The sequence below is a fragment of the Mesorhizobium sp. M0062 genome (assembly GCF_040323125.1).
Lineage (GTDB): Bacteria > Pseudomonadota > Alphaproteobacteria > Rhizobiales > Rhizobiaceae > Mesorhizobium.
This window is the reverse complement of the sequence record NZ_JAMYUO010000012.1, coordinates 55535-113205: the sequence shown is the minus strand read 5'-3', so window position 1 is coordinate 113205 and position 57671 is coordinate 55535. Positions and strand designations below refer to the sequence as shown.

52 protein-coding genes and 3 pseudogenes (2 of these 55 running past the window's edge) are annotated in these 57671 nt (G+C 61.3%); 15 read left to right on the top strand and 40 right to left on the bottom strand.

Translation table 11 applies throughout. The features are described from left to right. The 4 genes in view from NKJ64_RS16510 to nanR are tightly spaced (at most 47 nt apart) and all read right to left on the bottom strand, a layout consistent with a single transcriptional unit that may run on beyond the window. Window positions 1–52, bottom strand: partial view of an NAD(P)-dependent oxidoreductase gene (locus NKJ64_RS16510; RefSeq protein WP_352462965.1) — the start only. 1001 nt of this gene lie to the left of the window's left edge; 52 of the gene's 1053 nt are visible here — the first part of the coding sequence; its start codon is at window positions 50–52; its stop codon lies off the left edge, out of view. A 14-nt stretch (window positions 53–66) separates the two neighbouring features. Beyond that, a complete protein-coding gene (locus NKJ64_RS16505) occupies window positions 67–843 on the bottom strand; it encodes an HpcH/HpaI aldolase family protein (RefSeq protein WP_023807875.1) in 777 nt (258 codons plus the stop codon). Between the two features lie 47 nt (window positions 844–890). Continuing rightward, complete coding sequence (locus tag NKJ64_RS16500; protein WP_023669450.1) at window positions 891–1196, bottom strand: putative quinol monooxygenase; 306 nt, start codon at window positions 1194–1196, stop codon at window positions 891–893. Continuing rightward, complete coding sequence (gene nanR, locus NKJ64_RS16495; protein ID WP_352462964.1) at window positions 1196–1903, bottom strand: transcriptional regulator NanR; 708 nt, start codon at window positions 1901–1903, stop codon at window positions 1196–1198. Before nanR ends, NKJ64_RS16500 begins: the two co-directional genes overlap by 1 nt. Window positions 1904–2478: 575 nt before the next feature. On the opposite strand from nanR, the gene NKJ64_RS16490 reads away from it, so the two are divergent. From NKJ64_RS16490 to NKJ64_RS16455, 8 genes are all read left to right on the top strand, one after another. Further along, the gene (locus NKJ64_RS16490; protein ID WP_156936023.1) at window positions 2479–2661 is read left to right on the top strand and encodes a hypothetical protein; all 183 of its coding nucleotides are present in this window, start codon (window positions 2479–2481) and stop codon (window positions 2659–2661) included. 353 nt (window positions 2662–3014) lie between these two features. After that, complete coding sequence (locus NKJ64_RS16485; protein ID WP_023689447.1) at window positions 3015–4652, top strand: methyl-accepting chemotaxis protein; 1638 nt, start codon at window positions 3015–3017, stop codon at window positions 4650–4652. 23 nt (window positions 4653–4675) lie between these two features. Next, entirely contained in the window at window positions 4676–5143 is a 468-nt protein-coding gene (locus tag NKJ64_RS16480; RefSeq protein ID WP_023689448.1) for a chemotaxis protein CheW, read from the top strand. A 137-nt stretch (window positions 5144–5280) separates the two neighbouring features. Continuing rightward, window positions 5281–6381 (top strand): CheR family methyltransferase, encoded by a 1101-nt coding sequence (locus NKJ64_RS16475; RefSeq protein ID WP_352462963.1) that lies wholly within the window; start codon window positions 5281–5283, stop codon window positions 6379–6381. After that, window positions 6381–7082 (top strand): chemotaxis protein CheW, encoded by a 702-nt coding sequence (locus NKJ64_RS16470; RefSeq protein ID WP_352462962.1) that lies wholly within the window; start codon window positions 6381–6383, stop codon window positions 7080–7082. The genes NKJ64_RS16475 and NKJ64_RS16470 overlap by 1 nt, the downstream gene beginning before the upstream one ends. Further along, entirely contained in the window at window positions 7079–9352 is a 2274-nt protein-coding gene (locus NKJ64_RS16465; RefSeq protein ID WP_352462961.1) for a hybrid sensor histidine kinase/response regulator, read from the top strand. The genes NKJ64_RS16470 and NKJ64_RS16465 overlap by 4 nt, the downstream gene beginning before the upstream one ends. A gap of 22 nt (window positions 9353–9374) precedes the next feature. Beyond that, window positions 9375–10412 (top strand): chemotaxis response regulator protein-glutamate methylesterase, encoded by a 1038-nt coding sequence (locus NKJ64_RS16460; protein WP_023752935.1) that lies wholly within the window; start codon window positions 9375–9377, stop codon window positions 10410–10412. Between the two features lie 47 nt (window positions 10413–10459). Beyond that, window positions 10460–11413: a response regulator gene (locus tag NKJ64_RS16455; protein WP_023669440.1), complete on the top strand. Its 954-nt coding sequence runs from the start codon at window positions 10460–10462 to the stop codon at window positions 11411–11413. 13 nt (window positions 11414–11426) lie between these two features. On the opposite strand, the gene NKJ64_RS16450 is transcribed toward NKJ64_RS16455, so the two are convergent. The 5 genes from NKJ64_RS16450 to NKJ64_RS16430 all read right to left on the bottom strand — a co-directional run bounded on the left by NKJ64_RS16450 (window position 11427) and on the right by NKJ64_RS16430 (window position 16444). Next, window positions 11427–12116, bottom strand: coding sequence for an RraA family protein (locus tag NKJ64_RS16450; protein ID WP_023689452.1), 690 nt, complete (start codon window positions 12114–12116; stop codon window positions 11427–11429). Then, window positions 12109–13281, bottom strand: coding sequence for an alpha-hydroxy acid oxidase (locus tag NKJ64_RS16445; protein WP_023827589.1), 1173 nt, complete (start codon window positions 13279–13281; stop codon window positions 12109–12111). Before NKJ64_RS16445 ends, NKJ64_RS16450 begins: the two co-directional genes overlap by 8 nt. Before the next feature lie 68 nt (window positions 13282–13349). Then, window positions 13350–14255: an SMP-30/gluconolactonase/LRE family protein gene (locus NKJ64_RS16440; RefSeq protein WP_352462960.1), complete on the bottom strand. Its 906-nt coding sequence runs from the start codon at window positions 14253–14255 to the stop codon at window positions 13350–13352. 656 nt (window positions 14256–14911) lie between these two features. Further along, window positions 14912–15316: an MAPEG family protein gene (locus NKJ64_RS16435; RefSeq protein WP_352462959.1), complete on the bottom strand. Its 405-nt coding sequence runs from the start codon at window positions 15314–15316 to the stop codon at window positions 14912–14914. Window positions 15317–15511: 195 nt separating this feature from the next. After that, window positions 15512–16444 (bottom strand): LysR family transcriptional regulator, encoded by a 933-nt coding sequence (locus NKJ64_RS16430; protein WP_023689456.1) that lies wholly within the window; start codon window positions 16442–16444, stop codon window positions 15512–15514. A 92-nt stretch (window positions 16445–16536) separates the two neighbouring features. Between NKJ64_RS16430 and NKJ64_RS16425 the strand changes: the two genes are divergently transcribed. Then, complete coding sequence (locus NKJ64_RS16425) at window positions 16537–17550, top strand: NADP-dependent oxidoreductase (RefSeq protein ID WP_352462958.1); 1014 nt, start codon at window positions 16537–16539, stop codon at window positions 17548–17550. A 117-nt stretch (window positions 17551–17667) separates the two neighbouring features. Here NKJ64_RS16425 and NKJ64_RS16420 read toward each other — a convergent pair whose 3' ends face one another. From NKJ64_RS16420 to NKJ64_RS16400, 5 genes and pseudogenes are all read right to left on the bottom strand, one after another. After that, on the bottom strand, window positions 17668–19512 hold the full coding sequence (locus NKJ64_RS16420) for a CHAT domain-containing protein (protein WP_352462957.1): 1845 nt from the start codon (window positions 19510–19512) through the stop codon (window positions 17668–17670). A gap of 715 nt (window positions 19513–20227) precedes the next feature. Then, window positions 20228–20389, bottom strand: coding sequence for a hypothetical protein (locus NKJ64_RS16415; protein ID WP_352462956.1), 162 nt, complete (start codon window positions 20387–20389; stop codon window positions 20228–20230). A 1073-nt stretch (window positions 20390–21462) separates the two neighbouring features. After that, a pseudogene (locus NKJ64_RS16410) lies at window positions 21463–21642 on the bottom strand (IS110 family transposase); the annotation flags it as partial. After that, a complete protein-coding gene (locus tag NKJ64_RS16405; RefSeq protein WP_352462955.1) occupies window positions 21582–22265 on the bottom strand; it encodes an EAL domain-containing protein in 684 nt (227 codons plus the stop codon). The gene NKJ64_RS16405 and the pseudogene NKJ64_RS16410, both read right to left, overlap by 61 nt. A gap of 176 nt (window positions 22266–22441) precedes the next feature. Further along, window positions 22442–23362 (bottom strand): LysR family transcriptional regulator, encoded by a 921-nt coding sequence (locus tag NKJ64_RS16400; protein ID WP_352462954.1) that lies wholly within the window; start codon window positions 23360–23362, stop codon window positions 22442–22444. 100 nt (window positions 23363–23462) lie between these two features. Here NKJ64_RS16400 and NKJ64_RS16395 point away from each other — a divergent pair, with 100 nt between their 5' ends. From NKJ64_RS16395 to NKJ64_RS16380, 4 genes are all read left to right on the top strand, one after another. Next, complete coding sequence (locus tag NKJ64_RS16395) at window positions 23463–24779, top strand: MFS transporter (RefSeq protein ID WP_352462953.1); 1317 nt, start codon at window positions 23463–23465, stop codon at window positions 24777–24779. Between the two features lie 54 nt (window positions 24780–24833). Beyond that, the gene (locus NKJ64_RS16390; RefSeq protein WP_352462952.1) at window positions 24834–25424 is read left to right on the top strand and encodes an HD domain-containing protein; all 591 of its coding nucleotides are present in this window, start codon (window positions 24834–24836) and stop codon (window positions 25422–25424) included. A 297-nt stretch (window positions 25425–25721) separates the two neighbouring features. Next, window positions 25722–27299, top strand: coding sequence for a carboxylesterase/lipase family protein (locus NKJ64_RS16385; RefSeq protein WP_352462951.1), 1578 nt, complete (start codon window positions 25722–25724; stop codon window positions 27297–27299). A 71-nt stretch (window positions 27300–27370) separates the two neighbouring features. Continuing rightward, on the top strand, window positions 27371–29059 hold the full coding sequence (locus NKJ64_RS16380; protein ID WP_352462950.1) for a carboxylesterase/lipase family protein: 1689 nt from the start codon (window positions 27371–27373) through the stop codon (window positions 29057–29059). Between the two features lie 174 nt (window positions 29060–29233). Here NKJ64_RS16380 and NKJ64_RS30510 read toward each other — a convergent pair. The 3 genes and pseudogenes from NKJ64_RS30510 to NKJ64_RS16365 all read right to left on the bottom strand — a co-directional run. Continuing rightward, a pseudogene (locus tag NKJ64_RS30510) lies at window positions 29234–29458 on the bottom strand (integrase core domain-containing protein); the annotation flags it as partial. 479 nt (window positions 29459–29937) lie between these two features. Then, window positions 29938–30492, bottom strand: a complete 555-nt coding sequence (locus NKJ64_RS16370; RefSeq protein ID WP_502902871.1) for an AAA family ATPase — start codon at window positions 30490–30492, stop codon at window positions 29938–29940. A 175-nt stretch (window positions 30493–30667) separates the two neighbouring features. Then, a complete protein-coding gene (locus NKJ64_RS16365) occupies window positions 30668–30976 on the bottom strand; it encodes a hypothetical protein (RefSeq protein ID WP_352462948.1) in 309 nt (102 codons plus the stop codon). Window positions 30977–30979: 3 nt separating this feature from the next. On the opposite strand from NKJ64_RS16365, the gene NKJ64_RS16360 reads away from it, so the two are divergent. Next, window positions 30980–31501 (top strand): hypothetical protein, encoded by a 522-nt coding sequence (locus NKJ64_RS16360; RefSeq protein WP_352462947.1) that lies wholly within the window; start codon window positions 30980–30982, stop codon window positions 31499–31501. Window positions 31502–31581: 80 nt separating this feature from the next. Here NKJ64_RS16360 and NKJ64_RS16355 read toward each other — a convergent pair whose 3' ends face one another. The 5 genes from NKJ64_RS16355 to tkt all read right to left on the bottom strand — a co-directional run bounded on the left by NKJ64_RS16355 (window position 31582) and on the right by tkt (window position 38357). Then, window positions 31582–32370: an ATP-binding cassette domain-containing protein gene (locus NKJ64_RS16355; RefSeq protein ID WP_352462946.1), complete on the bottom strand. Its 789-nt coding sequence runs from the start codon at window positions 32368–32370 to the stop codon at window positions 31582–31584. Window positions 32371–32372: 2 nt separating this feature from the next. Further along, window positions 32373–33383, bottom strand: coding sequence for an ABC transporter permease (locus NKJ64_RS16350; protein WP_352462945.1), 1011 nt, complete (start codon window positions 33381–33383; stop codon window positions 32373–32375). 109 nt (window positions 33384–33492) lie between these two features. Then, on the bottom strand, window positions 33493–34509 hold the full coding sequence (locus tag NKJ64_RS16345; RefSeq protein WP_352462944.1) for a substrate-binding domain-containing protein: 1017 nt from the start codon (window positions 34507–34509) through the stop codon (window positions 33493–33495). Between the two features lie 201 nt (window positions 34510–34710). Beyond that, window positions 34711–36300 (bottom strand): FGGY-family carbohydrate kinase, encoded by a 1590-nt coding sequence (locus tag NKJ64_RS16340; RefSeq protein ID WP_352462943.1) that lies wholly within the window; start codon window positions 36298–36300, stop codon window positions 34711–34713. Then, on the bottom strand, window positions 36297–38357 hold the full coding sequence (tkt, locus tag NKJ64_RS16335) for a transketolase (RefSeq protein ID WP_352462942.1): 2061 nt from the start codon (window positions 38355–38357) through the stop codon (window positions 36297–36299). The genes NKJ64_RS16340 and tkt overlap by 4 nt, the downstream gene beginning before the upstream one ends. Before the next feature lie 224 nt (window positions 38358–38581). Between tkt and NKJ64_RS16330 the strand changes: the two genes are divergently transcribed. After that, window positions 38582–39823 carry an ROK family transcriptional regulator gene (locus tag NKJ64_RS16330; protein WP_352462941.1) on the top strand — a complete coding sequence of 414 codons (1242 nt, stop codon included), beginning with the start codon at window positions 38582–38584 and terminating at the stop codon, window positions 39821–39823. A 7-nt stretch (window positions 39824–39830) separates the two neighbouring features. On the opposite strand, the gene NKJ64_RS16325 is transcribed toward NKJ64_RS16330, so the two are convergent. From NKJ64_RS16325 to NKJ64_RS16240, 18 genes and pseudogenes are all read right to left on the bottom strand, one after another. Then, window positions 39831–40619: an ATP-binding cassette domain-containing protein gene (locus NKJ64_RS16325; protein WP_352462940.1), complete on the bottom strand. Its 789-nt coding sequence runs from the start codon at window positions 40617–40619 to the stop codon at window positions 39831–39833. Further along, on the bottom strand, window positions 40616–41650 hold the full coding sequence (locus tag NKJ64_RS16320; RefSeq protein WP_352462939.1) for an ABC transporter permease: 1035 nt from the start codon (window positions 41648–41650) through the stop codon (window positions 40616–40618). Before NKJ64_RS16320 ends, NKJ64_RS16325 begins: the two co-directional genes overlap by 4 nt. 9 nt (window positions 41651–41659) lie before the next feature. Beyond that, window positions 41660–42649, bottom strand: a complete 990-nt coding sequence (locus tag NKJ64_RS16315; RefSeq protein WP_352462938.1) for a sugar ABC transporter substrate-binding protein — start codon at window positions 42647–42649, stop codon at window positions 41660–41662. A gap of 369 nt (window positions 42650–43018) precedes the next feature. Further along, window positions 43019–43867: an SMP-30/gluconolactonase/LRE family protein gene (locus NKJ64_RS16310; protein ID WP_352462937.1), complete on the bottom strand. Its 849-nt coding sequence runs from the start codon at window positions 43865–43867 to the stop codon at window positions 43019–43021. Window positions 43868–43882: 15 nt separating this feature from the next. Continuing rightward, on the bottom strand, window positions 43883–45646 hold the full coding sequence (locus NKJ64_RS16305) for a CoA-transferase (protein ID WP_352462936.1): 1764 nt from the start codon (window positions 45644–45646) through the stop codon (window positions 43883–43885). 14 nt (window positions 45647–45660) lie between these two features. Beyond that, window positions 45661–46677, bottom strand: coding sequence for an aldose epimerase family protein (locus tag NKJ64_RS16300; RefSeq protein ID WP_352462935.1), 1017 nt, complete (start codon window positions 46675–46677; stop codon window positions 45661–45663). Next, window positions 46674–47462 (bottom strand): enoyl-CoA hydratase/isomerase family protein, encoded by a 789-nt coding sequence (locus NKJ64_RS16295; protein ID WP_352462934.1) that lies wholly within the window; start codon window positions 47460–47462, stop codon window positions 46674–46676. Before NKJ64_RS16295 ends, NKJ64_RS16300 begins: the two co-directional genes overlap by 4 nt. 2 nt (window positions 47463–47464) lie before the next feature. Beyond that, a complete protein-coding gene (locus NKJ64_RS16290; protein WP_352462933.1) occupies window positions 47465–48670 on the bottom strand; it encodes a CaiB/BaiF CoA transferase family protein in 1206 nt (401 codons plus the stop codon). Window positions 48671–48689: 19 nt separating this feature from the next. Beyond that, window positions 48690–49475, bottom strand: a complete 786-nt coding sequence (locus NKJ64_RS16285) for an SDR family NAD(P)-dependent oxidoreductase (RefSeq protein WP_352462932.1) — start codon at window positions 49473–49475, stop codon at window positions 48690–48692. A gap of 1 nt (window position 49476) precedes the next feature. Further along, entirely contained in the window at window positions 49477–50472 is a 996-nt protein-coding gene (locus tag NKJ64_RS16280; protein WP_352462931.1) for an ABC transporter permease, read from the bottom strand. Between the two features lie 62 nt (window positions 50473–50534). After that, the gene (locus NKJ64_RS16275; RefSeq protein WP_352462930.1) at window positions 50535–52067 is read right to left on the bottom strand and encodes a sugar ABC transporter ATP-binding protein; all 1533 of its coding nucleotides are present in this window, start codon (window positions 52065–52067) and stop codon (window positions 50535–50537) included. Beyond that, on the bottom strand, window positions 52057–53040 hold the full coding sequence (locus tag NKJ64_RS16270) for an ABC transporter permease (RefSeq protein WP_352462929.1): 984 nt from the start codon (window positions 53038–53040) through the stop codon (window positions 52057–52059). The genes NKJ64_RS16275 and NKJ64_RS16270 overlap by 11 nt, the downstream gene beginning before the upstream one ends. A gap of 119 nt (window positions 53041–53159) precedes the next feature. Beyond that, the gene (locus NKJ64_RS16265) at window positions 53160–54191 is read right to left on the bottom strand and encodes a sugar ABC transporter substrate-binding protein (RefSeq protein ID WP_352462928.1); all 1032 of its coding nucleotides are present in this window, start codon (window positions 54189–54191) and stop codon (window positions 53160–53162) included. 27 nt (window positions 54192–54218) lie between these two features. Continuing rightward, window positions 54219–55070, bottom strand: coding sequence for an IclR family transcriptional regulator (locus NKJ64_RS16260; protein WP_352462927.1), 852 nt, complete (start codon window positions 55068–55070; stop codon window positions 54219–54221). After that, a complete protein-coding gene (locus NKJ64_RS16255; protein ID WP_352462926.1) occupies window positions 55070–56218 on the bottom strand; it encodes an extracellular solute-binding protein in 1149 nt (382 codons plus the stop codon). Before NKJ64_RS16255 ends, NKJ64_RS16260 begins: the two co-directional genes overlap by 1 nt. 217 nt (window positions 56219–56435) lie before the next feature. After that, a pseudogene (locus NKJ64_RS16250) lies at window positions 56436–56582 on the bottom strand (NAD(P)/FAD-dependent oxidoreductase); the annotation flags it as partial. Between the two features lie 145 nt (window positions 56583–56727). Then, window positions 56728–56886: a hypothetical protein gene (locus NKJ64_RS16245; protein WP_352462981.1), complete on the bottom strand. Its 159-nt coding sequence runs from the start codon at window positions 56884–56886 to the stop codon at window positions 56728–56730. 677 nt (window positions 56887–57563) lie between these two features. Further along, on the bottom strand, window positions 57564–57671 hold the end of the coding sequence (locus NKJ64_RS16240; RefSeq protein WP_352462925.1) for a universal stress protein. Its footprint extends 357 nt past the window's final position; the window shows 108 of its 465 coding nt (coding positions 358–465); its start codon lies off the right edge, out of view; its stop codon occupies window positions 57564–57566.

Genomic DNA, 57671 nt, shown 5'->3' with positions numbered 1-57671 from the left:
CCGGCCTGCGGAAATCACCGGAAAGCGCCACCCTGAATTTCACGCTGTCCATCGTCTCCTCCGCTCCTATTGGCACCCGGCCCGGATCTTGGAAACCGCGTCGGCGATCGCGTCGTGCAGGACCCAAACGTCGCCTGAATAACAAATGAAATCGAAGCCCTGTGCGTAGAACTCGTGTCCCTGGGCGACGTTGGGCACCAAGCGTCCAAGCGATTTGTTGTGCTTCTTGGCGGCGGCAACGATTTTGGCCATTGCAGCAGTGAAAGTGGGGTGGGCGAAGTCGCCAGGAATGCCGAGCGAGACGGACAGATCGAAATGTCCGACCCACAGACAATCGACCCCGTCCAGTCCCGCGATGCCGTCAATGTTCTTGACGCCGTCGGCGGTCTCGATCAGGCAGATGAACGTCGAGCGCTTGTTGGCGGCATCGAATTTGTCAGCGACCGAGCCCGGACGGTAACGGTCATGAGCGATCTGCAGCGCCACGCCGCGGGCGCCGGCAGGGTGGTATTTCATGGAGTTGATGATGTGCTGCGCCTGTTCGACGCTGCTCACCATCGGCGCGATCAGGCCTTCGGCGCCCATGTCCATGGCGCGGGCGAGGAAATGGTAGTCCTGCGACGGCACACGCACCATGACCGGCAGATCGGCCGCCTCGAAATAACGGATCGCACTCTTCAGCGTTTCCAAGCTAAATCCCGAATGCTCCATGTCGAAAAAGACGAAATCGCAGCCAGCGGACTTCAGGATGTGACCGATTCCCGGCGTGGCGAACTCGGCGACGAGCGTACCGAGCTTGACCCGCCTGTGAGAAGCTAACGCCCTGAGACTTGGCTCCGACATGCACTTCCTCCCGTTCGCCCCAATGGGCCAATCCGCCTATGTTCGCTTCAATGCGTGGCTTCAAGAACGAGGTCGCAGGTCGTCACCAACTTGGTCACGACGAGCGGCGCGCTCTGCGTATTGAATTCGTCGAAATGAGCGGTGCGGCAGTGGTCCTCGAATGCGGCCTCGCTATCGTAAATCTCATAGAGCAGGACCCGATCCAGTTCGCCGCGCGCCTCCGTCACGTCAAAGCGGCGACAGCCGGCCTCGGTGCGCATCGAGGCGGTCGCATTGGCGTCGACAAGTTCTCGGAATCTGTCCCGGGCACCAGGCCTCAGGCGGAAATCGACCCAGACGACAAATCCGGTCATCACTTGGGCCTCGCAAGTTGCAGATACCGCTTGGCCACATATTCGAGATGGCTGCGCATGGCCGTCTCTGACGCGTCTGGATCGCGCGCGGCGACGGCCTCGAAGATTTCGCGATGAGCCTGGTAAGCCTTGCGGTCTTCACCATTGGCCAATGTGGTGCGACGCTGTTCGAGCAACCATTCAGCCAAGGCCGCGTGAATAGCTGTAAAGATCCGATTGCGGGTGATTACCGCCAGCACGTAATGGAAGTCTACGTCCGTGCGCTCGAAGCGCGCCAGATCGCCGATCGACTGCCGGTTGAGTTCGAGCGCCTCCTTGAGGCTGTCAATGTCTTCCGGGGTAGCATGCACAGCGGCGTTGCGGGCAAGACCGACCTCGAAAAACAAGCGCGCGCTCTGGAAGTCGTGAACCCCTCCCGGTGCCGAAATCATGTGCCGAGCCGGCCCTGAAAGGGCGTCAATCACGAATTGAGGAGTGGGTCGAGTGACGCGGGCACGCTCCCCCGATTTTACCTCGACAAGGCCCATTTTGCTCAGATGCAGCAGCGCCTCACGGATGGAAGGCCGCCCTACCCCGAACTGCCGCATGAGTTCCCGTTCAGATGGGAGACGGTCGGCTTCGGCCAACTCTCCCTCTCGGATCATCCGTTCGAGGTGCGCTGCCACCTCGTCCGAAAGCTTCCGCTGCTTGATCAGAACTCCGATCATGTGGCATACCTGTTATACCAATCAGGTACGTTATGATCCCATAGCACCCTTGTCAACGATGTCTAAGCATCCGGTAGCCGAGCCGTTTAATCGCTCCGCCGATGTCGAGGCGTCCTTTGCACACGCCTTCAACGTCTTCACCAAGGATATCGGTGACTTGAGGAGCGCGAGCACACTCTGCTCGGTGTTCCGATCGGGGACCGTCTTCGAACCCTGGGTCGGGTGGTCAGTTTCAACTGCGGTGTGGACCGCAGTGAGTGCCACCGGGCCGTGTGCTGGCCGAGACCTACCCAACCGCCTGCTTATGAGCTGCAACATGAGCCCTCGATGGCAAAGTAGACCTCGACCTGAGCAAGACCCGCGAATGGAAGTGGGGTTCACAGCCGAGGCGGAAAACGCGAACTCTCGCTGGTGGACCCATTTGGCAATACGCCTGCTCCATCTCGTAATCTTTTTGCGCCGCCGCAATGCCGCAAAGGAAGGTGGTGTCGGGTCAGTTCTCTCTAGGCTCCAGAGCGCTCGTCACGTTGTGCCCATCCTCGTGCGGTGGGCGGCCGCCGCTTGAGGATGCGCATTTGAAACTGGTTTTCTCAAGATCTTTTAGTCCTGAGGGCCTCAGGCGGGGGCGCTTGCCATTTAGTTATCGTCACCTGCAAATGCCGAACCCGCACTCGACGCCAATCTACGCGCTGGCCAGTTTGCGACATCTGGCTTCGGCGATTCCGCTTTCAGTAGCGACGATCATGCTGGACGGCTGATATGAGGCGCGTTCCCGCCTGGCAGCTTAGGGGCAGCAAGCAGGACCTCGGCTTTCTTGCCTCGACCTGGCCTAAGCAGTCATTCAATTCGTGGCCTCAAGCAGCTCATCCACGCTCCTCCTGACGCGGCGTGCCATCCAGCCGATCTCGGGCTGATGTGCGTGGACGGCAGTCGTCCTTTGACCACCGCTTCTGGCGGCGCCGATTGGCGAGCCGCCTCGCCATCATTAGCTATGGAACGGAAAAGAAACCATTCAGCATCAGACTACCGCTTTTCGACGCACCTTTTCGAATATGTCGGAACGAGCGCTTGTCGCGCAGCCCACGATGCCCCCCATTGGTGAACCGGTTCCATGAAGAGTCTGACAATACGCCACCGCATCCTCGTCAGTTTCGCAGCCGTTCTGGTGGTCATGTCCGTGATAGCCCTCATCGCGTACGCCTGGTTTCTTCAGGCGGGGGAGGAGGCGACTGAGGTCGAGAAGGGCATCCTTCCGGACCTTTATCACAGTACCGAGATCATGACGGGCCAGATGGCGGCCCATAGTCTGCTTCAGGAATATGCCCTTCAGGACAACCCGTCAGACAGAAGCACGGTTGAAAACGCGATCACGACCAATCGCAACCAGGTGCAGCGGTCGATGGACGACTATGAGGCAACGATCGTCTCCGATATCGACAAGCAGAATTATGCAGCCGTCAAACAACTCGCCAACCAATTCCGTCTGGCTGAAACTGCTGTGCTGGAAACAAGCCGGGCTGCCTTGTCGAAAGGTGAAACTCCCAATGAAAGCCCAGCTATCAAGAACGAAGTAGAGCCGATCTTTGTAAAATTGCAGTCCGCTCTGCAGGCCATGGTTGAGGATCACAGAGGCGAGGCAAACAGCGCGACGCAGCGGATCAGCTCGATCGTCAGAACGGCCGAAGTCGGTTTGAGCGTTGGCTTGTTGATAGCCCTCGGGCTAGCCCTTCTTTTGGGTTACCAGCTGTTTCGCGCCATTACAGGTCCGCTCACCCGTTTGGTCGACGCGGTTCAACTGATGCGGCAAGGCGACTTCAGCGAACGGCTCGATCTGAGGCGCCGAGACGAATTCAGCGTGCTTGCCGACGGCTTCAACGCAATGGCGGACGATCTCACAACCCTCATTGGTCAGGTTCAAAGGTCCAGCATACAGGTCGGCACGTCGATAACTGAGATCGCCGCCACCTCCAAGCAACAGCAGGCAACTGCGACTGAAATCGCAGCGACCACAACAGAAATCCGAGCGACAGCCAAGGAAATCTCCGCCACATCAAACGAACTGGTCCGCACGATGAACGAGGTCTCCACAGTTGCCGAACAAACCGCTGCCGTGGCTGGCGGGGGGCAAGCGGGGCTGACCCGTATGGAAGAAACCATGCAGCAGGTCATGGAAGCGGCTGGCGCGATCAATTCCAAACTGGCGATCCTGAGCGAGAAAGCCGGCAGCATCAATCAGGTGGTGACGACCATCACCAAAGTGGCCGATCAGACGAACCTGTTGTCGCTCAACGCTTCCATCGAGGCGGAGAAGGCAGGCCAATATGGCCGGGGTTTTGCAGTGGTGGCGACGGAAATCCGAAGGCTCGCGGACCAGACAGCTGTCTCCACCTACGATATCGAGCAAATGGTCAAGGACATCCAGTCGGCAGTCGCGGCCGGGGTGATGGGCATGGACAAGTTTTCCGAGCAGGTCCGTCGGGGTATGCAGGACATCCAGCAGGTCGGCGGGCAACTCTTCGAGATCATTCAGCAGGTTCAGGGGCTGGTGCCACGTTTCGAAGTCGCCAATGAAGGCATGCAAGCACAGGCGACCGGCGCGGGGCAGATCAGCGACACGCTAACCCAGCTAAGCGAGGCAGCTCAGCAAACAGTCGAGTCCCTTCAGCAATCGACGCTCGCGATCGACGAGCTCAATCAAGTCTCAGGCGGCATGCGAAGTAGCATATCGAGGTTCAAGCTACGAGCATAGCGAGCCGGCAGTAGGATGTGACAATGCTATTCCTCGCCTTCAGCATGGGTCCGGATCGCTACTTGATCGATGTCCACAAAATTGAAGAGGTGCTGCCCTATATCGACGTGAAAGTTCTTCCGGGTGCGCCAACTGGTGTGGTGGGTTTGGTCAGCTATAACGGAATACCCATCCCCCTGATCGATGTCACCCTTCTTGCGATTGGCCGACCATCGGAGCGCCTGTTGAGCACCCGGATCGTTGTGACGCGCTATCCGGCGGATGATGGCGAGCGACGCCTGCTGGGGCTGATCGCGGAACGGGTGACGGATACGATCGAGCGAGACCCGGCCGATTTCGCGCCGTTCGGACTGGAACCAGGAACCCCGCCCTATCTTGGGCCGGTGGCTTCCGATGGTTCGGAGATCATTCAGTGGGTCAAAGTGGAAGCGCTGCTTTCGGAAGAGATTCGTACCGCTTTGCTCCGCCAGGCGGCAATAGGTGATCAATGACCGGAGCAATAGAAAAGCTCCTGACGGAAACCATTGGACTAGACAGTGCCAGCGTTGGTCCGACAGTGGTTCGTCAGGCGGTCAGAGAACGGATGGAAGCATGCCGGATAACCAACCCTCAGGCCTATAGGGAACACTTGGCCGGTTCCTCGCAGGAGCTGCAGGAGCTGATCAATGCGGTGGTGATCCCAGAGACCTGGTTCTTTCGCGACCGAGAAGCGTTCACGATGCTGGCGCGGCATGCGCGCGCGCACAAGCCTGCTCAGCCGATAAGAATCCTGAGCCTGCCATGTTCAACCGGCGAAGAGGCTTATTCGGTCGCCATGGCCATGTTCGATGCCGGCTTTGAGGCGCATGAGTTCAAGATCGATGGCGTGGACGTCAGCAGCCGCAATATCGCGACGGCTGAACGCGCCATCTATGGCCGCAATTCGTTTCGCGGCAGCCATCTCGAATTCAAGGATCGCTATTTCGAAGCGACCGAGGGCGGGTTGCGGCCTGTTGCTGGGGTGCTGAAACAGGTTCGGTTCATGGTAGGAAACCTGTTCGGTTCTCACGCGCCTTTCGGGCAAGAGGTCTATGACATCCTGCTTTGCCGCAATTTGCTGATCTATTTCAATCGAGAGCTGCAGGATCGCGCATTGATCTGCCTGAAGGACCTGCTGGCCAAAGACGGACTTCTTCTGGTCGGTCCGGCGGAAGCAGCTCTTCCAAGGGTGCATGGCTTTCTTTCCGCTGAATGGCCATTGGCCTTCGCCTTTCTGAAATCGGAGCCCGTCAAGACCACGGCGCCGAAAGTTTCGGCCGCCGTCCCGGTGCGGACGCCAAGCCCTAAGGTCAACAAGAGCGAGCCTCTTCGTCCGTTCCGACCGACAATTGGCAATGAAGGCCGCGGGCAGGCTCCGGCCAAGCCGCTTGCACACGCCTCGGAAAGCCTCATCGCGGTTGAACGGATCGCCAATGCAGGACGCGTAAAGGAGGCACAGGAGGTCGCCCTGGCGCATCTCAAGGAGTTCGGTCCTTCCGCAGAAATCTTCTACCTGCTGGGCCTCGTCCAGGATGCGGATGGTTCTGCACCCGAAGCCGCGCAAAGTTATCGCAAGGCGCTCTATCTCGCGCCAAATCATCGAGAAGCTCTTGTCCATCTGGCCTTGCTGCTTAGCAAGCAAGGCGACCATAACGGCGCCGAGGCGCTGGCCGGCCGGCTGGGTCGGGTCCAGAAAAGGAGCGGCAGTTGATGGCGGCTTCGACGATCGCTCAGCCGGTGGAGGAGATCGAAATCAACGACTGCTGGCGGCAAATAGGCGTACGGGGTGACAAGTCATGTCCGCTACTAGAGCAGCATCTCCACTGCCGCAATTGCCCGACCTACAAGAAGATCGCACGACGCCTCCTCGACCGTGCAGCTCCCTCGGCATCTCGCGACGAATGGCCTGACAACGCTGGTCGTGCAGGGATCGATTCGGCAGACAGCGACGCGCTGCAGACGGCCGTTCTCTTCCGTTTGGGGGAGGAATGGCTGGCACTTCCGGTCGGTATTTTTCATGAAGTGGCTGAATCTCGTCGCGTTCATTCACTTCCACATCGCAGGAACAGTGCACTGCTCGGCATTGCGAATGTCCGTGGTGAATTGCTCATTTGCCTGTCCCTGGCCGAATTGCTCGGGATAGACGAGCGCAAGGAAGGGGAACAAGGCACACGAACCAAGGTATTTCGCCGCCTTGTCGTGGTCGGCGAGCGCGACAAGCGGGTTGCTTTTATGGTTGATGAGATCCACGGCTTACATCGGTACCAGGAACGCGACACTCTCGCTGTTCCGGCCATGATTGGCAAGGCACTGTCGGCCGCTACGGTTGCCGTGCTGCCATGGCAAGGACGAGCCGTTGGCTGTCTCGATCCACGACAACTGCTCACGATGCTGGATCGGAGCATCGCATGACAGATGAAGACTTCAGCCAGGTTTCGATGCTCAGCCTCTTCCAGGCCGAACTGGAGACGCAGTCACGGGCTCTAACCTCTGGACTTCTGGCACTCGAACGCGATCCTATCGCCGCCGACGCCCTGGAAGCATGCATGCGTGCCGCGCATTCTCTGAAAGGAGCTGCCCGCATCATCGACCTGATGCCCGCAGTCAAAGTTGCAAATGCGATGGAAGACTGCCTGGTCGCAGCGCAACGCGGGCATCTGAGGGTGCGACGGGAGCATATAGATGCGCTTCTGCAAGGTTCTGACCTTTTGAAATTGATCGCATCGGGATCATCGAGCGAGAGCGCCAACTCAGAAGTCGAAACCTTTCTCGCCAAGTTCGAGGGGTTGTCCCTCCCCCAGGCTAAGCCCTGGCCCCAAGATTCTGCAGCTGATTTCGCAACTCCAGATCATGCCCAGGAGCAACTGGCGACGACCTCTTCAGCGAACCTCCTCGTTGGGGCGGGACCGCAAGCCCACGGCAGCATCGGCTCTGATAGAATGGTTCGGGTGACGGCAGACAGCCTGAACCGATTGCTCGGGCTGGCTGGCGAGTCGCTGATGGAAGCTCGGCGGCTCAGGCCATTCGCTGACGGGCTGCTACGGCTGAAGCGACTTCAATCGGACCTCGCAAGTGCGTTCGACAATCTTCATGCAGTGCTGCCGCCGGTTTCAAACGATGCGGCGGTGGTGGAGGCGCTGGCTGAAGCGCAGCGAAAGCTTCGCTTGAGCCAAGCGTTCCTGGCGCAGCGTTTCGATGAGTTGGATTCAGTGGATCGGAAAGCGACCGATCTTGCCAACAGATTGTACGACGAAACGTTGGCGAGCCGGATGCGGCCTTTTGAGGACGGCGTGCGACACTATGCGAGAATGATCCGCGACCTCGGTCGTACCCTTGGCAAGCGGGTGCGACTGGAGATCGTAGGCGGCTCGACCGGCATCGACCGCGATATCCTCGAGCAGCTCGATGCCCCTTTGGGGCACCTTCTGCGCAACGCTGTAGACCATGGGCTTGAACCGCCTGAGGAGCGCCTCGCGATGGGCAAACCCGAAGAGGGGCTCATCAGGCTCGAAGCGAGGCACAATGCCGGGCTGCTGCAGATAGCCGTGGTGGACGACGGCAGGGGGGTAGAGCTCTCGAAGCTGCGCGAGACCGTCGTCGCCCGGCAACTTGCAACCAGGGAAAGTGCTGAAACACTCAGCGAAAGCGAATTGCTCGCGTTTCTGTTTCTGCCAGGCTTTTCCATGAAAGCGGGCCTTACCGACGTCTCAGGTCGCGGTGTGGGGCTCGATGCAGTGCAAGCCATGACGAAGGAAGTCCGGGGAGTCGCAAGCGTCTCCTCAGAATTTGGCCACGGAAGCCGATTTCAACTGCAATTGCCGCTGACACTGTCGGTCCTGCGCACGCTGCTCGTCGATGTCGATGGAGAGCCCTATGCTTTTCCACTCGCTGCCATTTCCAAGACTTTGAAACTGCAGCGGACGGAGATCAACGTCCTGCAGGGCCGGCCGCATTTTCGATTGAACGATCGACAGATCGGGCTGGTCACCGCTCGCGAGGTGCTCGATCGAGGTGAGCCCGGATCGGAACCGAACGAACTATCGGTCGTCGTCGTGGATGCGGGTCGGGGCGATGCGTACGGCCTGATCGTTGACCGTTTTCTCGGGGAACGCGAGTTAGTGATCAGACCTCTCGATCCACGGTTTGCCAAGATCAAGGACATCAGCGCAGCGGCCCTGATGGAAGACGGTTCGCCCGTTCTGATCTTCGATGTCGACGATCTGATCCGATCGGTGGAAAAGCTTGCATCGTCCAGCGGATTTCGAGCTCTTCGGCGCGCCGCGGGCGGTCCCGAAGCGAGCAGGCGCAAGCGCGTGCTCGTGATTGACGATTCACTGACGGTTCGCGAACTCCAGCGCAAGATGCTCGGCAATTACGGTTATGAGGTCGAAGTGGCGGTAGACGGCATGGACGGGTGGAATGCCGTCCGGTCTGGTCCTTTCGATCTCGTCGTCACCGACATCGACATGCCTCGCATGGATGGCATCGAGCTGGTGAGTTTGATCAGAAAGGACGCTGATCTCAAGAACACACCCATTATGATCGTTTCATACAAGGATCGGGAAGAAGATCGCGCGCGCGGGCTCGACGCAGGTGCGGACTATTATCTGACCAAGAGTAGTTTTCAGGACGAGGCGCTGATCCATGCCGTCGTGGACATGATTGGCGAGGCGGCTGAATGAGATCGAGATTGGAAGCCAGCGAATGAGAATCGGCGTAGTCAACGACATGCCGATGGCGGTTGAACTTCTGCGTCGACTGGTCCTGTCGACCGGCGAACATCAGGTCGCGTGGATCGCGACCAATGGGCGTGAGGCGGTCGAGGTCTGCAGACGTGATCTGCCGGATCTGATACTCATGGATCTAGCGATGCCAGAGATGGACGGCGTGGAAGCGACGCGCAGAATCATGGCGGAAACCCCGTGCTCAATCTTGCTGGTGACCGCCAGTATCGAAGCCAACCTCGCCGGCGTCTACGAAGCAATGGGTCATGGCGCGCTTGACGCAGTCGATATTCCGTCGGTGGGCATCGAAGGCAACGCGTCCTCGCAATCCGCCCGGCTTTTGACGAACAAGATACGAACGATAGGCAAGCTGATCGGTGATGCGCCTACCCAGGCAAAAAGGCGGATGTCACGTGCGGCTGAGCCGTCAACTCGACGCCTGATAGCAATCGGCGCCTCTGCGGGCGGGCCGGCTGCCGTTGCCGCAGTCCTGAGCGCGTTTCCCGTTGATTTTGGCGGCGCGATTGTGCTCGTCCAGCATCTCGATGCTCAGTTCGTTCCAGGCCTTGTTGATTGGCTAGGGCAGCATACGCGTCTCCCGATCCGTCCGGCGGGGGAAAGGGATAGTCCTCAAGCGGGCACCGTTCTCGTTGCCAGTTCTGCGGATCATCTGGTTTTCAAGTCAGCTCAGCAACTTGGCTATACGCCCAGCCCCAAGGACAATGTTTATCGGCCGTCCGTAGATGTGTTCTTCGAAAGTGCGGCGCAATGGTGGCCTGGCTCAGTGATTGGTGTTCTGCTCACAGGCATGGGCAGGGATGGTGCGCGCGGGCTGAGACAGCTCCGTGACAAGGGGCATCTCACAATCGCGCAGGATAGAGCAACCAGTGCCGTCTATGGCATGCCGAAGGCCGCCGCCGACATCGGCGCGGCTGTTGATATTCTTCCTTTGGGTGCGATCGGCTCACGTATAATCGAAGCCTGCGAGCGCCCCCACGTGAAAGGCCCGTTCCGATGACGCAAGAACCAGAGTTGGTCCCGCCACTCGCAGATAACTATTCATCCATGGTTCTGCTCATCGATGATCAGATCATGGTTTGCGAGGCGGTCAGGCGCGCTCTAGCCAACGAGCCCGATATATCCTTACACTTCTGCACCGACCCGTTGAGAGCGATGACGGTCGCGGATGAGGTAAAGCCAACCGTTATCCTGCAGGATCTCGTCATGCCCGGGGTGGATGGGCTACATCTGGTGCGAGAATACAGGAAGCATGCGTCGACACGCGCGGTTCCAGTCATTGTGCTGTCGAGCAAGGAAGATCCAGCCACCAAGGGCGAAGCCTTCGCTGCGGGCGCGAACGACTATCTCGTCAAACTGCCGGATCGTATCGAGTTGATTGCACGCATTCGATATCACACGCGGGCCTATCTGGATCACGTCCAGCGAGACTCGGCACACCGAGCGCTGAGGGAAAGCCAGCGACAGCTGATCAGTGCAAATCTAGAGCTTGAACGTCTGACGCGGATCGATGGCCTGACGGGTCTCGGTAACAGGCGCTATTTTGACGAATATCTGGCGGCTGAATGGAAACGCGCTTTTCGCGCACAGTCCCCACTGTCGCTGTTGATGATCGATGCCGACAACTTCAAACGATACAACGATACCTATGGCCATATGGCCGGCGACGATGTGCTCAAGCAAATCGCCCGCGTAATCCAGAGCGGTTCCGGCCGTTCCACCGATCTCGCTGCGCGGTACGGAGGCGAAGAGTTCGTCATCGTGCTGGTCGACACTATACTGGAACAATCCAGTGCGATCGCCGAGCGGCTCGTCCAGAGCGTGCGAGAGTTGAACATACCCCACGGCCCGGATCGCGTGACCATCAGCGTCGGCGTCGCAACAGCGGTGCCCACCGAGAACGAGACGCCAAACGATTTCGTCAATGCCGCCGATTTGGCTCTGTTTCGTGCCAAATCGGAAGGACGAAATCGTGTTGCGCTTCATATGTCCCGCAGCTAGAGAAGCTCACATCTCAGTCAACGAAGCGCGCCCTGTTCGATTTGAGGACGACCTTGGCGAAGTCGGGCATCTCGAGACCTTGCCGCACCAGGCCATCAAGAGTTTTCTCAGCCGCCCTGATGGCGGAGAGCCGGGCCAGCACCGTCTCAGCCTCCAGGCGAGGCACCACGGCGAGACCGTCGCGGTCGCCGACCAGTATGTCTCCCGGCGAGATAGTCACTCCTCCCACTACCACCGGGAATCCGACCGTGCCTGGACCATTGCGCGCAGGCGAGTTCGCAATGATCCCGGCACAGTAAACCGGCAACCCGACCGCCTCGATCCCGACAACGTCGCGCACGAGGCCGTCAGTGATGAAGCCGGCGACCCCCTTGTTGCGCGCCATGCCGAGCACGAGATCGCCAGTTACCGCCGTACCGGCAAAGCTGTCGGTGGCCGCGACGATGACATCGCCACTTGCTGCGGCATCCAGTGCTCCAAACAGGGCGAGGTTGTCGGCGGGACCGCAGTGACAGGTCACGGCGACGCCGACCATCGTCGCAGTAGCTGGCGACAGTGGCTTGATCGCATAATGCAAGGCGCCGCGTCCCCCCATCGCGTCTACGACCTGGCTAACCGGCACGCCCGCAAAAGCACTGATGATTTCTGCTGCGGGCCGTTCGAAACGGCGCTTGATGGTGAGCAGTGGTGGGTCTTCAATCATGTAGCGGCCCCATTCCCTGAACGAACGAAATACAGTCCGGCCCGAGGTCGCGCAGGCTCCGCGCGCCCATCAGTCCCATGACGCGGTCGATTTCCTTGCGGTAGAGTTCGAGCACGTGGCGTACCCCCTCCTCGCCGGCGACCGCGAGCCCCCACAACTGCGGCCGCCCGATCAGACAGCACGAGGCGCCGAGCGCCAGGGCCTTGACGACGTCAGAGCCTCGCCTGATGCCTCCGTCGATAAGCACTGGTACGCGGCCGGCGACAGCCGCGACAACTGCCGTCAACGCGTCCAGGGATGCGGCGGCGCCGTCAAGCTGACGTCCCCCATGATTGGATACGATGATGCCGTCGATTCCTCGGGCTACAGCCTCGGCGGCTTCGCTGGGATGCAGGACGCCTTTCAGCAACAACGGTCCGGACCAGACAGTGCGCAGCCAGTCGACATCGGCCCAGGAGAGTCCGGGATCGAGCATTGCGGCCATCCGGCCCGCCAATGCACCGACCGTCGCCGTATCTCCGGGGCGCGCGTAGTTGCCGAAGGTCAGTTTCGGGAGTCGGGTGCGCATACGAAGAAGCCACGCCGCCTTGGTGGCGGTCGCGAGGGTTCCGGCCACACCGAAGCGCGGCGGGATGGCAAAACCGTTGCGGATGTCGCGTTCACGGTTGCCAAGCATCTGGTTGTCGATGGTGAGCACCAGCGCGTCGTAGCTTGAGGCACGCGCCCGATGCACCATTTCTCGGGTGAAGCCGCGATCGGTGTAGACGAACACCTGCATCCACCGTGGGCTACTTCCGGTGGCTGCTATGTCCTCCAGCGTGCAGACGGATCCGTGGCTGGCGCAGTAGAATGTCCCTGCGGCCGCTGCGGCTCGGGCGGCTGCGCGCTCGCCGTCGGGCCAGAACAGCCCAGCCAGGCCGGTTGGCGCGATGCCCAGCGGGATGGCAAGTTTCGCGCCGAAGAGGTCAAGGGAAAGGTCTCGCGTCGTTGCACCGTTGAGCGGTCGCGGCAGAATGGCAACCTCGTTGAAAGCTTGCTCGTTCCGGCGCAGCGTTCGCTCATCCTCGGCACCGCCATCGGCGAAGTCGAACACCGGGCGTGGCAAAGTCCGCCGCGCGGCGATGCGGACCGCGGCCACGCTGTACAGGCGCTTCAACGCCGCCATCGAAGCAGACGATGCCGCACCGCCGGCGCCGGGGTCATCGCCTGTGTTTGAGGCGGACGAGGAGCTACTCACGGTTGCTTTCCGCCGATGCGACCATGATGCGTCGGTCCACCGCCTCCCGGAACACGCACGCAGGAGAGTGTTCCCTCAAAGGAGGGATCGCTGCCGGTCGCCAGCACGCCGGCATTTGTCACCCAAAGCATCTCGCCCGAGAAGACGCAGTTGGTCGTTGCCTTGCCGCAGACGAAGAAACCTTCCGCTGTGCCGTTGGGCTTCAGAACGTGAATGCCGTTGGCGGCAATATCCGTGACATAAAGGCGGCCATCGGCTCCGACCTTCAGCCCGTCCGGGATCGGATTGGGCCCAGGCAAGCGGCCCAGGTCTTCGACGCAACCATCCGGACGCTGCCGCTTGACGCGCCCCGTATAGGACTCCCCCCAAATGATCGAGCCGTCGGCTTCGATCGCCACACCATTGGGGAAGGTCGGCTTGTCGAAGCCGAGAGCAAGGTACGCACTGCCGTCGGGGTTGACGGCAAAGATGTAGCTTGGGTCCGGATTCCCCGGGTTGTATGTGCCGGGATCGCTGAAGATGAGCCGGCCGTCAGCAGCAAATACAAGATCGTTTGGCCCATTGAGCCGAATGCCCGCGACTTCGCTCAGCAGGATTTCCGGCTTTCCGCCTTCGGCAACCCGCTGGATCGATGGCGTCGTGATGTCCGCGGCCCGCCAAGGTCCGGTCGTGCCGCCGTTCTGGCAGACATAGAGCAGGTCATCCGATCCGAGAACGCAGGCGTTGGGCGCTCCGGCAACATACGCGAACTGGCGAGCACTTCCGTCGCGATCTATGGCCGTCAGCTGGCTGCGATAGCTTTCGACGATGACAATTCGGCCATCGGGCAGCACCGTCGGGCCCTCGGGCCAGCCAAGGCCGGTCGCGACAACCTCGACGGCCAGCTTTTCAACCTCGTTCATCGTGCGACCCCCAGAACGGCAGCCTACCAAGATTTGTCGGGTATAATCCAGCCTGACGATCTGGCGGTCACCGGACCCGGCGACTCGAAAGATAGCCAGGCTGACGTGCGCGTTGCTGGGCCCCCCCTAGGCCGGCCCCCACCCCGGCGCCGGTGAACCCCGACGGGCGGAGGCCTATGGCTACAGCGCGAGCCGATCGGTGTCTAAACAGCTCGGTAGCACTGGCTTGCTCCTCCAGGTTGCGTGGCAGGATTAGGTGCTGCTGAGGCCAGCGTGCAAGGAACAAGTGCAGGTGGAGAAGGTTGAATCTCAGTTCCTCTCCCTCTAACACTCACAAAGTCCAACAATTCTCTGCTCCGCTGCCAGGCGCTCTGGAGCCCGAGCGTTTGCAGGGCGTGCGTGTGGCCAAAAGCTGGGGAGCGCCGCAGCGCCCAGGCGTGCAAATTGCTCTCTGAACGCCGATCCTTCTCCGAAGCTGGGGAGTAGCCCCAAAATCCAACAGCAATATCATGCCTCAACGGCGGTTTTGCCACTGCCAGTTTTGCGGTTCGCTCGCCTGTCAAAAGGGACAGTCTTTCGGGTCACGATCCGGAGTGGGTTTGCCAAGGCTCCCGGAATCGAGGTGGCCCACTTTTGCGTCGGGGCTCCGCCACTCTTCAGATCAACAGCAACCAGCACCAATACGCACCAATCACTATTTGCACAGCGAACGCGGTGAACCTGAGACTGACCGCGAGTTGGCTGGTTGAGACGAGGTGGATCACCGACTGCACTATACGTGCGCCTAACATCGTGGAGGCCAAGGGATCCGTGACATCTGTCTTTGAAATGATGATCGCGACTCCGAGCAGACCTCCGAAGATTGGAAGCCCTTCAATGCAGTTGGCGTGGGCACGGGCTAACCTCCGCATAAACGGGGAGAGGGCTCCGTTATCTGGCGTAAAGCCGTTTGCCGGGACTTGCCCAGAGATCACCAGGTAGCTCCGGATAACTTCCATCACGATCAGCAGGGCCAGCGCCCACGAGATGAAGCCAGTCAATGCGTAAGCACTCGCCGACATGTGCCCTCCCCGTTGCTAGCACTCTAGGTCGTTGTAGCCGATCAACTAGTCTAATGCTATTCGACGAGGAGGGGCGGCCTGTAGTGGGGCCGAAACGGAATAGCAGCTTTTGGACGTTGTGCCCGGAATAGCTGCCGTTCAGCCAATCAGCAGTGATTGACCGCTTTCGCCCTTTAGCGACCCTTCCGCGCCAGATCAGTCGATGCTTGAAGCTGCCATTCGCAGAGTGAAAGCGGCGTCGAGCATGGTCAGAAAGGCGCGCACGGCGGGGTTGGCGCGTCGGCTTGCCGGCCAGAGCACGGTGACATTGTTTCGCTCGACCGCGAACGTGGACAGCACTGGGACCAGTTCGCCGCGCTTCACATAGGGAGCCGCCATGAAGGAGGCGCCTATGCCTATCCCACCGCCGGCTGCCAGCATGATGAGCACGGCATCGCTGGCATCGGCGACCACACCGGAATTGGGCACGATCTCGATTTCACGGTCGCCAATCCGGAAGGGCCAGCGAAAGGCTTGGCCTGTGCTCTGATATCGAAGGTTGACGGTGTCGTGCCCTTCCAGGTGATCGGGATGGGTCGGTGTGCCGCGTTCCTCGAGATAGGCTGGCGAGGCGAAGCAGCAAAGCCGATGCGGTGCGAGCTTGCGTGATAGTAGCCGGGTGTCAGCCAGATCACCGATGCGTATGGCGACATCGATCCCTTCCTCGATCATGTCCACCATCTGGTCACCCAGCCTGAGATCGACGATCAGGTTCGGATGGAGCCGACGGAAAGCCGGTAAAGCCGGAGCGATCAGATGCAGTCCGATCGGCAGCGACGCGGCCACGCGCAACGTGCCCGATGGTTCGGAGCGCGCGGTCATTGCCGCCTGCTCTATTTCCTCCGCCTCGCGTAGCAGACGCAGCGCGCGCTCATGCAGGTCGCGCCCTTCCGGCGTGAAGGTGAGCGAGCGCGTTGTACGGGTAAACAGCGACACTCCTAAATGCCGCTCGAGCCGCTGGACGCTCTTGCTGACCGCCGACGGGGAAATCGACAGCGCGCGCGCCGCTGCCGTGTAGCTGCCCAGCGATCCCGCACGCGCGAAGGCGATGATGCCAGTGAGCCGATCCAAAGTGATATGTTCCGCCATGGCATTACTTAACCGCCATCGGCACCGATTATCAACCCGCGGTCATGCCGCTAGATTCGCTCCAATGACATGGATGAGCGGAGATTTCACCAATGAGCGATAAGATGAAGGCAGTCCGTCTGCACGCATTCGGTGGTCCCGAGATGCTGGTGTACGAAGACGCGCCTAGGCCGGGTGTGAAGCCCGGCGAGGTGCTTGTCCGAGTCCAGGCTGCCGGGCTTAATCCGCCCGACTGGTATCTGCGGGATGGCTATCGCCCACTGCCGCCAGAATGGCGACCCAACGCGTCCTTCCCACTGATTCTCGGCACGGACGTGTCGGGCGTCATTGAAGCGGTTGGCGCTGACGTCGCTGAGTTCAGCATCCGTGACGAGGTCTACGCAATGGTTCGCTTCCCCGATAACTTGATGACGGGTAGCAATGCCTACGCGCATTATGTCAGTGTGCCGGCATCGCATGTTGCGTTGAAACCAGCCGGCATCGACCATATTCATGCGGCTGGTGCGCCGATGTCGCTTCTGACGGCATGGCAGTTCTTGATCGAACTTGGCCACGACGAGCCGAATCCGTTCCAGCCCTTCCGGCATGAGCCGGTGCCCCTCGACGGCAAGACGGTGCTCATCAATGGCGCCGGAGGCGGTGTCGGGCATCTGGCCGTCCAGTTGGCGAAATGGCGGGGCGCTCGCGTCATCGCGGTGGCATCGGCCAAGAACGAGGCGCTGATGCGCGATCTCGGCGTGGATCAGTTCATCGACTACAAGACAACCGGTGCGGAAGATGTCGTCCGAGACGTCGACCTTGTCCTCGACGCGGTGGGCGGCGCGAACATGGAGCGCTTCTTCCAGGTTCTGAAGCCGGGCGGCGCGCTGTTCCTGGTCAACCCGCTGGGCTTCGCTGGTCACGAAGAGACAGAGAGGCTGGGGATCACGGTCTCATCCGCACAGGTCCGATCCAATGGCGCGCAGTTGGCAAAAGCCGCCCGCCTGCTCGACGACGGCCTTGTGCGTATCGTCATCGACAGCACATTCCCTCTGGCCGAGGCGTCGCGCGCACATGAGCGCGCCGCCGAGGGCAGTATTCAAGGCAAGATCGTGCTGGCCGTCTGAATTGTTGCTTTCCGCCGCCCAATCGTCGGAAGTGCAGACGGTCGAGCGGGATCCACCAAGCTAAGCCATGATGCCGATTATTACCGGCCATATGTACGCGGTCTGGGTCCGTTGAAGCTATTTGGCCTCACTTCCCTCGCCATTGGCCATCGCATTACGTTTGGCTGTAACGGTATCAGGCGTCCCTTCCGGGCCTTCGCCCGTGAATATCATATCGTCTACAAGACGCGGATCGCCGACGACAAAGAACGGCGCCCAATAGGCTGGGCTTGCAGTGAACTCATTGTTGGCGGAGGCCAGCATCCGCGACATCGCCTTTGACAGTGCCTCGCCGGGCGAGGCGGCCGTCGGATCGCTCATGCTGATTGTGGCCACACTGGTCATCAGGTCCGTCGCCGCCTTCGAGTAAACAGGCCAGGATGAGACGATCAGGGTATGCGCGCCGGCCGCGAAAAACGCGCTGGCAAGGCCTGACAACGGTTCGGTTGCTCCTCCCCCGCCTGCCGCTGTATCGCAAGCCGACAGGATCACCAGATCGGCGTTCAGCCGCAAGGACGCTATCTCCGGCGCGGTCAGCACTCCATCGTCCAATTCCGACGCATTGCCGGGAGGAGACAAGATCAACCCCGATTCACCAACTCCGAGTTGACCGCCCACCAGCCCGTGCGTGGCAAAATGTATGGCCCGGTAGAGGGCCAGTTCACCGCTGACATTCATTTGCTTGAGGCGGGTCTCCGTCGCGTCCGCACCGAAAAGCAGGGTTCGCGATGATGACCGGAAGGATCCCGCTCCCGGTCCCCATTGAGCGCTTTCAACTTCACATCGTGTGTCGACAAGGCGCGGCAGGTTGCGGATGGCCTCAACATCGGCATAGGCCTGCCTTCCCGAAGACATTTCCGTCACGCGCACGCCGGGATCGACAACCGCGCGACGTTCCGGTTCAACACCGGAAGCCAAAGCCACGGTTTGGTCTTTGGTGCATTTGGCCGGCGGTGCGTTTCTCTCAGCGGCCGAGCGGCCGATAAGGGGGTCGGCAATGCCCAGGAACGGCGTGTCCAGGCCGGAATGAACCCATCGCTCACCGCGCAGAGCTTCCAGCGAAGCCAGGTCGGGTAGCACGGAAACCGAGCCGAAGCTCTTGAACAGCCATGCCGCTTTCTTGTTGGCCTCCACCTGATATTGCGGATCGCGCATCCAGTCATCCGGCTGCTCGGTGACCAGAAGGTGCCAAGGAAGGCCCAGCAACTCTTTTGAGGAGACGATGATCAGCTTATTATCTTGCGTCGCAAGGCCATCGCGGGATTTTAGATTGGCGAGTGCATCGGCAGGGATGAGACGGGCGAATATCTCGTAGGAGGCGTCGAGATCAAAGGCCGTGGTATCGGCAGCGGTAAGGGAAGTGGCGCCTCTTGACACATCGCTCGTCGTGGCCTGCACCTTCAGCTTCGCGGCAGAGCCGCAGGCAGGATCCACTCTTGCCGCTGCCATGCACCGCAGGGTCGTGGCCAACCGCCCCGGATCGGGCTCAGGCGGCAAGGAGAAGAACACGGCGGCATCGGGGCGGAGCACATAGAGGAACCCACCATTCTTGTCCGGCACGATAAACGCCAGTGACTCATCGTACTCAAGAAGTCGCCTGACCCGATCAATCGGGATAGGTCCCATATCGAGCTTTCCCGCCTTGCCGTCATCGAAGCGGATGGCGAGGGTCCGTCCGGCAGCATCCTTGATGGCGGACAGCCCCGCCCGCTCGGCGCGAGCGCGCTTGATCGCTGCGGTCAGCGCCTTACCCGCTTTGTCGGCAAACTCCTGCTGGAGGTACCTAAATGCCTCATCCCCCGCGACAGCAAAATCGACGGATTCATCTGCAAGGCGCTGTGCGGCCAATTCGCGCCAATGCCCATCTCCGGGGCGTGCCGGATTCCCATCACCCTGGGCCGACACACTGTCCACCAGAACCATGAAAGCCACGGCCACAAGGACAAGAAACGGTATAGTGGCCCTCATGCGAAAACCCCGATGAACTGTACGGCAAGTTGCGTCCAAATTCGGCATGGGCAAGACTGTCGGCAGATTGGCACCGTTGATGTCAGCAAACTTATGCGACTTTTGAAGCATGAACGTCAACTCAGAGTGGCCCTGGCCCTTACTGTGGCCTCATCACTCCAAATGGATGTGCGTTGAACCGACTTCGTCGGCGCTTGGACGCTGTCATTGCGACGACCACTAGGCAGCAGCCGGCGTTCATGAAATTGATCGCGGCCATCACTGGGTCATGCAGATTGACCAGCGCGTACAGACCTGTGGAACCATTTGCGGCCACCCACATTGCCCAGCTGGCGTAAGAGATCGCCGACGCGCCATTCCTGTCCCGCGACCGCTATCATCTGAGGTAGATATGACCTTATGCGTATCCCGTTGAAACAGGTGAATAGGTAGAAAGAAGAATCGGCAAATGTCATTGTTCGGCCCTCGCAGCCATCCCAGAGCTATGACGTTGCCATGTTGGAAAACCTTTGGATGGTCGTGAATTTTCTTGCTGTAGAGCCCCGGGCAAAGCCTTCGTCGACAGCGCCACTAGCGCCCGGCGCCTTGAACTGCCTTAGAACATGCAGTGACCGTTCCCTGTCAACGAAGATCGCCGACCCTGTCGCAGCGCAAGCTCCAGACGTTCCGGTCACAGGTCGCTGTGAACCAGCGCGGCCAGAATGGCCTTGGGCTGATCGGCGTTGACGAATTGCTCGGCGAGATGTTGACGGCAACTAAGAATGCCGAGCGTCGTTGGCCAGGATTGCACATCGGAGGAGATCGAAATCGCATTTGAGGGCTCGGAATACATCGCGCTGTTCGTCGGTGACCCCGATCCATAAAGCCTCGTCTGTTCGCAAGGGGCATGTGTGAAAATGGTCTTGGCCGTCCGCCTTCGGCTCGTGAGGCTTGCCGGGCTTAGGTGGTCCAAGGTCCGCAATTCTCGTCATTTGGCGAAGTCCCTGTGCACGCCATCCTTGAGACTGCATTCGTGCTCCGCGCATCCTCATCGACGACACGGAACCAATGCTCCTGGAGCGCCCTGGGCGACACTCGTTGACCAGTAACTTTCTCAACCGCTGACAGCGGGTGATCCGCCGTAATGGCGTGAGATGAGACACACTCCTCTCCCTGCCATTCCTCCACGTTGTACTCTGGCATTGGCTACCTACCGTTCCCCAAAACCTTCGCTTCGCGCTCCAGCGTCTCGCGATTGTTCCCCTGCCGGTCAAAGATTCCTGGTGGACCAGGGTGCAGGCTGCCCTCATGTCAGCGAGGCAGCCATCCAAGGGGCCAAACCTGACAGCGGTGCAGAACCGCTTCCACAATATCCGCGGGCAGTCGCGATCGCCATTGAGGGGCACGCTGTAAATCGTTTAACCAATACAATTATGTACCATCGAAGTGCACATTGCGGCAAAACCTCACAATGTTCCGATGGCGCAAAAAATCTGCAAGAACAACCGCCGATCACAATGTTCGCCCTTTTATCTTCCATCTTAATCGGTCGCATTTTGCGAGACTTGATTGCCGTCGTCTTTCCTCCTCAAATCTACGATAATGCACTATTCTATGCGCTACACCCCGATCCCGTACTCTTGCGTCGAGGTCCGATGCGCGTTGCAGTCTTCCGTGCTCTGCGACGGGGTAGTTGCGCTGCTTATTCGCAGCACTGGAGCCGTGGTGGCGCAGTTTTCCATCGGAGTGACGGAGCAGCGTCACAGGCAATCCGGCGCGGTCCGGCCGTCTCGCGATCGGCGCGGCCGCAGGCATGATAACGTTCGTTCCGTCGTTCCTGGTCCTCATCCGCCGGAGCGGATCTCTTGTGTCGGATGGCGCCCGTCAGCGTGCCGGCGCCATGCGTTCCAACTCTCGGTGTTCTGCTCATCGATGCGCTGCGAGCAGCTTGCGGGCCTTGTCATGGGCACGCCGGCCGGCATCCGCCTGGCTTGCCGCCGGATCGCCGACAAAGAACGTGCCGTCGCTCCACATGGCGTGCATGATCACCGCCAGGTTGCGCGCCACAGCCACGCAAGCCTTGCGGTGGCAGGAGCGTTTGGCGAGCGCCTGATTGGATCGCGCTGGCCGAGATAAACCGACTCCGTAACCTCCAGAATGATATGCTTCAACGGAACGTTCTCTCGCCCAAACGCCGCTTCAAGACGCCCATAGAGGGTTCCGCTGTGAAAATCTGCTGAAGAAATATTGATGCCGACATGCTGCAGCGGAATTCCTTGATGCAGCCACGAGCGCGCGTCCGCTGCGACGATCGCCATCATGCGCTCCGTCAGATGCGAGGCGACGCTGACATCGGAGGTCGGCTGGTGAAAAGCACCGGCCGAAACAATCTCGCCATCGGGCTTGCGAGGGCGGCACAGCGCCTCGACGCCGACGATCGCGCGGGTGTCAAGGCGCAGGATTGGTTGATAGAACGCGTCACTGTTCGATTGCAGCCTTGCGCAGCGTGCTTGCTTGGCTCTGGCGAAGACGGCGTTTAGGTCGGGCAAGTAATTCGGCAGAAGGAATAGCACCGGCTCACCAGGGGGCGCGGCGGACGACCTTGCTCTGTGCGAGCCGAGGTCGTCCAGGACGATGATGTCGCCGGGCTCGAGGATGGGAACGAGAAGCTTTAAACGCTCGCCAAGACCCTTCCGGAACCATACTTGATCCAGCCCCTCGTAAGCCATCTGTCTTCCTCAGACACCAAGCTCGTTACGGCGGAAACCGGCATCGGAAGGACATTGCTCCGGGCGATGGCGCTCAAGCTATGGTGCAGAATCCAGTCGTTGTTGTGGATACTCTCGCCGAAACGGAGGTCGAGTGCAGTCATCTTCCATCCAAACACGTTGAGTACGGTCCACCATCAGCGTGGCCCACCGGTTTCAGTCCGCGCTTCAAAGTACCCCAGCCTGTCGCAGGTTCGCTCGATCGTTCGCAGCAGCGATGCGGTCCTCCATTCGTCAGCAGAAAGTCGGTCAGCGAGATATACGTGCCCATCTCGGAGAGTGGGTTCAGGGCTCAGCTTCTGAAGAGCAGGCTGAACCGGAAACGCCTCGATCACCTTCTCCGGAAAGATGCCAACTCCTAGCCCAGCAGCAACTAGCTGCAATGCAGCATTCAGGCTGGAACAGACGCATACTTGCCGCGGAGTGACCTTGTCCTCGGCAAACCAGGCGAGCGTTGCGCGATACATCGCCGTCGGCGGCGGGGTCGCTACCACCGTAAGCTTCGCAAGATTTCTCGGGGTGGCCTTGATTTCGCCGAACGCCGCCGGAGCCGCCCATCCGTTCGGCTGGGCACCCAGCGCCGAAAGGCGAATTCCCTTCAGGCTTAGCGGGTCCACCAAGATCGCTAGATCCAGATGGCCGTCCGCTAGTAGCTGTTCCAGGCCAGCGCTCGTCGCGACCACCCATTCCGGGCGCAGTTGAGGAAAGTCGGCCTGCAGATCCTGAACCATCGCCGCCATGCACGCGACCGCAAAACCTTCGGCCATGCCGATCCGCATCGAGCCCCCGATATCCGGAACCTCCGATCGGATAAGCAGCGAGTTGTAGGCATCAAGGACGATCTTCACCCGAGCCAGATAAGCCTGCCCATGGCGTGTCATACGAAGCCCCCGCCCATGTCTCTCCAAAAGCGGCGAGCGTACGGTCGCTTCAACCTGCTTCAACCGGAGGGACAATGTGGGCTGGGTTACGTTTAGCACCTCCGCCGCCCGCTGGACGCTTCCTAGCTCGGCTGTCCAGAAGAATGCCTCCAGTTGTGGCACCGATGGACGACTCATTGAGAAAACCTATCTGAGCGGACGATTCAAACCAATTGGACGAAACGAACCTATGACTTGAATATGCGGAGCAGTTCACGGTTTCAAGGGAGGAGCCCGGATGAACAGACGACGCATATGGATTGCACTCCTCATTTTCACGGCGGTGGTCATCAACTATGTCGACCGCATTGCGTTGTCAGTCGCGTCTAAACCCATCGCTGCCGAATTCGGGTTCAGCCCCGTGCAAATGGGGTATCTGTTCTCTGGTTTCTTGTGGACCTACGTGATCTGCCTCATCCCATTGGGGCTGCTCGTAGAGCGAGTAGGCCCAAAGCGCATAGTCGGCGGCGGCATTGCGATCTGGTCTGCGGCAACCGCTTTGACGGCCGCGACGAGCGGTTTTGCCTCCATCTTCTTTGCCCGCCTGGTAATGGGCGCGAGTGAGGCGTCCACCTTTCCAGCCTGCGGCCGGATCATTCGCGACTGGTTTCCGCAGAAGGAGCGCGGTCTCGTAACGACGCTGTTCAACGGCGGCTCTTCGGCCGGTCCGGCTATCGGCGCCATCGCCACGGCCGGTCTTGTCGAATACGCTGGCTGGCGCGCGGCCTTCGTCGTCCTCGGCATCGTTGGTTACGTCTGGCTCGCCGCGTGGCTCATCTGGTTTGCATCACCAGGCAAAGCCAATTGGCTGTCGCAGGCAGAACGTCAGAAGATCATCCGCGAACGCGATGGCGACGAGAGGCAGACCACTCCCGTCGCCGCCGCTCCGCCTTCTACACTTCGCTACCTGCTATCCCAAAGAAGCATCTGGGGTCTCGTCACCACCCAAGCCTGCCTCGTCTACACCGCCTATCTCTTTTTGACCTGGCTTCCCAGCTTCCTCCAGTCGACCCACGAACTGTCGACGATGAACACCGGGTACCTAACCGCCGTCCCTTACTTCATTACCCTCGTGCTCGGGGCGGCGATTGCCTGGGCGAGCGACAAGCTCCTCTCTTCTGAAGGCGTGCGCGCCGGCCGTCGGCGGAATTTCATCGCCGCGATGGCGGTCCTGTCCCTGCTCATCCTGTACGCCCCCATTGTCCACGATCTCTGGGAACTGCTTCTGGTGCTGACTCTGGTACTGACTGGGTCGACCACGGGCGCCGGCCTCAACTTCTCGCTTGCGAGCGATCTGCTGCGAAATCCGGCCGACGTATCCCGCGTCATCGCCATCACCGCGCTCGGCGGCAACCTTTTTGGTCTCATTGCTCCGATCATCACTGGTTATGTCGTGGCCGCCACCGGCGGCTATGACTGGGCCTTCGGCGTCGCTGCTGCGTTGCTCTTGGTCGGCGCCGTCGCCACGCTGACATTGACCCGCAAGCCGATCGAACCGGAATTCAGTCCAGAAGCCGACTTGACCCGACTTCCACAGGACATGGTACGAGCATGAACTACCACTACGCCACTTTTGAGGCGCCCGGTCACCGAAGAAGCTCGGCGTTGGGTGAGCGAGGATTTCCCCGAGATCTCGCTCATCCAGGCCCCCGACCTTCGGGAGAAGGTAATCGATGCCTGGAGCTATGCGCTCTGCTGCTCAGGCTTTCACCGCATCACCGACATACCCCCGGATGGCAATCCGGGGTCCCCGGCATTCAAGAGGGGAACACAGTCGGATCACGTGCGGGGCGTGTTCCGCTATGCCCGCGTCGTCGCGCGGGACTTCCAGGAGACTTATCCGGGAGTGGCAATCGACTGGGACATTCTACTCGCGGGGGCGGCCTGCCATGATGTTGGCAAACCCTATGAGTTCGACGAAAGCAACCGCAAGCGCTGGGCCGAGGCACCAGCCCAGGCGGGCGCTCCGACCTTCCGTCATTCTGTCTTCGGCATGCATGTCTGTCTTGTCGTCGGCTTGCCTGACGAGGTGGCCCACATTGCCGTCGGGCATTCCTTTGAAGGCGATCATATAGGTGTCAGCACGGAATGCATGATCGTCCGGCAGGCCGACCACGGTTGGTGGCACGTTGCCGGAGCGCTCGGCCTGATCCGCGAAGATACGATGGAAGGCCTGGCCGGAAATCTCAGAAGCCGCTAACCCGCGCCGACAGAAAAGGGAGGAATTCATGACAAACAAGATGCAGGCCCTCACGGGCGCTCCCGCAGCGAAAGGACTGTTCGAGAAGGCGATTGTGCAGAGTGGGTCGCGCGTGGATCCGCTTGTGGACGAGGCGTCATCGCGGAAGGTGGCTGAACTAACGCGGCAGGCAACACGCTCTGCGAGTTCGGGACCATCATCCTCAACAAGGTGGGCGACCTTCCAGACGACAACAAGACGCATGGCTGCCGGACATGAGCCCGTCCGGCAGCCCGTAATCAGCAATAGGAGACTCGGATGCGACCAAACCAACGCACATGGACCGCCTTTGCGGTAGCTTCACTGTCGTTCGCAGCGGCATCTGGACTCACCAGCGCGGCTGTCTCCCAGACAGTCATAGCGCCTGTCGGGCAGATCGTCGGCGGCAGGGATGGAGATTTGATGCTCTACCAGGGTATTCCCTATGCCAAGCCCCCTATTGGCAACCTGCGATGGGCTGCCCCCGAACCTGTGGCAGCCTTCCAGCAGCCAGTCCAAGCAAGCAGCGCGGGGGGCGAATGCGTCCAGAAGGCGATCTTCTGGAGGCCTGACAAGACGGCAAGCTGGACCGAGGACTGCCTGACGCTCAACGTCTACGTTCCGGCTTCCGATGGCTCCAATCTTCCGGTGTTCGTCGGCTTTCACGGTGGCGGATCAGTGAACGGCGCGAAGACGGACTGGGATCCTCGTGAACTGGCCGCCGCTGGAAACGTCGTTGTGACGGTCAACTACAGGCTCGGTGCACTAGGCTTCCTGGCGCTTCCCGAACTGAACAAGGAATCCAAGGACGGACAAAGCAGCGGCAACTACGGCGACCTCGACAAGCTCGAAGCTCTTCGCTGGGTGAAGAAGAACATCTCCGCCTTCGGCGGCAACCCCGACAGGGTGACGATCGCTGGACAGTCGGCCGGCGCGCGCGGTGTCTGCTATGCGGTGGCCTCGCCGGAGGCGAAGGGTCTCTTTCAAGCGGCAGTCATGGAGAGTGGCCGGGACTGCCCGAGCATATCCAACGCGGAAGCGGTCAAGTCGGGCGAAAAATTCGCGGACGCGATCGGCTGCAAGGATGCGGCAGACAGGCTCGCCTGCCTGCGCTCGAAGACGCCTGCGGAGATCCTTGACGCGCAAACGAAGTCGAAGATGACGATCGCCACGGTTTATGGGGGATCGGCCCAGCCCAAGCCTGCCATGGAGGCCTTCAGGAGCGGCGACTTCAACCGTGTGCCATTGATCGTCGGCAACACCAGGGACGAAACCCGTGTCTTTATCTATGAGGCAAACGATCTGGTCGACCAGCCGGTCGACCAGGCGCAGTGGGAGAACGAGGTTAAGACGAGAATGGGCGCGAGGGCCGACGCGGCGTTCGCCATCTATGGCGCGGACGCCAAGAAGTCGCCGGGTCTGGCGCTGGGCAACCTCGACGCCGAGCAGAAGTACATCTGCCCGACGAGTCTTGCCATCGAGGCGCTGTCGAAGTGGACGCCGGTTCATGCCTACGAATTTGCCGACGTCACGGCTCCCATTCGTTCCTATGCGAGCGTTCCTTCCTCCTTCGACCTCGGCGTGCCGCACAGCGCCGAGCTCCCCTACATCTGGGGCGAGGACACGGTTCCTCACGGCTTGACTCCGGACCAGAAGAAGCTCGCCCAAACCATGAGGGCGTTCTGGACCAGCCTGGCCTCCCCGGAAGGCCCGAAGGGGCCGGTGGAATGGCCTCCCTACTCTTCCAACGCTCCAAATAGGATCGTCTTCAGGGAGGGCGGCAAGACCGACATCGTCTCGGACCTCGACTATCGCAAGAACCGCCACTGCGACCTCTTTGCTGCGGCAGCCAAGTGACATTCCGAGCTAACGAAAATACCCCTGCGGCCCGCCGGGGTGCTCACGACTTAACCTGAGGAGGAGTTCCCATGCTTGGACACAAGAACCACATCCTGCAAACCGCGAGCGCGGCTGTGATCATGCTGGCTGCATTAATACCGGCGGCTTCGGGGTACGCCAGGGAACCGGGCATCGGCGTTGTATCGACGGAAGGTGGCAAGGTCAGTGGTGTGGAGACCGACGTTGCGGGCGTCGAGGTGTTCAAGGGCATCTCCTTCGCAGCGCCGACAAGTGGAGAGAACCGCTTCAAGCCACCTCAGCCTGTGATCAAATGGGAGGGGGTGAAGAAGGCGGATAGCTGGGGCGATCAGGCGCTGCAGAATCCGAACACCAACCCGACGGGACAGTTCTGGGGTGACGAGTTCTACTATGATCCGGCGTTCCTTCCGAAGGTCAGCGAAAACGGGCTGAACCTTAACGTCTGGACGCCAGCGAAGAATCCCGCCGAGAAGCTGCCCGTCTATGTCTGGATCCATGGCGGTGGCAATCATCACGGTTACGCTTCCGAAATGGAGTTTTATGCCTCGAAGCTCGCGGCCAAAGGCATTGTCGTAGTAGCGATCCAGTACCGTGTAGGTCCGCTGGGATTCCTGACGCTGCCAGAACTTGACGCCGAAAGCCCGAACAAGGTGTCCGGCAACTACGCCATTCTCGACCAGATCAAGGCGCTGCAGTGGGTTCGCGACAATATCGCCGGGTTCGGAGGGGACCCTAAGAACGTCACGATCGGTGGCCAGTCCGCAGGCGCCCGCAATTCCACCATGCTGCTGCGGTCACCGCTCGCGAAGGGCCTCTTCCACCGAGCAGTCATCGAAAGCGGGTTCACCGGCTTTCTGCCATCTCCCATGAAGCCGCTCGAGGAAAGCGAGGAGGCTAACGCCAAGGCCATCGAGCAGGTTTTCGGCAAGCCGATGAGCCTTGCCGACCTTCGCGCGATCCCAAGCGATGACTTCATCAGGACGAACGCCGCGGACGGCAAGACACAGCTCTACGAAGCCCTACACAAGGCGACCAATCTTCCTGCCCAGCACACGATCGACGGATACGTGTTCACCACTGATTCTGTGGATCTGCTAAGACCGCATGCGCTAGATGGCATCGACATCATGATTGGCGGCACCTCCGATGAGTACACCTCGCTTACCGGCGGGCCAGACAAGTCTCTGAACGATGCTGAGCTTGCAACTGCCATGAAGACGCTGGGATACGACGAGGCCTGGAAGCAGGTTTACCGTCCTTCGGATCCAACAGAAGCCTACCGGATGAGCCTGCGGGCAAAGGCGGACTACAACCTGCAGGGTTACCTTCTTTCGGCTGAGATTGCGAAGAGGCGCAACAAAGACTTCAATATCTACGCCTTCTATTTCAACCACGCCCCACCCGGCAGGAACTCCGAATTTTACGGATCCTTCCACTCCTCCGACCTCTGGTACTTCTTCGACTCTCTTCGCAACAAGCAAGGACAAAGGTTCTGGACGAGTGCCGACTTCCGCATGGCCGACACTATGTCCTCATACCTCGCCAACTTCGTGAAGACGGGTAACCCCAACGGTAAGGGCCTGACGGAATGGCCACAACCGGTTGATGGCACGTTTATGCGCTTCCATGACGGCTATGCAACTCCACTCAAAGAGACCCAATATCCGGAGCGAGATGAGTTGAACCGTGAGACGATCATGAGGGTCAACAAACTGGATGATCCCACCAAGCCTAATTGACCTCGCAACTGGCAACCGCGCCATGTCGGCTGCGGCAACACGACGGCGCTACGCGTGGTTGCCGGATTGGAGGAGTCGGTGACGTCCGGGCGTATCGGTGAGCACGATGTGACACCACGTGCTACCCAATATCGCGACATTGCGATGGTGTTCCAGTCCTACGCGCCTGATCTGGAGCGTCAACAGGTTGTCCTCGGTTTCAAGGAGGCGACTGGTCGGTTTGAGCCTAAGCTGCCATGGGGGCCTGTGCCAATTGTACATGCGGCTCCAGACGGGAAGAGCCTTGGCTCGCCGATCTCAGGGTTGATAGGCGCGCGCGATGCCCATCCCTCAGGGCGGCTGGATGAAGCGCTCGGCCTTGCCGTTGGTCTTTGGCGTGTATGGCCTGGTTCGGCAATGGGCAACAGCCGCTTTGAGTAAGGTGACCGCGCTGGCAACCGTCTCGCGAAGGACATCGACGATTTCGACTTCACCGATACGCTGGTCAATGAATCCCGGTGCGAGAGCTGGCTACTGGCACCTTCGTCGCGATCAGAGTAACGTCGTCCTCGTCGTCGGCTCCAGCGCCGTGCCTAGCGTCCGCGCACCGCGGGACTTGGCCTTCGGATCGGCTGGACGGTCGAGGCACTGGCCCTTGATAGGCCGGGAACCGCCACCCGGCTGTCAGGGCACATCAAGAGACGCAGAAATACTCAAGCTTCAACAGCTACTTGCTGGGATAGTAGAGGGGGCGCTGATACCGCCTCGGCGGCGGATTTGCTTTCACCAATTTGAGCGCGGCCGTTGGATACCTCGTGGATGCAGAACCGTTGAAGGGGACCATATTGATTATTAAGAATAATCGGGTCACAACTGGAATGGAGAATCTCCGTTCTTCCCTATATGGCAAGCCGAAACCGGCCGCCTTTAAGTGCATCCAGCGCACGCGTCAGCAATCCCTCAGGACCATCATTTTCGGTTGTGAGGGCATGACGCTCAAGTGATCCCAACGTGGAGAACTGTTGATACAGAGCCGTAATCGGCCCTGGGTCGCATAGCGTATTTCCGCCACGAGCGCGGCAGCGCTTTATTGCTAAATCCAACGGCGGGCGAAGCACGATGTAGTGGATCGGGCTATCGATCGGATCGAATGCATCGAGGAACCAGGGGCCAACGATGCCGTCCAGGATGACGAAATAACCGCCCTTGGCATAGCCGGCGGCGACATTCGCCAGCACATTGAGCACCACCACGTTCTGCTGATGTGCCTCTGGTAGGTACGGCTCGATCGCACCGTGCTTGATGAAGTGCCAGAAATCGTCGGAGTGGAGATGCACTTTTCGCGACCCTCCCAACGTCGCTAACGCTGCAGCCACGGTCGTCTTACCTGCACCCGGGGGCCCGGTCAGGATCAGGATTTCACCACTATGATCGATCATCCTGTCAGCATTCATCGGTATTGAACTTATAAACTGCCGTCCCGACCGTGTCAGCATATGGGTCGCCGATGGAACACACAAACGTCCGCAGTGGGGCGCTTCCGGTTACTCCCGCGATGTCACATCAGGCATGAATGATGCTGGTAGTGTGGTCAAGCCCGAGGGCGACGAGCGCCCACTCCGCAGATCGTCATCGACAGTCAAGCTGGTATGCGACGCCATGTTCGACGTTCGCCATGGCGATCACGGGGTCACCATTGTTGGCACGGAACAAACCGGTGACGTGAGTGACCGAAGCGTACATAATCCTTGCGTCAGTCGCGGTGGGCGGCGGAACTCCTCGACGATGCGGCCGAGCCGCGACACCAGGATTCGATCGGACATGATCTCCTGCAGATAGGACGATGACCAGTATCGCCATGCCCTTGTCCGCGAGCTGATTGATCAGCTCGCGAATTTCAGCAATGACGCCGGCTCCTTCGCGCACGCGCTGGCGCACGGCTTGAACCAGGCCGTCGGCCCCATCCGCCACTCACCGCGCAACCTGGCCGCGGAAAGCGGGAGCGACCGGCTGTCCCAGGTACCTGAGGTGCAAGAAATGAAGCCGCCGGCGACCTTCAAGCGCGGGCGCTCGGCCAACCCATCGTCGATCGCGCGCCTGACGTCCGGCCCGATCGCCGATCCGAGGCAACGGACTGACGTCAATCCCGCGCGCAACATCTGCTTGCGCGGCGCTCATTCCATGACGGAGAAAACAGTCGTTGTCGTAGATCTTGACGCTGAACTTCAAATTCACGGATTCGCTTCCTTGGCGGCGGTACTTTCCGCTCACACAGTCTTTGGAGAGAAAACTGCCGGCGCAATGCCGCAGTCTGTTGCGGGCCGCCGGGCTCGTGATGCCACGGACGTGGCCGGTCGCCGGTCGTCTGCCAACCGGTATGTCAGCGCATTCACAAATTCGGCAGAAGACGCAGCAGGGCTGACCGGACCAGGCACCATAGCAGCCCGAAACCCGCATTCGTGACCTTGGCGCACTCTATGGGAGCGGACCAGATTTCCAGCTCACGCTGTCCTTGACGGGCTGGTGACCGGCCAGAACCTGGCCTACTTCGCCGCGCCGGTCATGATGGCGACGACATCGCCCATTGTGTGGGTTTTCGGACTGACCACGGCCGCACGTTTGCCGAGGCGCATGATGTGGATGCGGTCGGCAATTTCGAAGACGTTCGGCATGTTGTGGCTGATCAGGACCACCGGCAATCCGCGCTGGCGGATGGCCCGGATCAGGTCGAGAACCTGGCCAGTTTCCCGCACGCCGAGTGCTGCCGTCGGCTCATCCATGATCGCAAGCTTCTTGGCGAACAGTGCCGCCCTGGCGACAGCGACGCCCTGGCGCTGACCGCCTGATAGCGCTTCCACGGCGCTGCCGATCGACGGCAGGCGAAATTTCAGTTCCGCCATGCTGCGCTCCGCCTCCGCGCGCATACTCTTCTTGTCGAGCATGCGCAGCGCATTGCCGAGGAAGCCGGGGCGGCGGCGTTCCCGGCCGAGAAACAGGTTGCTGGCGATGTGGAGCGCGGCCGCAACGGCGAGATCCTGGTAGACCGTCTCGATGCCGAGCTTGCGTGCTTCCAGCGGACCCTTGAAATGGACGGGTTGGCCGTCCAGCAGAATGTCGCCGCTGTCGGGGACGATTGCGCCGGTCAGCGCCTTGATCAGCGAACTCTTTCCAGCGCCGTTGTCACCGACCACCGCCAGGATTTCGCCGGCGCGCAGTTCGAAATCGACACCGTCGAGAGCGGTGACGTGGCCGTAGCGTTTGACCACGTTGCGGGCTTCGAGGATGACGCCACTCGGGGTGGTCACCACTGGCGCTCTCGGCTCGACAGGCATTATCACCGCCTCCCCCTGGTCAGCTGATCGAGCGCGACCGCCACGATCACGAGAATGCCTGTGATCAGATCCTGCCAGAGCGGATCAATGCCGGCGAGCGTCAGCCCGTTGCGCAGGGCGCCGACGATCAGCGCGCCTATCAGTGTGCCGATCAATCCGCCCCGGCCGCCGAACAGGCTGGTGCCGCCGATGACGACGGCGGTGATGGAATCGAGATTGGCGGTCTGCAAGGCATTGGGGTCGGCATTGGGGATTCGGCCGAGCGCCAGCCAGGCCGCGATCCCGTAAATGAACGCCGCTAGGACGTAGACCGACAGGAGGAGCCGGCCAACAGGTATACCGACAAGCCGGGCGGCTTCCGGATTGTTGCCGACCGCGTAGACATGCCGTCCCCATTGCGTCTGGTTGAGAAGGAACCAGACCATTCCATAGAGGAGGAGCATGACGATGACGCCGTAGGTCACGATGAAACCGTTCAGGCGGATGGAGTTTCCCGTCCAGCCGAGAAAGTCGTCGGTGACCGCAAAAGCCCCGCCCGCCGAAATCAGCCTGAGGGCGGCGGTGATGATGCCCAATATGCCGAGGGTCACGATAAAGGGCGGCAGGCGCAGGCCGCTGATCAGGCTCCCAGCCGCGACTCCGGCCGCTGTGCAGGCAAGAACTGCCAGGGCCATGGCCGCGATCGGGTCATAGCCGCTGTTCGCCAGCTTTCCGGCTAGGATGGTGCCCAGTACGCATATCGCTCCGACTGCGAGGTCGATGCCGGCGGTCAGGATGATCAAGGTCTGGCCAATGGCCAAGGTGCCGATGATTACCGTCTGCTGGAGAATGATCGACAGGTTTTGCGTGGCGAGAAACCGCTGATTGGTCAGCGAAAAGATCACGCCGAAAGCAAGCAGTACCAGCAATGGGCCCACCGATGGCGTGCCGATCACCTTCTTGGCAATGCTGGACATCCTGCCGAAAGAGAGTGCCGATGGCGAATTCATAGTGCCCTCTGGAACGGTCGCCATGTCTGCCTGCCTCAAGGGTTGGGCCGAAAACGAACGGGACCGTGCCGATACAGATACACCGTCTTGTCGACGGCCTGTCCAGCATGGTCCCGCCGGGAGGATTCAGAAATCAGTCGCCCCAGCAGTTCTTGAGGCCCCATTCGGTATCCTTGGAGTCGATCCCTTCAATAGGCTTGTCGGTGATCAGGAACGAACCCGTATTGACGAATCCACTCGGCTTCTTGCCGCTGGCGGCATAGTCCACGACCGCATCGACACCCATAGCCGCCATCTTGTAGGGGAACTGCATGACCGTCGCGGCGATCTTGCCGGCCTTGACGTCGCGAACGCCGGCGCAACCGCCGTCGATGGAGGTCAGCATGACATCGGCTTCCTTGCCGAAGGATTTCAACGCCGCATAGCCGCCGGCGGCGGCTGGCTCGTTGATGGTGTAGACCGCATTGATCTCGCCGTTCTTGGAGAGCAGGTTTTCCATGCCGACCTGGCCCTTGTCCTGCGCGCCATTGGTGATGGCCGAGCCGGCAATGGCCGGATCCCCTTCGGCAAGCCCGAAGCCCTTCAGATATCCATTGTGCCGGAACGTATCGACCGTGCCGCCAGGCGTTCCATCAAGCATCGCCAGCACCGGCTTCTTGTCGCCGAGCGCCTTGCGGGCATAGGCGCCCTGCTGCACGCCAGCCTCGAAATTGTCCGTAGCAAACGTCGCGTCGACGGCGTCGGCCGGATCGGTCGCGGTATCGAGCGCGATCACGAGGACCCCTGCATCGCGCGCCTTCTTGATGATGCCAAGCATGCCGGTCGAGTTGTTCGGCGTCACCAATATTCCTTTGGCGCCGGCGCTAATCAGATCCTCGATCGCGGTGACCTGGCCTTCATTGTCGCCGTCGAACTTGCCGGCACGGGCGATCAACTTGACGCCCTTGGCCTTGGCCTCCGCTTCGGCAGCCTGACGCATTTTCACAAAGAACGGGTTGACCTCCGTCTTGGTGACGAGGCCGACAATGACTTCTTCAGCCGAGGCATGGCCGGTCACTGCAAAGGCGGTCCCGAAGAAAAACAGGCCCGCAACGGCTGATTTCGCGATGGTTCCGGATTTGGTGCCGGTGGACACAGGCAAACTGGACATGAACTCCTCCCAAGTTGTTGAACCCTTCTCCTCAAAGGCTCACCGAGTTACGCATATGTTTTGCATACAGTCAAACATTATGTCGCCGTTTATGTATATTTTCATACATAATATCCGTGGTAGGCGCCATATATCGGCGTGCTCTGCGCGACGAGGGGGGGATTCCGCAAAAGAGATCGACGAGGCTGGCAATCGCTCTGTTCAGGCCACCGATTTCGCTTCCGGCCGGCCGTCCGACGCCGCCCTGTTCAGATCGTGCATGGCGTTGCGTACGGTCCGGCTGTCGCTGAGCTGCCTGTAATTCTTGTAGAGGGACCGATAGGCGGCCGCGCCTGCGCGGCGGGGTTGATAGGGCGTAAAGGTGCGCGCGCCGAACCGGGCCGTGCCTTCGGCGAAGCCGCTCACCAGTTCGGCCGCGACCGCGCCATGAACCGCCGCGCCGACGGCCGTTGCATGGGCAATGCTTGGAACCTCCACGACGCGCCCCAGCACGTCGGCCATGATCTGCACCAGCAATGGATTGTTCTGGGCCAGCCCGCTCGTCAGGATGACGCGGTTGATAGCAAAATCGCCGGCCTCGAAGAGGTCGACCACCGTGCGAGCGCCAAAACACAGCGACTCGATCAGCGCACGGTAGATGCCGACGCCCGTGGTTTCGGTGGTGAGACCGAGAAGCAGGCCGCTGAGGTCTGAATCCGCAAGCGGCACCCGGTTGCCGTTCCACCAGTCGAGCGCCACGAGATGGTTGGCGCCGGGTTCGAGCCCGGCTGCCTCGCGGTTGTAGATACGGAAACTTTCCGCCTCGTCCGCACCACGCGGAAAGGCCTTCACGAACCACGCGAGCGTGTCGCCAAACCCGGCCTGTCCGGCCTCGTAGCACCAGAGATCGCGGACCGATCCATCCTTGGCCACGCCTTCGACGCCGGGCGGCAATGGACGGAACTGCTCGTTCAAAAAGAGATAGACCGCCGATGTTCCCAGCGCGCCAACGAGACAACCGGACGATACGGCCCCGACCGCAGGCAGCACGACGTGTGAATCGATGACCGCCACTGCGACGATCGCGCGGCCAGTGATCCCCGTGCGCATCCGCCATGGCTCGGATAGGCTTCCAGCCGGAGTGCCAATACGGTGCGGCTCCGACAGCCTTTCGGAAAGACCTGGCACGATCCCGTGCGGATAGCCTTCCGCCTCGGAATACTGGGCCTTGTAGGCCGCAAAACCCAGACTGCGCACTTCGTGGCCAGTCAATTGCCAGACAAGCCAATCGCCGGATTCGATGAACCGGCCGGCCTCGCTCCAGATGTGCGGCGCTTCGTCCGCGATCTGAGCGGCCTTCGGCAGCAGCCATTCGCCTGAAAGCTTGCCACCGAAATTTCGCAGGAAGGTTCCGCCACGACGGTTGATCGCGTCCGCGTATGGCTGTGCGGCGCGATGCTTCCACAGTTTGACATAGGCATGAGGCTCGCCGGGGTGAAGGTCAGAAAGGGCCGTGCCGGCGGTGGTGGTCGGCATTGGCGAGCTTGCCGAAAAGCCGAGCCCGATCGACTCGATGACCCGGCCACGCCCAAGCACGCCGAGGATTTCTTCCGTCGCCTCGAGATAGTCGGCGGCATTCTGCAGCGCCCATGACCGCGGCAACGGCGTGCCATCAGGAAGGCTTTGGGTCATGACGTCATGGCGGTAGGCATGCGTGTGGCTGCCGATCTGCTCGCCGGTTGCTGCATCCAGAAGGACGCCGCGAGCTGAACCGGTGCCGTAATCCAGCCCGATAACGTAGGTCCCGGTCATCTCGCCTGCTGCCTTTCCAACTCCGGCGACACAGCGCGGCGATGTTTCTCAAGCGCCCTGTAGACCGCCTTCTCGACCGCCTCGACCGTCAAGCGGAAATGTTCGTAGAGCATCTCGGCCGGGGCCGATTCGCCAAACGTGTCGATGCCGACACATTCACCCTCAAGGCCGACATATTTGCGCCAATAGTCGGTCACGCCGGCTTCGACGGAGACACGGGGAACGCCGCGCGGCAGCACCTCGGCCTTGTAGCCGTCATCCTGCCGGTCGAAGGCACTGGTGGACGGCATCGAGACCACACGAACCTGGATCCCTTGCTTCGCGAACTGCTCCTGGGCGGCGACAGCGAGCTGTACTTCGGATCCTGTCGCGATGACGACGGCATCCAGCGGGCCATCTTCCCGGCGCAGCACATACCCGCCCCTGCGCACAGCTTGAACCTGGGCTTGGTCGCGCGGCTGAAACGGCAGGTTCTGGCGGCTAAGCGCGAGACTTGTCGGCGTCGCCACCTGCTCCAGCGCAACCTGCCAGGCAACCGCCGTCTCAACGGTGTCGCATGGTCGCCAGACGTCCATGTTGGGCATCAGCCGGAGCGTAGCCAACTGCTCGATGGGCTGATGCGTCGGACCGTCCTGACCGAGCGCGATGGAATCGTGGGTAAAGACATAGATGGCGCCGAGCTTCATCAGCGCTGCCATCCGCAGGGCATTGCGCGCATATTCCGAAAACATCAGGAACGTGCCGCCGAATGGGCGCAACCCGCCATGCGCCATCAGGCCGTTCATGACCGCGGCCATTCCAAACTCGCGAACGCCGTAGTAAATGTAGTTGCCGCCCGAGACGGAGGTGATCGGCTCGGCCCCCTTCCAAAGGGTGAGGTTCGAACTGGCGAGATCTGCCGAACCGCCGATCAGCTCGGGAAGGAAGCCGGAAAAGGCCTGAATGGCGTTCTGGCTTGCCCTGCGTGTGGCCAGCGTTTCGGCTTTTTCGACGGTTTGCGCGACGAACGCATCCGCCTTGGCGGCGAAGGCCGTGGGAAGATCGCATTTGGCTCGCCGCTCGAACTCCGCCGCTTCATTGGGGTAGACCTCGCGGTATGTCTCGAAGCGGCGGCGCCAGTCGGCCTCAGAGATAGCCCCTCTGGCCGAGGCGTTCCACGCGTCGCCAATCTCTCTTGGGACGTCGAACGGCGCATGCGGCCAGTCGAGAGCAAGCCGAGCCCCGCCGACTTCGTCGGCGCCCAGCGGAGATCCATGGCAATCGTGACTGCCCGACTTCGTCGGCGCTCCCTTGCCGATCGTGGTCTTGCAGCAGATCAGCGTCGCGCGGGTTGCATGCGCCTTTGCCGCTGATATCGCCTGGTCGACTGCCTCGACATCGTGCCCGTCCACATCGGCAATGACCTGCCAGCCATAGGCCTCGAATCGCTTGGGCGTATCGTCCGAAAACCAGCCCTCGACATGGCCGTCGATGGAAATGCCGTTATCGTCGTAGAGCACGATCAGCTTGCCAAGGCCGAGCGTTCCGGCAAGCGAGCAAGCCTCATGCGAAATGCCTTCCATCAGGCAACCGTCTCCTGCCAGGACAAAGGTGTGGTGGTCGACCATGTCGTGTCCGGGTCGGTTGAAGGCGGCGGCCAGCGTCTTTTCGGCGATTGCCATGCCGACCGCATTTGCAAGGCCTTGCCCGAGCGGACCGGTCGTAACTTCAACGCCCGGCGTATACCCGAATTCGGGATGGCCCGGCGTCCTGCTGCCAAGCTGCCGAAAATGCCGCAGATCGTCGATCGAGAGATCGTATCCTGTGAGATGGAGCACGCTGTAGAGCAGCATCGAGCCGTGGCCATTGCTGAGCACAACGCGGTCGCGGTTGGTCCATTCCGGATTGGATGGGTTGTGACGAAGGTGACGATGCCAGAGCGCGACCGCGATCTCGGCCATGCCCATTGGCATGCCCGGGTGGCCGGACTTGGCGTTCTCGACGGCATCCATTGACAGCGCACGGATGGCATTCGCCAGGAGATCCGGGCGGGCGAAGTCCTTTTGCGCTGACAACATGTGAGACTCCGTCGATCGAGTGACGGAGAAACATCCGAACAGCGGGGGTCCCTCCACGCAAGTTCATCCGTTTCTCCAGATGACATCCTCTTACCCATCGATAAATCCTCAAGTCAACGTATTATTGTATAATGCTATACAAAAGGTATGCCACTTTGTTGAGAACACACCTTTATCTCCTGTGGGTTTATGGCTAAATCTCAGGGCAAACGGGGACGTGCGGAATGGTCAGGACAAATGGTACGGCGGAGCATCCCGCCCTTGCAAACAGCGGTGAAATTCTCTCGCTGATTGCCACCGGCGCCGCCACGTCCCGGTCGGCGTTGCTCGACGCGTCGGGATTGTCACGAGTGACCGTCACCCAGCGCCTGAATGCGCTAATCGACGCAGGTCTGATCCGCGAGACGGCGCGCACTATGCCGAGTGGCGGTAGGCCAACGCGCGTGCTGGGGATCAATGAACGGGCGGGCTTCTTTCTCGTCGCCAATATCGGCGAAACCTACATCCATCTTGCCGCCATGGACCTCGAACCCGCTGTCATCTCGCAAAGTACAATACCGTTTAACGCGTCGGACGGACCGGCGGTTTCCCTTGAGCAGATTGCCGACGGGTTCGACATCCTCGCAGCGAAGGCCCGGACCAGCCATGGCTCGCTTTTTGGAGTCAGCCTCAGCATGCCCACGCCGGTCGATTTCAAACGCGGCCGCGTCGTCGGTCCTTCGGTGCTTCACGGGTGGGATGAATTCGACATCATCAGCTGGCTGCGCGGTCGCTTCGATGTGCCAATCTATGTCGAAAACGACGTGAACCTCATGGCGATCCACGAGCATCGCCAGAACTTTCCGCATGTCGATGACATGTTCTTCATCAAAGCTGGAACGGGTATCGGGAGCGGCATCATCGCCGGCGGCACGATCTTTCGTGGCGCCCAGGGCGCGGCTGGCGACATCGGCCATATCCAGTTCAACTCCGAGAACCCGCCCTTGTGCCGCTGTGGCAAGCTCGGTTGTGTCGAAGCCCGCGCCGGCGGCTGGGCGATTGCCCGGGATCTCTCGAGCAAAGGCTTCAAGGCGGAGAACGCACGAGATGTCATATCGCTCGTCGAAATACAGAAGCCGGAAGCCCTGATGCTTCTGCGCAGCGCTGGGCGGGTGATCGGCGAAGTCGCCTCAGATGTCGTCAGTATTCTCAACCCAAACCTGATCGTGGTGGGCGGCACACTCGCCAAGGGTGGAGAATTTCTGTTGTCGGGTATCCGCGAACTCGTCTACCAGCGATGCCTTCCACTTGCCACGCGCGAGTTGCAGATCGTGCTTGCCAACCCGCAGAAGGATAGTGCCCTTTTTGGCGCTGCCTATCTGGCGCTTGAGGATATCTTCAGCCTCGGGAAAGTGGAGGAACTCATCGATCGACTTGCCATCGGCCGCGCCAATCCACTTTCACAAAGCGGCAGGATTTCCGGATGACGCTTTTTCAGGTGACGCCCATGATCATCGCGACAAGATCCTTCTGAACGCCTTGGCGTACAGTCATCTCGCCGACGCTTCGGCCTTGCCGCATGACGACAGCACGATCCGCCACGCGCACGACGTGGTCCATGTTGTGGCTTACAATAATGACTGACAGGCCTCGCTCCGGCAGGCGTCTTACCATCGTCAATATCTCGTCGGATTCGCGCACACCAAGTGCCGCCGTGGGTTCATCCAGAATGACCACTCGGCGGGCGAACGCCACCGCCCGTGCAACTGCCACAGCTTGACGCTGGCCGCCCGACATCAGTCCGATCTCCTGGGAGGGTGAGACATGGCTGACGCTTAGCGCGCTCGCATGCTCCCGCCACTGTCTCTGCTCTTGTCCGGCGGAAAAGAAGCCCAGCGGACCAAGCCAGCGTGGCCACGTCTGCTCGCGTCCGATCAGGAAGTTGTCGGAGACGGTCAGATTGTCGAAAACAGCAAGATCCTGAAATACGGTCTCGATGCCCGATGCACGCGCGTCGGCGGGCGAACGCAGCCGCAGTGGGCGTCCGTCAAGCTCGATGTCACCGGAATCCAGCGTCACGATGCCGGTGATCGCCTTGATCAGTGTCGATTTTCCGGCACCGTTGTCGCCGAGCAAGGCAACAATCTCGCCCTCATGAAGGTCAAGCGACGCACCAGCCAGCGCCGTGACGAACCCGTAGGCCTTGCGCGCGTCCCGCACCGAGAGAACCAGACGCGCATCGGTGGCCATGTTGGAAATGCTGTCGGACGAGGCGACACTCATTGGCTCACCTGCCTGGCGCGCAGCGTTCGAATGCGCGTCTCGATGTGTTTGCGCAAGACATCGAGCTCAAGAGCCAGCAGTATGCCGATGCCGATTGCCACCGACGACCAGAACGGAGAGACGTCGAGTTGCTGAAGGCCGCTGCGGATGGTGGCGATGATGAGCGCGCCGAACAGCACATTGGTTATGCTGCCGCGACCGCCGAAGAGACTTGCCCCGCCGACAACCACCGCCGTGATGGCGTCCAGTTCGTAGCCGATGCCGGAAAGAGGTGAAGCCGACCCTGTCCGTCCGTGATACAGCATGCCTGCAATGCCCGCTGTGGTGCCACAAATGGCATAGGCGCTCATGATCAGCCTGTCGCGCGGAAGTCCAACCCATTGCGCGACATCGGGATTGCCACCAACCGCATAGAGCCAGCGGCCCCATTGCGTCCGCCGCAACATGAGCCAGAACAGCCCGGCAAGGATCAGGACCATCAACGCACCGGCAGGTATGCCCAGCACCTTGCCGTTTGCCAGCCAGTGCACGGCAGGCGAAACACCCACGAGCGTGTTGCCGCCACTGATGAGCAAGGCGACACCGGCAACGATGCCAAGCATCGCCACGGTGACCACGAGGGGCTGCGGAATGCCGCCTTTAACGATGAGGAAGCCGTTGATCAGTCCGACAATCAGACCAATAAGCGGATAGATGACCAGCGCAACAGAGCTGGGCTGATCGACACCGGTCAACGTGGCAACCGTTACGACACTCAGCGCTATAACGCTGCCGACGGAAACATCGACACCGCGGACCAGGATCACGAGGAATTGCCCCAGGCCCAAGGCGCAGACAATCGCGCTTTGGGCCAGGAGATTCTGGAGATTGCGCACCGATATGAAATGCGGGGCAAGCAAGCCGAATGCCACGACCAGGGTTACGAGAATTATGATCGGGCCGGCCTGCAGCAGCCATAGCAAGACAGAGAGGTGGTCGCGGCGTCCCACCGTGCCAGGCGACTTCCCCGCATTGTCGACATGCGCTTCCATCGGTGGCGCTTATTTCACGACGTCATCAACGTTGCCGGCCACAACGTCGGAGACCGTCTTCAGCATGCTACCAGCATTCTCCGAGGTTTGGACGGGCTGCGCCGGCACCACCACAACCTTTTCAACGTTCTTGCCCCGGACCAGGTCAGCGGTGGTGTCCGTGGCTGTTCTGGCGATCACCTCGAAGGGATAAGGCACCGTGAACTTCCAGTTCTTGTTGCCCGCAGCGATCGCCTTGAGCGCATACTCCTGGCCGCCGACCGAACCAACGATGACATTGGAGCCAGCTGCCTCGAGCGCCTGCAGCGTGCCCTGTGCCGAGACGTCAAAGATGTCGTAGATGCCGATCAGATTTGGATGCGCGTTCAACATGCCCTCGGCAATCGTGCGCGATTTCTCTGGGTCGCAACGGGCGTCGCCCTCGGCAACTATGCTGAACTTCGTCCCCTTCAACGCGTCCTTGAAAGCATTGATAAACGCGTCGGTATCCGCCAGGCCCGCGATACAGCGGATGACGCCAATCTCGCCTCCCGCGGGGAGTTGTTTGGCAAACTCCTGCACGACTGCCTTCTCGGCCCCGACCGGATCATAATTCACCTGTGCCGTCAGGTCGTCGATCGGCGGCGGCGCTCCGTCGAAGGACAGCACCTTGATGCCTTGCTTGGTCGCATCGTTGAGTGCGCTCACCAGTTCCTTGGAGGTGGCACCGGTATTGACGCCGATAACCTTGTAGCCTTCAGCGGGAGCGTTCACGATCTCTTGAATGAAGAAATTAACGTCGCCGCGCGAGGTGCCCGATTTGACGTCGATTTGGACATCTTCAATCTTGCCCGCCCGGCCTTTGGCAACATTGTACTGGCGAACATAGGCTTGATCGCCGAGGTACGAAAAGAGCATCAGCCCTTTGGGCTTATCCCCTGCAAAAGCGCTAAAGGCGACGCAGCAGCCTGCTGCAAGCAGGGTCGCAACGGAAGCGTGCAAAGCCAGCTTCGATCTCATTTTGATATCTCCTCCCTGGGTGTCGAGGCCTCTTCCCGACGTCAGCCTCCGTATGACGATATGCCACCTCGCGCAATATGTCTATGTTTATCTAAATTACAGGGCAATTTTGTTTATTTATAAACATAACAAATGCGATCGGGCTGATCCGCCGCCCGAGAGCTCTGAGGCTGAATCGGCGGGATTCCCCTTAGGCAAATCAGCTTGAACTAAACCGCTGCCGCGGTAGCTGATGCGCGGGTCTGGCCTGAGTAGGCCCCCCTTGCGCCGCCGGCAGATTGTCCATTGGTGCGTGATCGCGCGGACCAAACCTGCTGCCGCGCAAACAATCGGACATTTCTTAGATTAGCACTTCCATTTTTTTGCGAATTATGTGCCGCCAAATGTTGAAAGTGCTGCTAGATCAATCTCGGTAATGTGCCAGCGGCCAAGATTTGCGGTATAGAGCTTCTCGCCCTTGAAGGCGATGTTGGTGGGGTGCGCCAGCGTGGTCGCCGCCGGATCCTCGATCAGCACTTCGAGTCCTCTGTCCTTTCGCCAGCGATAGATCCGGCTCGGCTCATAGCATGAGATGAACAGCGAGCCGTCAGGCGCGAAGGCGACGCCATCGGGAACATTGTGCACTCCTTCGACGACAACCTCGCGCACTCCTGCCGCGCCGTCGGCGAGGATCGGCACACGGCTGATGCAGGATGCGTTGCTTTCCACGACATAGAGGCCCTTGCCGTCCGGCGCCATGGCCATGCCATTGGCGAAGGACATGGGCTGACCGCACCACAGGCCGCCCTCGCCCGTTTTCAGGTCGTATCGAAAAATGCCCGAGAGACTGTCTTCGCCGACGCTGTCCGACACGTAGAGCCAACCCCTCGCTTCGTCGACGATGGGATAGTTCGGCACGCGGATGCCGGACGAGGCGAAGCGCTCCATCCGCCCGCTCGCCGCATCCCGGCGAAAGATCGCGGCATGCCTTAGGTCGCAGGCAAAACAGTTGCCCGCGCTGTCGAAGGCAATGCCAAGCAGGAAGCCCTCCGTGCCGCCCATGCGCTCGACCGCGCCGCCATCGGCGGCCAGCCGCAGGAGATCGCCGGTTTCGGTGCCGCACCAGATCGACCCATCCTGGTGAACGGCCACGCCCTCCGGATGCGCGACGCGAGGGCTGGTGAAGATGCCGTCGAAGAAAACGCGCGCGGCGGACATGTCGAGCAATGGCTTTGCCATGAAGCGCTCCTCAGCTTAAGACTGCGATCTCTGTGCGGCGATGCAGCGATCGACCATCGCGCGGTCGGCGGTGAGGATCTCGGCGATCAGCGCACCGCGTTCCTTGGCGCTGACAAATTCGAGGCGACGCAGGCCAAGCGGATCGATGCGATTGCGCAGAACAGCGAGCGCATCGCTCGAAGGCAGCGGGACCTCCCCGCAATCGGCGTCGAAGGTCACCGCAAACCCGGTGGCGTCGCGGATCTGCTGGCGCGTGACACCTGGCATGGTCTCGAGGACGATCAATTCCCGCGATATCCGGTCGAGGCGGAAGACGCAGAGATCGGTGAACACCAGCGCCTGGCCGGTGCGATAGCCCATCGGCTCCCGCTCTGCCGGGGTCAGTAGTCCGCGGGCGGAACTCGCGATCTCCACCTCATCCACCAGCGACTGGACCGAATGACGAGGAATGTAGAGCAAATAGTCGCGGTGCATGTTGGCGACATCGGCCATGCCGCCTTGCCCTGGCAACCGGATCAGGCCGCCGCTCGGTTTGCGCAGCGCGATGTTGTTGACGCGGCCGCGCCGGTCGACCTGCGCTGCGCCGACGATTTCATGTGTCACGGCACCCGCCTGATAGTAGGTCGAATAGGTGTCGTCGCCACCGGCATGCGCCGCCGCCGTTTCGCAATCCAGGCTTTCGATCAGCGACAGGATCATCGGGCTCGGCGCGATGTCGAGGTGGCCGCAACTCATCGTCGCGATGATCATGTCCGGCGCGTGCGTCGCCTTTGCCAGCCGGTAGGCGACATTGGCCAGCGGCGAGACGGCACCCGCGCTGGCAAAGCTTTCATTGTCGAGCTCGGCGGCGATCCGAGCGGCGATGATCTCGTCGACGGATGCTTTCTCCTCACCATGTGCGAGCGCCGGCATTGCGAGAGCCGTTTTGGCGCGAACCTTCGCGGCCTTTTGCAGCGGCTTCGGCACGCCATCAGAGGGCAGCCGCAGACTGTCCGCCAAGGGCGTTTCCCTGGCCGCCAATGCCTGCGACAGCGCCTGATAATCGGTGACATAGAATGGCAGGCACGAGGCCGGGTAGGCACCGCTCGGCATAAGCGCTATGGCCGAAACCTGATTGCGGGTCAGCACGCTCTGGCGCCCGTCCTGCCGCAGCGCCCCGACCGGGACGACCTCCTCGACCGTGACCAGCACCTTGCGCGCTGCACCCGCCATCGCGAAGTCCAATGCACGCGGCCCAATGATCTGCACATTGCCGCTTTCGTCCGCGCGCTGTGCGTGGACGACGAACGTGTCAAGACGCAGCGGCGGGATAAATCCCATATGTGTTCCGGCAATCGGATCGGGCATGGCGTTCGCACCCGGCAAACGCGACAGCATGTCCGACCCTTCCGGAAGCTGGAACGGCATGAACGGCAGATTCTGCTGTGCCGCCCGCAGCGCCTGGATCATGGCCAGTGCCGTCCAATCGCGAACCGGTATCGCTCCGCTTTCGGCGGCGGCACGGAACCTCGGCGGCAGGCCGAAAATATCGAGACTGGAGAAGCAGAGGTCGACTTCCGCCACCGCATCCGCTTCGAGCAGCAGCTCGAGCGGCAAGCCGCCCGCCCAGCAAACATAGTGCAAATTCTTGACGCCCGACTGGGCTATCGCACCCAGTAATGCGATCGGCAGCCGAGCGAAATGGTGACCGCCGACGCCAAGCGAGTCGCCTTGGCCGACCATTGCGGCCAGCCCTTCGACATCAGTGAAACGCGGCCAGTTCGACTTGACCAGGGACATTGCGGCACGATCATTCACAGCGCGGACGCCTCGATGCGGTAGCGGGTCACGAACGGTTTTTCCGGCGAGAAGGCCAGTGCCGTCGCAATGCCGGATTGGGCGATTGGGTTGTCGGCCAGCGCGGTCGCCGGGCCGAGGCCGAAAGGTGAGCAGATCGGCTCGATACCGATGGCGACATGGCGCCCATTCCAGGGTGCGGCCCTGCGGCCTCGATTGGAGTACCAGAGCAGAAGGCTGGGGAAATGTTCCTTCTGCCAGGAGAGTTTTACCCGATAGCCGTCCGCGTGGTTGGCGAGCGCAGCCGCGCCATCGAGCCCCTCTATTTGCAGCAATTCCTCGGTGTCGGCGGCCAAAGGCAATCGCGAGACGTCGACAACACCGCCGGCTCGCGCCGGCACATTGCTTAGGTCGGAGAAAGATTTGTTCCGGGCAAACAGTTCCGCGCCGGTTTCGACATCGTGTGGATAGGTGCGGCCTTCATCGAAGCTGCCGAGTTCCAACATAGCGGCGCCTGTCTCGAAAGGTAGCCGGAATACTGGATGAAGGCCGATCGGCAAGCGGCAGGCTCGGCGGACGACGATCTTGAATTCAATGTCGATTGCCGGTGCCGATTGATCGGGAATAATCGTCCGTTCGACACGCTCGACAGGACTCCCCTCGGGATAGTCCAAGACCAGCGACAGCGATCCGCTCTCGCTGTCGCGCCAGGTCCAGTCATGGTTGGAGCTGTGGCCGTGGACTTCTTCGTCCAGCCCCGGCGGCCCCATAACCCGCGCCCAAGTCTCGGGCCACCCTTCGGCGGGCACCGAATAGCCGAAGGGCACGCAGGGCCATTCGCCGCGTAGCTTGCGCAGCATGCCCGGCAGCGCAGCCGCCTCCGGCTCGCTCGACCACGGTGCGATGTGCATCGGCGAGACCTGCCGGCCATCCGCCAGCAGAAAGGTAACGGGGGCGAGCATCGCGCCAAGCCGGTGGACGGTCAGCGCGCCATGCGCCCAGCCCAACCCGCGATGGTCGTCGTCGCTGTTCACGACCCGGCCTTCTTCAGCCGCGCAGTGCTCCTGTCGGCGAATTCCTTGACCCGCTGCTGGCCGATCTCGCTGCGATAGAGGTCGCCCAATATGTCGCGTTCCGTGGCGAGACCTTCGGCCAGATTGCCAGACACGGCATGCGCGGTCAGCGCCTTCAACCCTTCGATCGCCTCGGCGGGCTCGGCGGCAATCATCTCAGCCAATTCCAGCGCGCGCGGCATCAGCCTGTCGACATCGACGACCTCGTTGACCAGGCCGGCAGCGGTGAATTCGGAGGCCGGCACGATGGCGCCGGTCATCAGCAGGAAATTGGCGCGGTTGCGGCCGAGCGCGGCGACGCTGCGCTGTGTGCCGCCGCCGCCCGGGATCAGCCCGAGCTTGATCTCCGGCAGGCCGAGTTTGGCGAACGGGTTGGCGATGACGACGTCGCAGCACAACACCAGCTCCATGCCGCCGCCAAGAGCAAAACCGTTGACCGCCGCGATCACCGGCTTCCGATTGTTCTCGATCGCCGCGTACATGCGCGTGCCGGCGGCCTGGAAGATGTCGAACTCCGCTGCGGTCTGCGCCGCGTATTCCTTGATGTCGGCGCCGGCCATGAAGCCGCGCCCCTCGCCGGTCACCACGATCGCACCGATGCTTGCATCGCCGGACAGCGTCTCGAAAGCCTCGGTGATCTCGCCTTGCATCAGCCGGTTCATGGCGTTGAGCTGGTCAGCGCGCCGGAAAGTGACGATGGCAACGCGACCCGAGATTTCGACCGTGAGTGTCTGATAGGCTGTCATCGTCAGGCCGCGTCCACGGTCATGTCGCCGGACGCCTCAAGGGCTGCGATCTCTTCCTTGGAGAGGCCGAACTCGGCCAGGATCTCGCGGCCATGCTGGCCGACCAGCGGCGCCGGCCGATCGATGCTCGCTGGCGTCTCGCTCATCCTGACTGCGGGCGCCACCACCCGCACCGTGCCACCACGTGGATGATCGTAGCTGGTGATCATGCCCATGTGCTTGACCTGCGGATCCTCCGCCGCGTGGCGGATATCCTTGACCTCGGCGCACCAGATGTCGACTGCCAGCAGCCGTGCCAACAAATCCTGCGAGGCGAACTTCCTGGTCTCGGCATTGACCTTCTCGAACACCTCGTCACGCTTGTCGAACAGCGTCTTCAGGTCGTCGTAGACGGCAAGCTGCGGCGCCTCCAGCACCTCGTACAGCGTTTTGAAGGGGCTCATGGCGATCGAGATGTAGCCGCCGTCCTTCGTCTCGTAGATGCCGAACGGCGCCTGCATGCCGGGGTGGCCGATGCCGGAATTCGGGCGGACGAAATCCTGGCCGAGGTTGAGCACGGCGACATATTCCTGGTTGAGATGCGCCAGCAGGCCAGCCAGCAGATTGACCTCGATCTTCTGGCCCTTGCCGGTCTTCTCGCGATAGTAGAGCGCCGACAGGATGCCGTAGACCATGTTCATGGCGCCGATCTGGTCGGCGAGACCAGCGCCGGCCGGAACCGGCGCCTGGTCGCCGCGGCCGGTGTTGGCAATCAGCCCGGCAAGCCCCTGGATCAGCATGTCCTGGCCGGGGCGCTCGACATAGGGGCCTTCCTCGCCATAGCCAGATCCTGAGCAATAGATGATGCGCGGATTGACGGCCTTGAAGTCCTCATAGCCGTAGCCGAGCTTGGCCAGCACGCCGGGGCGGAAATTCTGCACCACCACATCGGCGCTCTTTGCCATCTCCATGAGAATGGCGTGCACCTTGCGGCTCTTCAAATTGAGCGCGATCGAGCGCTTGTTGCGGTTCCAGGCGAGGAAATTCGGGCTTTCTGAGCCGCCCACCCACTTGGCAAAGAAGGTCATGCCGCGGAACATGTCGCCGGCGCCGGCGCGCTCGACCTTGATGACGTCGGCGCCCATGTCGCCGAGCAGCTGCGTGGCGAACGGCCCTTGCAGCAGATGGCTGAAATCCAGGATGCGGACGCCTTCGAGGGCCTTGTTCATTTCATGTCTCGTTTCGTGTTTAAAGCAGTTCAGGAACGTAGCGCGGTGCCGCAGTCAGCCCGCCGTCGACACGCAGGTCGGTGCCGGTGGTGAAGCCGGCGGCATCGGAGGCGAGATAGACTGCGGCCTCCGCCACTTCGGAAGGCTCGCCGATGCGGCCGAGCGGATGCATCTTGACCCAGGCTTTGGCGAGATTGCCGCCGATCTCCTTGATCAGCTTGTCGTTCATCGGCGTGTTGATGGTGCCCGGCGAGATTGAATTGACGCGGATGTTCATCGGTCCGAACTCGACCGCCATCTGCCGCGTCATCGCCATCACCGCGCCCTTGACGCCGGCATAGGCGGTCCAGCCGTCGAGGCCGATATGGCCCTGCGCCGAGGCCATGTTGATGATCGAGCCAGACTTCTGCGCGATCAAGTGCGGCAGCGCGTATTTACAGCCTCGAAAGACGCTGGTCAGGTTGACTGATATCAGCCGGTGCCACTGCTCGTCGGTCATCTCATGCACCGGCATGCCGCCAATGGCGATGGCGGCGTTGTTGACCAGCACGTCGAGGCGCCCGGTCTTTTTGACGGCGCTGTCGATGAGGCCGGTGATGTCGGCCTCCTGCGACACGTCGCAATGCACGTAGTCAGCACGGTGGCCGGCGGCGCGCAGTGCGGCCGCAAACGCTTCGCCCGCGCTGTCGGCGATGTCGGCGAGGAAGACGTGCGCGCCCTCCCTTGCCATCGCTTCGGCGATCGCGTGGCCGATGCCGTCAGCAGCACCCGTGATGACGACGATCTTCCCTTCAAGACGAGCCATGTCAGCCTCCAATCGCGCGCCGGCGCTTCGCTTCGTCGAAGGCGACCGCGGCAATGATGATCATGCCGGTGATGACCAGCTGCCATTCGGTCGGCAGACCAAGTCCGCGCAGGCCGTTGGACAGGAACTGCAGGATCAGCACCCCGAGCGCCATGCCGGTCAGGCTGCCGATGCCGCCGGCAAGGCTGACCCCGCCGAGGACCGTCGCGGCGACGACCTGGAATTCGAAATTCAGCCCAGCCGTATGCTGCGCCGAACCAACGCGGGCGGCGAGGATGATGCCGGCAACCGTCGCGAGCAGCGAGCTGGTGATGAAGCAGATGAACTTGACGCGCCGCACATCGTAGCCCGCCAGCCGCGCCACTTCCGGATTGCCGCCGACGGCATAGATCTGCCGTCCGAATGGCCGGTGCCGCATCGTGTAGGTGAAGGCTGTGAGCAGGACGATGGCGATGACCGCCGAATACGGGATGATGTTGAACAGGCGGCCATCCGACAGCGCGATGAAGCTGTCGAGCGAGGCATTGTCCGGAATCGCGCGCTGGCCGGTGTAGAGATAGACGCCGCCACGCATGATGAACATGGTGCCCAGGGTCACGATCAGCGAGTTGATGCCGGCATAGGCGGTGAGGTAGCCGTTGACCGCACCGATGATCAGGCCGAACAGCAGCGCGCCGCTGACGCCGAGCAGCAGCGAACTGGTGTCGTTCATGATGATGATCAGCGGCAGGGCAATGGTCGCCAGCAGCGACCCGATCGAAATGTCGACCTCGCCGGATATGAAGACGATGGCGCAGCCGATGCCGGCGGTGAGCGCCAGCGAGGCCTGCCCGAGCACGTTGGTGATGTTGCGCACGGAGAAGAAGTTCTCCGCCGTGACGGAAAAGAAAACGATCACCAGGATAAGGCAGACGAGCAGCGCCAGTTCCTGCCGGGCAAAGAGCCGAGCCAAAAGGGAGGGCGGGGCTTTCACGGAAGCGGTGCTGGCAAGGCTCATCGCTTGCTCCATTCGAGGAGGTGGACCGGATCGCTCGGGACGCTGACGCGATGCGTCATGGTTTAGCCGATCGCCGCATTGAGGATCTTCTCCTGGGTGGCTTCGTCGCGCGACATGATCGCGGTGAGACGGCCTTCGCACATCACCGCGATCCGGTCGGAAAGACCGAGCAGCTCCGCCATCTCGGACGTCATCATGACGACCGCCAGGCCTTCGCCGGCGAGCCGGTCGATCAGCGCGAAGATCTCCGACTTGGCGCCGACATCGATGCCGCGAGTCGGCTCGTCGACGACGATCACCTTCAGGCCGCGCATCAGCCAGCGCGCGATCAACACCTTCTGCTGATTGCCGCCCGACAGGTTCTTGACCTGCTGGAACAGGCTGGGGGTCTTGATGCGGAAGCGGTCGACATAGTCCTGCACCGCCTTGTGTTCTTTTGCCGTGTCGACGAACCCCATGCGCGCGAAGGCGCCGAGCGAGGCGAGGCTGGCATTCTGGTAGACAGGCAGGTCGCCCATCAGGCCTTCGTTCTTGCGGTCATCGGTGAGCAGGCCAATGCCGAGCTTGACGCCGGTGGGCGTGTCGTGCGGCTTCAGGGGACTGCCGTCGACCGTGATCGTACCCGAAGTGATCGGATCGTAACCGACCATTGCCTTGGCAAGCTCGGTTCGGCCCGCGCCCATCAATCCGAAGAAGCCGAGCACTTCGCCGGCGCGCGCCTCGAAAGATACGTCGGTCAGCTTCCTCGCCGTGCTGAGCTTTTCAACCGACAGCGCGACCTTGCTGCCCGCCGCGCCGCGCTGGCGGGGAAACAGATTGTCGATGCGCCGTCCGATCATGTCCTTGATCAGCGTGTCGTTGCTGTGCTCGCCGATCAGCCTGGTCGAGATGTGGCGGCCGTCGCGCAGCACCGTGACCGTGTCGGCGATCTCGAAAACCTCGTCGAGCTTGTGGCTGACATAGACCACCGCGATGCCGAGGGCGGCCAGCCGGCGGATGACGGTGAACAGCAGCGAAACCTCTTTGGGCGTCAGCGAGGAGGTCGGCTCGTCCATCACCACGACGCGGGCCTCGTGGGCGAGCGCACGGGCAATCTCGACCATCTGCTGCTGGCTGACCGGCAGCGACCCCGTGCGCGCCGCCGGATCGACGTTGAAGCCGATGCGGCTGAAAAGGGCTGCCGCATCGGCACGGATCTTCTTCCAATCGATCGAGCCGGCTCTGCCGGTGGGATATCCCTCGAGGAAGATGTTCTCGGCAACGGTGAATTCGGAGATCAGCGCGATCTCCTGGAACACGACCTTGATGCCCTCTTTCAGGCTGTCGCGCGGCGACTTGATGTCGACCTCGCGTCCGCGCAGGCGGATGGTGCCGGCGTCCTTGCCATAGACGCCGGCCATGATCTTGATCAGCGTCGACTTGCCGGCGCCGTTCTCGCCCATCAGCGCGTGGATCTTGCCGGGCTCCAGGGTGAAGTCGACATTGTCCAGCGCCACGACTCCCGGAAAGCGCTTGTCGATGCCGCGCAGTTCGAGTGCCGGCACATTCTTGTCGATGGCAGCGCCTTCGCCGGGATGCAGAAAATCAACGGACATTGGCTCTGTTCCGGATGATGTCGAGATAGGTTGCCAGGATGATGACGACGCCCGGCACCACCATCTGCAGGTCCTGGTTCCAGCCGAGAATGATGATGCCGTTGTCGATCACCTTCAGGACCAGCACGCCGAGCAGTGTGCCGAACAGCGAGCCGCGGCCGCCGAGCAGGCTGGTGCCGCCGAGAATGACGGCGGCGATCACCGTCAGTTCGAAGCCACGGCCAGCGGTCGGCTGGCCGGCATTCATCAGCGAGGACAGGATCATGCCGGCGACGCCGACGCAGAGGCCGGTGACGATGAAGGCAAACAGCTTGAGGCGTTCGGAACGCACGCCCGACAGGCGCACGGCTTTCTCATTGGCGCCCACCGCGTAGAGATAACGGCCGAGCGTGGTGAAGCGCAGCGCCACATAGCCGACCGCGAAAACCAGCGCTGCCAGGATGACCGGCACCGGCACCGCTCCGACATAGCCGGCGCCGAGATCGGTGAAGCTGGTCAGCTGGTTGTGGTTCTGCACCGCCTCGCGTGTGAACAGATAGACACCGCCCTGCAGCATCATCATCGTGCCGATGGTGGCGATCAGCGAGTTCACCCTGAGCCTGGTGACGACCAGCCCGTTGAACAGGCCGACCCCGCCGGCGAAGGCCAGTGCCGCCAGCACGCCGAGCGCGAGGCTGTGCGTCGAATTGAGCACCGCCATGCCGATGCAGCCGACAAAGGCGATCGATGCACCGACCGACAGATCGACCTCGGCGGTGATGATGAGCATGGTCATGCCGGAGGCGACGATCAGCACCAGCGCGCATTGACGCAGGATGGCGATGATGTTGGCCTCCGAGTAGAACTGCGGCGCCGCGATCGAGATGGCGACGCACAGCACCGCCAGCATGACGCCGAGCACAAGCTGGCTGCTGCCCAGCAGCTGGCCGCCGATAAACCGCTTCGGCGCGGAGGCGTGTGTTAGCTCGCTCATTTCAGTCCATTCCCGAACCGCTTTGCGTCAGGCACCGGAACCCGACGCCTTGTCCATGCCGCCAGCGGCACCTGACTGTCTGCCCTTCCCGCGGCGCGGGAAGGGCAATGCCGACCAACCTAATTCTTCAGGTCAGCCGAAGTCTTCATGCACTTTGCCGGCGGCTGCAGTGCGTTGACGGCGTCCCATTTGACGGTGCGGGTGGTGCCGTCGTAATCGTAGTACTTCTTCCAGTCCTCGCCGTTCATCGGCGCCGTCGGGCTGACGATGTGCTCCGGCACTTCCTCGTTGTTGAACAGTTTCACCGCGGCATCGATGGCGGTGAAGCCTTCCTTCTCGGGGAACATCGCGGCTTCGATGCGATAAGACGGCTCGTTCTGCATCGCGTTGATGAAGGCAAGCCCCTCGCCGCCGGTGCCGACGGTCAACAGGCCATCCTGCGACTTCCCCGCCGCCTTCCAGGCCTGCAGGCCGCCGAGCGAGGAGGAATCGTTGATGCCGTAGATGATGTTGATGTCGGCGTTCTTGGCCAGTGCCGCCGAGGACACTTCGAGCGCGCGGTCCGGATTGCCGCCGCCGTCAAGGTCGTGGACCATAACCGCGTCAGGAATGACGGTCTTCAGCCCGTCCATGAAGCCGTGCGAGCGCAGCACCGTGGCGGACAGCAGTGGCAGTCCGACATTCATCACCTTGGCAACGCCGCCGAGCTTTTCCTTGGCATATTTGCCGGCCTCGACGCCGGAGAAATAGCCGGTGTCATAGTCGCAGATGGCGACCATTGTGGTCATGCCCTTGACCGGGTTGCCTTCAAGCACAACCGGGATGTTGGCGGCTTTGGCCTGACGCAGCAGCGGCACCACGCCCTCTTCGTTGACAGGCGTGATGATCAGCACATCGACGCCCTTGGCGATGAAGTCTTCAGCCGCCGCGACCTGCTTGGATATGTCGAGATTGGCGTCCTGCACCTCGACCTCGATACCGAGTTCCTTGCCGTGCGCCTTCATGCCCTTGATGACATTCTGATACCACTCATGGGTGGCGTAGTTGGTGACGTAGCCGATGCGCTTGGGCATGTTCTCGGAATGCGCCGCCGCCGCGCCCATGGCCAGCAGAGCCGCGGATGCGAACAGGATTGACTTGTACCAGTGCATGTTTCTCTCCCAGTTTTATCGCTTTTGTTAATCGCTGAACGGGTAGTCCCGCCGTTCCGGGTCGGCACGTGAAGAGGTGGTGGCCTCGCCCCAGCCGAGTGCCGCTGATATCTTTTCGGCGGCGGCCCGGGTGCGTTCGAAAACCGTTTCGCGGTCGAAGCGCGCCGCCTTCTGCGGCAGCAGCGGCACCGTGAGAGCGGCGATGACGGCGCCGGTGTGATCGCGCACCGGCATCGAGATGTTGGTGCAGGCCTCGACGGCCAATGAGACGCGCATCTCGTAGCCGAGCCTTGCAGCCTCGTTCAGCCGCGCTTCGATTTCCGCCCGCGTGCCCTGGCCCTCGCCGGCGACGACGATCGCCTCGACGATGCGGTCGCGCTCTGCCCGGTTCGAATGGGCGAGCAGCACTGCGCCGGAACTGGTTTCGAGGATCGGAAAATGCGAACCCAGCGCAACCGAGTAGCGCATCGGCAGCGGGGAATCGATCTGCAGCACCACCAGCGCGTTCTGGCCTTCGCGCACGACGAGGTGACAGCTTTGATCCGCATTGGCGGTCAATTCGCGCATCACCGGCAGCGCGCATTCGACCAGCCGGTTCACCGGCGGATGCATGTGCGCCAGCTCGAACAGTTTTAGCGACAGCCGGAAGCGGTCCGATTGGGTGCGGAAGATGTAGCCGCGCTTCTCCAGCAGAAGCAGGATGCGGTAGATTTCGTGGATGGAGCGACCGAGGCCGGACGCGATCTCGGTCTGAGTCAGCGTTTCGGCGCTGGCGGACATGAACTCCAGAACGTCGAGCGCCTTCTCCACCGCCGGCACGCGGTAGCCGTTGCGGGCGCCTTCGGCTTCGTCGATCATCTCGGCAACGCTGGCGGCCATCACGCAACGCTCCGTTGCGGCTGGCCCTGCCTGGTGTCGCGGTACAGGCGGTTGACGCGCTCGGCGAGGTCGGCGGCCGTCATGTCGCCGGCGATGGCAGCGGCCGCATGCGGCGCGCATTGCCGGAAGAAAGCCATGAACCCGGGATGCGTCGGACGCAGATAGGAGGAACTTATCGCCTGCAGCGTCGCGCTGAAGAAATCTCCGGAAAAATCGTTGACCCCGGCGTCCTTCCAGGCGGCCAGTGACCCCGGCTGTCCGCCTGCCCTGACATAGTCGCCCCGCTGATAGTCGGGTGAGCACAGGAACAGCGCGTAGTCAATCGCGGCCTGCTTGTGCTTCGACTGGGCGCTGACGCCGATGCCGGCGCCGCCGAGCAGGGCACCGGCCGAGTGCGGAGTCGGCACGTTGGCAAAGCGCAGATGCGGCCTGTTGGTTTTCGAGGCGTAATTTACATAGCCGAAGGCGAACGGCACATAGACCACATCGTCATGCGCGATCATGTGGTCGTAGCAGCGGATCGGATTCCATTTCGGCGAGTTAGGATGCGACAGTGCCGCAAGCTCGCGCAATTGCCCGATGGCTTGCTCCACCATTTCCTTTGCAATGAACTGCTCGCCGTCTTCCTGCGGATGGCCGAGCGTCAGAAGCAGGCACATGGCATCCGTCGGCACGCAGGGAAGGCCGAGCCACTTGCCGTCCTTGCGCGCCTGCCGGCCGAGCTCGAGCACCTCGTCATGGCTGCGCGGCGCCTGTCCGTAGCGCTCCAGAAGATCCGGGCGGTAGGAAGCGACCTGGCAAGCGGCATCGATCGGCAACGCCCATTGGCGCCCGTTCTTTTCATAGGAGCGCCAGGACGCACCAACCGAATCCTGTTCGAAGAAGCGGATCTGCCGCGCCGACAGATGGGCGTCGAACGGCACCATCAGTTCATCCTGCGCGATGTCGCCGATGAAGGGATGGTCGAACACAACCAGATCGTAGGTGGCGAGCAGCGGACCGAGCGCGCCCTCGCCGAATTCATAGAGGCTGCGGCGGTCCCATTCGATTTCCAGGCCGGGATTGCCGGCGCAATAGGGCCCGACGCTGGCGTCGAGCGGACCCCAGCAGCGTCGATGATCCCACGCAAGACCGCGCAGTCTTGTCATTTCAGGCAATTCCTCCCTGGACTGGGCATGCACCCGGCCCGCCGAGTCCTAGCAGGTATTTTCACATAGACAAGTAACTTTTACATATGCAAAATTGATGTGTGCCTGGCGGCTTCAAGCCAGCCCGAACGTCTCCACGGCGCGCAGATGCCGCGCAGTTCGCCGCACACCCGCGCTGTCCGGTTCGACGGCCATGCTCATCCTCCAATCTGTGCTCTCAAACCAGCATCGACTGCTGGGCGGAAATCCCAGCCGTCGCGCCGTGCGATATTGCCAGGGTGACCGATGGCGGCGCGAGGGGGTTGGCGAGGTCACCCGCGGCGTAGATGCCGGGCATGCTGGTTTCGCGGCGCTCGTCGACCTTGAACACGCGGCGTTTCTCAGGGGAGACACAGACAGCGCGCAACTATCACCGCGATATCGGACGCCTGGCGACATTCCTCGGACGTTCACGAGACACAGCGACCGCAGGTCTGCGCTGGCATGTTAGGCTGACTTACCAAGAGCTTTCAGGCAAAATCCAATCTGCGCGCGCAAGCCCACTTCGGCATCTCCCCATGTTCGAGGCAGCGTTCGATCAGAATCGGATGGAGGAACGGCGTGAACGCGGTGTGGACGGCACGCGCCGCCGTAGCGGAATCATCGACGTTGAATTCGCCGGTTTCGATGCCCTCGCGGATGATACCCCTAAGGTAGTTACCATGTGCTCGATATGCGCCTTGATGGTCGCCCAGTTCTCCTGCATGCCGGCGACAAGCAGGTCGTGCATGCGCTTTTCCTTGACCAGCGTCATCTTCTTGTGGTGGTGAACGGCGGTCAGTAGCTGGCCGAGTTTCTCCCCGGCGGGCGTGTTTGTGCGTGCGATTGCGAGGGCGATGTCAGCTATCTCGTTCAAAGCTTTCCCGCAGATGGATTCTTTGATTGCGTCCCTTGAGGGGAAGAAACAGTAGACGTTTGCCGTGCTCATGCCGAATGTCGGCTTTTAGGCAAGGGCAAAGTTCAACTCAAAGGCCGACATTAGGCGCAAAGCAGACGTTCCGGTTGGCTTCCCAAGGCGGACAGAAGGCTTCGTCTCTTTCCTCCCTTGGTGCGATTTTGTCGCATCACGAGATCGGTCACATATCGAGAGTTTATTGCCGAGAAGAGGCCAGCGCTTGACACGCGGCGACTCCCTCTGGCCTGTCGGCTTTCGTCATTCAGAAAGCCAAGCAATTGGCTTTCTGTCCGCTACGCGGACCACTCCTCAACCCCTCAAGGGACCCTCAAGGGGGAGATCACGCTCCACCCATTCCCGACCGCAGTTCTTCCCTACCCTCGTCATCACGGCGCAGCCTGGAATCGGAGATCAGCACCACCGGGCACGGCAGCGCTGCAGCAGGCCGGTGGCCCTCTCGCCGAAGAAGAGCTCCTCGCCGGTGCGCCGCGCCACGCCCATGACGATCAGCGCTCCCCT

Bases quoted from the DNA above. Each gene is read 5' to 3' on its own strand.
- NKJ64_RS16505 (WP_023807875.1), bottom strand. From the start codon at position 843: ATGTCGGAGCCAAGTCTCAGGGCGTTAGCTTCTCACAGGCGGGTCAAG.
- NKJ64_RS16500 (WP_023669450.1), bottom strand. From the start codon at position 1,196: ATGACCGGATTTGTCGTCTGGGTCGATTTCCGCCTGAGGCCTGGTGCC.
- nanR (WP_352462964.1), bottom strand. From the start codon at position 1,903: ATGATCGGAGTTCTGATCAAGCAGCGGAAGCTTTCGGACGAGGTGGCA.
- NKJ64_RS16485 (WP_023689447.1), top strand. From the start codon at position 3,015: ATGAAGAGTCTGACAATACGCCACCGCATCCTCGTCAGTTTCGCAGCC.
- NKJ64_RS16480 (WP_023689448.1), top strand. From the start codon at position 4,676: ATGCTATTCCTCGCCTTCAGCATGGGTCCGGATCGCTACTTGATCGAT.
- NKJ64_RS16470 (WP_352462962.1), top strand. From the start codon at position 6,381: ATGGCGGCTTCGACGATCGCTCAGCCGGTGGAGGAGATCGAAATCAAC.
- NKJ64_RS16465 (WP_352462961.1), top strand. From the start codon at position 7,079: ATGACAGATGAAGACTTCAGCCAGGTTTCGATGCTCAGCCTCTTCCAG.
- NKJ64_RS16460 (WP_023752935.1), top strand. From the start codon at position 9,375: ATGAGAATCGGCGTAGTCAACGACATGCCGATGGCGGTTGAACTTCTG.
- NKJ64_RS16455 (WP_023669440.1), top strand. From the start codon at position 10,460: ATGGTTCTGCTCATCGATGATCAGATCATGGTTTGCGAGGCGGTCAGG.
- NKJ64_RS16450 (WP_023689452.1), bottom strand. From the start codon at position 12,116: ATGATTGAAGACCCACCACTGCTCACCATCAAGCGCCGTTTCGAACGG.
- NKJ64_RS16445 (WP_023827589.1), bottom strand. From the start codon at position 13,281: ATGGCGGCGTTGAAGCGCCTGTACAGCGTGGCCGCGGTCCGCATCGCC.
- NKJ64_RS16440 (WP_352462960.1), bottom strand. From the start codon at position 14,255: ATGAACGAGGTTGAAAAGCTGGCCGTCGAGGTTGTCGCGACCGGCCTT.
- NKJ64_RS16435 (WP_352462959.1), bottom strand. From the start codon at position 15,316: ATGTCGGCGAGTGCTTACGCATTGACTGGCTTCATCTCGTGGGCGCTG.
- NKJ64_RS16430 (WP_023689456.1), bottom strand. From the start codon at position 16,444: ATGGCGGAACATATCACTTTGGATCGGCTCACTGGCATCATCGCCTTC.
- NKJ64_RS16425 (WP_352462958.1), top strand. From the start codon at position 16,537: ATGAGCGATAAGATGAAGGCAGTCCGTCTGCACGCATTCGGTGGTCCC.
- NKJ64_RS16420 (WP_352462957.1), bottom strand. From the start codon at position 19,512: ATGGTTCTGGTGGACAGTGTGTCGGCCCAGGGTGATGGGAATCCGGCA.
- NKJ64_RS16415 (WP_352462956.1), bottom strand. From the start codon at position 20,389: ATGTATTCCGAGCCCTCAAATGCGATTTCGATCTCCTCCGATGTGCAA.
- NKJ64_RS16405 (WP_352462955.1), bottom strand. From the start codon at position 22,265: ATGGCTTACGAGGGGCTGGATCAAGTATGGTTCCGGAAGGGTCTTGGC.
- NKJ64_RS16400 (WP_352462954.1), bottom strand. From the start codon at position 23,362: ATGAGTCGTCCATCGGTGCCACAACTGGAGGCATTCTTCTGGACAGCC.
- NKJ64_RS16395 (WP_352462953.1), top strand. From the start codon at position 23,463: ATGAACAGACGACGCATATGGATTGCACTCCTCATTTTCACGGCGGTG.
- NKJ64_RS16385 (WP_352462951.1), top strand. From the start codon at position 25,722: ATGCGACCAAACCAACGCACATGGACCGCCTTTGCGGTAGCTTCACTG.
- NKJ64_RS16380 (WP_352462950.1), top strand. From the start codon at position 27,371: ATGCTTGGACACAAGAACCACATCCTGCAAACCGCGAGCGCGGCTGTG.
- NKJ64_RS16370 (WP_502902871.1), bottom strand. From the start codon at position 30,492: ATGAATGCTGACAGGATGATCGATCATAGTGGTGAAATCCTGATCCTG.
- NKJ64_RS16355 (WP_352462946.1), bottom strand. From the start codon at position 32,370: ATGCCTGTCGAGCCGAGAGCGCCAGTGGTGACCACCCCGAGTGGCGTC.
- NKJ64_RS16350 (WP_352462945.1), bottom strand. From the start codon at position 33,383: ATGGCGACCGTTCCAGAGGGCACTATGAATTCGCCATCGGCACTCTCT.
- NKJ64_RS16345 (WP_352462944.1), bottom strand. From the start codon at position 34,509: ATGTCCAGTTTGCCTGTGTCCACCGGCACCAAATCCGGAACCATCGCG.
- NKJ64_RS16340 (WP_352462943.1), bottom strand. From the start codon at position 36,300: ATGACCGGGACCTACGTTATCGGGCTGGATTACGGCACCGGTTCAGCT.
- tkt (WP_352462942.1), bottom strand. From the start codon at position 38,357: ATGTTGTCAGCGCAAAAGGACTTCGCCCGCCCGGATCTCCTGGCGAAT.
- NKJ64_RS16330 (WP_352462941.1), top strand. From the start codon at position 38,582: ATGGTCAGGACAAATGGTACGGCGGAGCATCCCGCCCTTGCAAACAGC.
- NKJ64_RS16325 (WP_352462940.1), bottom strand. From the start codon at position 40,619: ATGAGTGTCGCCTCGTCCGACAGCATTTCCAACATGGCCACCGATGCG.
- NKJ64_RS16320 (WP_352462939.1), bottom strand. From the start codon at position 41,650: ATGGAAGCGCATGTCGACAATGCGGGGAAGTCGCCTGGCACGGTGGGA.
- NKJ64_RS16315 (WP_352462938.1), bottom strand. From the start codon at position 42,649: ATGAGATCGAAGCTGGCTTTGCACGCTTCCGTTGCGACCCTGCTTGCA.
- NKJ64_RS16310 (WP_352462937.1), bottom strand. From the start codon at position 43,867: ATGGCAAAGCCATTGCTCGACATGTCCGCCGCGCGCGTTTTCTTCGAC.
- NKJ64_RS16305 (WP_352462936.1), bottom strand. From the start codon at position 45,646: ATGTCCCTGGTCAAGTCGAACTGGCCGCGTTTCACTGATGTCGAAGGG.
- NKJ64_RS16295 (WP_352462934.1), bottom strand. From the start codon at position 47,462: ATGACAGCCTATCAGACACTCACGGTCGAAATCTCGGGTCGCGTTGCC.
- NKJ64_RS16290 (WP_352462933.1), bottom strand. From the start codon at position 48,670: ATGAACAAGGCCCTCGAAGGCGTCCGCATCCTGGATTTCAGCCATCTG.
- NKJ64_RS16285 (WP_352462932.1), bottom strand. From the start codon at position 49,475: ATGGCTCGTCTTGAAGGGAAGATCGTCGTCATCACGGGTGCTGCTGAC.
- NKJ64_RS16280 (WP_352462931.1), bottom strand. From the start codon at position 50,472: ATGAGCCTTGCCAGCACCGCTTCCGTGAAAGCCCCGCCCTCCCTTTTG.
- NKJ64_RS16275 (WP_352462930.1), bottom strand. From the start codon at position 52,067: ATGTCCGTTGATTTTCTGCATCCCGGCGAAGGCGCTGCCATCGACAAG.
- NKJ64_RS16270 (WP_352462929.1), bottom strand. From the start codon at position 53,040: ATGAGCGAGCTAACACACGCCTCCGCGCCGAAGCGGTTTATCGGCGGC.
- NKJ64_RS16265 (WP_352462928.1), bottom strand. From the start codon at position 54,191: ATGCACTGGTACAAGTCAATCCTGTTCGCATCCGCGGCTCTGCTGGCC.
- NKJ64_RS16260 (WP_352462927.1), bottom strand. From the start codon at position 55,070: ATGGCCGCCAGCGTTGCCGAGATGATCGACGAAGCCGAAGGCGCCCGC.
- NKJ64_RS16255 (WP_352462926.1), bottom strand. From the start codon at position 56,218: ATGACAAGACTGCGCGGTCTTGCGTGGGATCATCGACGCTGCTGGGGT.